Annotated in this window: 53 protein-coding genes, 2 tRNA genes and 1 riboswitch (1 of these 56 running past the window's edge); of the genes, 31 read left to right on the plus strand and 24 right to left on the minus strand. The window is 65.1% G+C overall.

Annotated features, from left to right (window positions below):
* The 4 genes from risK to ACNPP0_RS00120 all read left to right on the plus strand — a co-directional run.
* Positions 1–1,229 (plus strand): sensor histidine kinase RisK (gene risK / locus ACNPP0_RS00105; protein ID WP_448704699.1); only part of this gene is annotated, 1,229 nt, incomplete at its 5' end.
* Positions 1,230–1,330: 101 nt separating this feature from the next.
* Positions 1,331–2,404, plus strand: coding sequence for a Holliday junction branch migration DNA helicase RuvB (gene ruvB, locus ACNPP0_RS00110; RefSeq protein ID WP_046803491.1), 1,074 nt, complete (start codon positions 1,331–1,333; stop codon positions 2,402–2,404).
* A 91-nt stretch (positions 2,405–2,495) separates the two neighbouring features.
* Positions 2,496–3,461: a threo-3-hydroxy-L-aspartate ammonia-lyase gene (locus tag ACNPP0_RS00115; protein WP_448704700.1), complete on the plus strand. Its 966-nt coding sequence runs from the start codon at positions 2,496–2,498 to the stop codon at positions 3,459–3,461.
* A gap of 104 nt (positions 3,462–3,565) precedes the next feature.
* The gene (locus ACNPP0_RS00120; RefSeq protein WP_448704701.1) at positions 3,566–4,486 is read left to right on the plus strand and encodes a complex I NDUFA9 subunit family protein; all 921 of its coding nucleotides are present in this window, start codon (positions 3,566–3,568) and stop codon (positions 4,484–4,486) included.
* Here the strand turns inward: ACNPP0_RS00120 and ruvA are convergent.
* The 6 genes from ruvA to ACNPP0_RS00150 all read right to left on the minus strand — a co-directional run bounded on the left by ruvA (position 4,483) and on the right by ACNPP0_RS00150 (position 9,948).
* Positions 4,483–5,055 (minus strand): Holliday junction branch migration protein RuvA, encoded by a 573-nt coding sequence (gene ruvA, locus ACNPP0_RS00125; protein WP_046803488.1) that lies wholly within the window; start codon positions 5,053–5,055, stop codon positions 4,483–4,485. The two genes, ACNPP0_RS00120 and ruvA, sit on opposite strands and share 4 nt — an antisense overlap.
* Positions 5,056–5,144: 89 nt before the next feature.
* On the minus strand, positions 5,145–5,693 hold the full coding sequence (ruvC, locus tag ACNPP0_RS00130; protein WP_046803487.1) for a crossover junction endodeoxyribonuclease RuvC: 549 nt from the start codon (positions 5,691–5,693) through the stop codon (positions 5,145–5,147).
* Positions 5,693–7,282: a bifunctional phosphoribosylaminoimidazolecarboxamide formyltransferase/IMP cyclohydrolase gene (gene purH / locus ACNPP0_RS00135; RefSeq protein WP_332612757.1), complete on the minus strand. Its 1,590-nt coding sequence runs from the start codon at positions 7,280–7,282 to the stop codon at positions 5,693–5,695. The genes ruvC and purH overlap by 1 nt, the downstream gene beginning before the upstream one ends.
* Before the next feature lie 104 nt (positions 7,283–7,386).
* Positions 7,387–7,626, minus strand: a complete 240-nt coding sequence (locus tag ACNPP0_RS00140; RefSeq protein ID WP_006217670.1) for a helix-turn-helix domain-containing protein — start codon at positions 7,624–7,626, stop codon at positions 7,387–7,389.
* A 36-nt stretch (positions 7,627–7,662) separates the two neighbouring features.
* Positions 7,663–8,688 carry a tRNA dihydrouridine synthase DusB gene (gene dusB, locus ACNPP0_RS00145; RefSeq protein WP_332612755.1) on the minus strand — a complete coding sequence of 342 codons (1,026 nt, stop codon included), beginning with the start codon at positions 8,686–8,688 and terminating at the stop codon, positions 7,663–7,665.
* Positions 8,689–8,760: 72 nt separating this feature from the next.
* Entirely contained in the window at positions 8,761–9,948 is a 1,188-nt protein-coding gene (locus ACNPP0_RS00150; protein WP_448704702.1) for a UbiH/UbiF/VisC/COQ6 family ubiquinone biosynthesis hydroxylase, read from the minus strand.
* Between the two features lie 78 nt (positions 9,949–10,026).
* On the opposite strand from ACNPP0_RS00150, the gene ACNPP0_RS00155 reads away from it, so the two are divergent.
* Positions 10,027–10,515: a TM2 domain-containing protein gene (locus ACNPP0_RS00155; RefSeq protein ID WP_448704703.1), complete on the plus strand. Its 489-nt coding sequence runs from the start codon at positions 10,027–10,029 to the stop codon at positions 10,513–10,515.
* 36 nt (positions 10,516–10,551) lie between these two features.
* On the opposite strand, the gene ACNPP0_RS00160 is transcribed toward ACNPP0_RS00155, so the two are convergent.
* Positions 10,552–11,898: an aminopeptidase P N-terminal domain-containing protein gene (locus tag ACNPP0_RS00160; protein WP_448704704.1), complete on the minus strand. Its 1,347-nt coding sequence runs from the start codon at positions 11,896–11,898 to the stop codon at positions 10,552–10,554.
* Between the two features lie 137 nt (positions 11,899–12,035).
* A riboswitch (yybP-ykoY riboswitch) is annotated at positions 12,036–12,200 on the plus strand.
* 79 nt (positions 12,201–12,279) lie between these two features.
* On the opposite strand from ACNPP0_RS00160, the gene ACNPP0_RS00165 reads away from it, so the two are divergent.
* From ACNPP0_RS00165 to ACNPP0_RS00185, 5 genes are all read left to right on the plus strand, one after another.
* A complete protein-coding gene (locus tag ACNPP0_RS00165; protein ID WP_332612749.1) occupies positions 12,280–13,287 on the plus strand; it encodes a sodium:calcium antiporter in 1,008 nt (335 codons plus the stop codon).
* 462 nt (positions 13,288–13,749) lie between these two features.
* Positions 13,750–14,088, plus strand: coding sequence for a hypothetical protein (locus ACNPP0_RS00170; protein WP_332612747.1), 339 nt, complete (start codon positions 13,750–13,752; stop codon positions 14,086–14,088).
* A 422-nt stretch (positions 14,089–14,510) separates the two neighbouring features.
* Positions 14,511–17,315 (plus strand): magnesium-translocating P-type ATPase, encoded by a 2,805-nt coding sequence (mgtA, locus tag ACNPP0_RS00175; RefSeq protein ID WP_448704705.1) that lies wholly within the window; start codon positions 14,511–14,513, stop codon positions 17,313–17,315.
* 60 nt (positions 17,316–17,375) lie between these two features.
* Complete coding sequence (locus ACNPP0_RS00180; protein WP_448704706.1) at positions 17,376–18,488, plus strand: porin; 1,113 nt, start codon at positions 17,376–17,378, stop codon at positions 18,486–18,488.
* Positions 18,489–18,586: 98 nt separating this feature from the next.
* The gene (locus ACNPP0_RS00185) at positions 18,587–19,459 is read left to right on the plus strand and encodes a cytochrome c oxidase assembly protein (RefSeq protein WP_104143544.1); all 873 of its coding nucleotides are present in this window, start codon (positions 18,587–18,589) and stop codon (positions 19,457–19,459) included.
* Between the two features lie 23 nt (positions 19,460–19,482).
* Here ACNPP0_RS00185 and galU read toward each other — a convergent pair whose 3' ends face one another.
* A complete protein-coding gene (galU, locus tag ACNPP0_RS00190; RefSeq protein WP_448704707.1) occupies positions 19,483–20,334 on the minus strand; it encodes a UTP--glucose-1-phosphate uridylyltransferase GalU in 852 nt (283 codons plus the stop codon).
* A gap of 57 nt (positions 20,335–20,391) precedes the next feature.
* Here galU and ACNPP0_RS00195 point away from each other — a divergent pair, with 57 nt between their 5' ends.
* Positions 20,392–21,915, plus strand: coding sequence for a M48 family metalloprotease (locus ACNPP0_RS00195; RefSeq protein WP_332612742.1), 1,524 nt, complete (start codon positions 20,392–20,394; stop codon positions 21,913–21,915).
* 59 nt (positions 21,916–21,974) lie between these two features.
* On the opposite strand, the gene ACNPP0_RS00200 is transcribed toward ACNPP0_RS00195, so the two are convergent.
* From ACNPP0_RS00200 to ACNPP0_RS00210, 3 genes are read right to left on the minus strand one after another with little or no spacing between them, the layout of a single operon-like run.
* Positions 21,975–23,075 carry a YheT family hydrolase gene (locus ACNPP0_RS00200; RefSeq protein ID WP_332612741.1) on the minus strand — a complete coding sequence of 367 codons (1,101 nt, stop codon included), beginning with the start codon at positions 23,073–23,075 and terminating at the stop codon, positions 21,975–21,977.
* A 17-nt stretch (positions 23,076–23,092) separates the two neighbouring features.
* Positions 23,093–23,515: a YybH family protein gene (locus ACNPP0_RS00205; RefSeq protein ID WP_332612740.1), complete on the minus strand. Its 423-nt coding sequence runs from the start codon at positions 23,513–23,515 to the stop codon at positions 23,093–23,095.
* A gap of 45 nt (positions 23,516–23,560) precedes the next feature.
* Positions 23,561–23,776: a zinc-finger domain-containing protein gene (locus ACNPP0_RS00210; RefSeq protein WP_006217686.1), complete on the minus strand. Its 216-nt coding sequence runs from the start codon at positions 23,774–23,776 to the stop codon at positions 23,561–23,563.
* 298 nt (positions 23,777–24,074) lie between these two features.
* Between ACNPP0_RS00210 and ACNPP0_RS00215 the strand changes: the two genes are divergently transcribed.
* From ACNPP0_RS00215 to ACNPP0_RS00225, 3 genes are all read left to right on the plus strand, one after another.
* Positions 24,075–24,824, plus strand: a complete 750-nt coding sequence (locus ACNPP0_RS00215) for an AzlC family ABC transporter permease (RefSeq protein WP_332612739.1) — start codon at positions 24,075–24,077, stop codon at positions 24,822–24,824.
* Entirely contained in the window at positions 24,821–25,156 is a 336-nt protein-coding gene (locus ACNPP0_RS00220; protein ID WP_046803475.1) for a branched-chain amino acid transport AzlD family protein, read from the plus strand. The genes ACNPP0_RS00215 and ACNPP0_RS00220 overlap by 4 nt, the downstream gene beginning before the upstream one ends.
* 382 nt (positions 25,157–25,538) lie before the next feature.
* Positions 25,539–27,023, plus strand: coding sequence for a DEAD/DEAH box helicase (locus ACNPP0_RS00225; RefSeq protein ID WP_448704708.1), 1,485 nt, complete (start codon positions 25,539–25,541; stop codon positions 27,021–27,023).
* 93 nt (positions 27,024–27,116) lie between these two features.
* On the opposite strand, the gene ACNPP0_RS00230 is transcribed toward ACNPP0_RS00225, so the two are convergent.
* Positions 27,117–27,500, minus strand: a complete 384-nt coding sequence (locus ACNPP0_RS00230; protein WP_448704709.1) for a thioredoxin family protein — start codon at positions 27,498–27,500, stop codon at positions 27,117–27,119.
* A gap of 64 nt (positions 27,501–27,564) precedes the next feature.
* Here ACNPP0_RS00230 and ACNPP0_RS00235 point away from each other — a divergent pair, with 64 nt between their 5' ends.
* The 3 genes from ACNPP0_RS00235 to ACNPP0_RS00245 all read left to right on the plus strand — a co-directional run bounded on the left by ACNPP0_RS00235 (position 27,565) and on the right by ACNPP0_RS00245 (position 30,211).
* Positions 27,565–28,374, plus strand: a complete 810-nt coding sequence (locus tag ACNPP0_RS00235; protein ID WP_332612732.1) for an EI24 domain-containing protein — start codon at positions 27,565–27,567, stop codon at positions 28,372–28,374.
* A 34-nt stretch (positions 28,375–28,408) separates the two neighbouring features.
* On the plus strand, positions 28,409–29,224 hold the full coding sequence (locus ACNPP0_RS00240; protein ID WP_448704710.1) for a competence/damage-inducible protein A: 816 nt from the start codon (positions 28,409–28,411) through the stop codon (positions 29,222–29,224).
* Between the two features lie 123 nt (positions 29,225–29,347).
* On the plus strand, positions 29,348–30,211 hold the full coding sequence (locus ACNPP0_RS00245; RefSeq protein ID WP_104143548.1) for an IclR family transcriptional regulator: 864 nt from the start codon (positions 29,348–29,350) through the stop codon (positions 30,209–30,211).
* Between the two features lie 118 nt (positions 30,212–30,329).
* Here ACNPP0_RS00245 and ACNPP0_RS00250 read toward each other — a convergent pair whose 3' ends face one another.
* On the minus strand, positions 30,330–31,307 hold the full coding sequence (locus ACNPP0_RS00250) for a tripartite tricarboxylate transporter substrate binding protein BugD (RefSeq protein ID WP_332612726.1): 978 nt from the start codon (positions 31,305–31,307) through the stop codon (positions 30,330–30,332).
* Between the two features lie 382 nt (positions 31,308–31,689).
* Here ACNPP0_RS00250 and phaP point away from each other — a divergent pair, with 382 nt between their 5' ends.
* The gene (gene phaP, locus ACNPP0_RS00255) at positions 31,690–32,268 is read left to right on the plus strand and encodes a phasin family protein (protein ID WP_046803469.1); all 579 of its coding nucleotides are present in this window, start codon (positions 31,690–31,692) and stop codon (positions 32,266–32,268) included.
* A 150-nt stretch (positions 32,269–32,418) separates the two neighbouring features.
* On the opposite strand, the gene ACNPP0_RS00260 is transcribed toward phaP, so the two are convergent.
* The 5 genes from ACNPP0_RS00260 to ACNPP0_RS00280 all read right to left on the minus strand — a co-directional run bounded on the left by ACNPP0_RS00260 (position 32,419) and on the right by ACNPP0_RS00280 (position 36,644).
* A complete protein-coding gene (locus tag ACNPP0_RS00260; protein ID WP_448704711.1) occupies positions 32,419–33,462 on the minus strand; it encodes a quinone-dependent dihydroorotate dehydrogenase in 1,044 nt (347 codons plus the stop codon).
* Between the two features lie 66 nt (positions 33,463–33,528).
* Positions 33,529–34,263: an arginyltransferase gene (locus tag ACNPP0_RS00265; RefSeq protein ID WP_332612721.1), complete on the minus strand. Its 735-nt coding sequence runs from the start codon at positions 34,261–34,263 to the stop codon at positions 33,529–33,531.
* Between the two features lie 47 nt (positions 34,264–34,310).
* Positions 34,311–35,123 carry a leucyl/phenylalanyl-tRNA--protein transferase gene (gene aat / locus ACNPP0_RS00270; protein WP_448704712.1) on the minus strand — a complete coding sequence of 271 codons (813 nt, stop codon included), beginning with the start codon at positions 35,121–35,123 and terminating at the stop codon, positions 34,311–34,313.
* Complete coding sequence (locus tag ACNPP0_RS00275; RefSeq protein ID WP_332612718.1) at positions 35,120–35,701, minus strand: NUDIX hydrolase; 582 nt, start codon at positions 35,699–35,701, stop codon at positions 35,120–35,122. Before ACNPP0_RS00275 ends, aat begins: the two co-directional genes overlap by 4 nt.
* 10 nt (positions 35,702–35,711) lie before the next feature.
* Positions 35,712–36,644, minus strand: coding sequence for a LysR family transcriptional regulator (locus ACNPP0_RS00280; RefSeq protein WP_448704713.1), 933 nt, complete (start codon positions 36,642–36,644; stop codon positions 35,712–35,714).
* A gap of 128 nt (positions 36,645–36,772) precedes the next feature.
* On the opposite strand from ACNPP0_RS00280, the gene ACNPP0_RS00285 reads away from it, so the two are divergent.
* Complete coding sequence (locus tag ACNPP0_RS00285) at positions 36,773–37,174, plus strand: DoxX family protein (protein ID WP_332612716.1); 402 nt, start codon at positions 36,773–36,775, stop codon at positions 37,172–37,174.
* Between the two features lie 42 nt (positions 37,175–37,216).
* On the opposite strand, the gene ACNPP0_RS00290 is transcribed toward ACNPP0_RS00285, so the two are convergent.
* The 5 genes from ACNPP0_RS00290 to ACNPP0_RS00310 all read right to left on the minus strand — a co-directional run bounded on the left by ACNPP0_RS00290 (position 37,217) and on the right by ACNPP0_RS00310 (position 39,682).
* A complete protein-coding gene (locus ACNPP0_RS00290) occupies positions 37,217–37,807 on the minus strand; it encodes a DUF2946 family protein (protein WP_332612714.1) in 591 nt (196 codons plus the stop codon).
* Between the two features lie 2 nt (positions 37,808–37,809).
* Complete coding sequence (locus ACNPP0_RS00295; RefSeq protein ID WP_442880393.1) at positions 37,810–38,139, minus strand: hypothetical protein; 330 nt, start codon at positions 38,137–38,139, stop codon at positions 37,810–37,812.
* 101 nt (positions 38,140–38,240) lie between these two features.
* A tRNA-Cys gene (locus ACNPP0_RS00300) sits at positions 38,241–38,314 on the minus strand.
* Between the two features lie 55 nt (positions 38,315–38,369).
* Positions 38,370–38,445, minus strand: a tRNA-Gly gene (locus ACNPP0_RS00305).
* A gap of 157 nt (positions 38,446–38,602) precedes the next feature.
* Positions 38,603–39,682 (minus strand): GlxA family transcriptional regulator, encoded by a 1,080-nt coding sequence (locus ACNPP0_RS00310; protein ID WP_448704714.1) that lies wholly within the window; start codon positions 39,680–39,682, stop codon positions 38,603–38,605.
* 287 nt (positions 39,683–39,969) lie between these two features.
* On the opposite strand from ACNPP0_RS00310, the gene glyA reads away from it, so the two are divergent.
* From glyA to ACNPP0_RS00360, 10 genes are all read left to right on the plus strand, one after another.
* Positions 39,970–41,247 (plus strand): serine hydroxymethyltransferase, encoded by a 1,278-nt coding sequence (gene glyA / locus ACNPP0_RS00315; protein ID WP_332612711.1) that lies wholly within the window; start codon positions 39,970–39,972, stop codon positions 41,245–41,247.
* A gap of 26 nt (positions 41,248–41,273) precedes the next feature.
* A complete protein-coding gene (locus ACNPP0_RS00320; RefSeq protein WP_448704715.1) occupies positions 41,274–42,260 on the plus strand; it encodes a dipeptidase in 987 nt (328 codons plus the stop codon).
* A gap of 12 nt (positions 42,261–42,272) precedes the next feature.
* A complete protein-coding gene (locus ACNPP0_RS00325) occupies positions 42,273–42,794 on the plus strand; it encodes a DUF5943 domain-containing protein (protein WP_332612707.1) in 522 nt (173 codons plus the stop codon).
* A gap of 7 nt (positions 42,795–42,801) precedes the next feature.
* Complete coding sequence (locus tag ACNPP0_RS00330; RefSeq protein WP_448704716.1) at positions 42,802–44,865, plus strand: oxidoreductase; 2,064 nt, start codon at positions 42,802–42,804, stop codon at positions 44,863–44,865.
* A 2-nt stretch (positions 44,866–44,867) separates the two neighbouring features.
* A complete protein-coding gene (locus tag ACNPP0_RS00335; RefSeq protein ID WP_332612705.1) occupies positions 44,868–46,766 on the plus strand; it encodes a (Fe-S)-binding protein in 1,899 nt (632 codons plus the stop codon).
* Positions 46,766–48,019: an electron transfer flavoprotein subunit alpha/FixB family protein gene (locus ACNPP0_RS00340; RefSeq protein WP_448704717.1), complete on the plus strand. Its 1,254-nt coding sequence runs from the start codon at positions 46,766–46,768 to the stop codon at positions 48,017–48,019. The genes ACNPP0_RS00335 and ACNPP0_RS00340 overlap by 1 nt, the downstream gene beginning before the upstream one ends.
* Entirely contained in the window at positions 48,012–48,779 is a 768-nt protein-coding gene (locus ACNPP0_RS00345) for an electron transfer flavoprotein subunit beta/FixA family protein (RefSeq protein ID WP_448704718.1), read from the plus strand. Before ACNPP0_RS00340 ends, ACNPP0_RS00345 begins: the two co-directional genes overlap by 8 nt.
* Before the next feature lie 68 nt (positions 48,780–48,847).
* Positions 48,848–50,065: an aromatic ring-hydroxylating oxygenase subunit alpha gene (locus tag ACNPP0_RS00350; RefSeq protein WP_442880392.1), complete on the plus strand. Its 1,218-nt coding sequence runs from the start codon at positions 48,848–48,850 to the stop codon at positions 50,063–50,065.
* Between the two features lie 9 nt (positions 50,066–50,074).
* The gene (locus ACNPP0_RS00355) at positions 50,075–51,250 is read left to right on the plus strand and encodes an FAD-binding oxidoreductase (RefSeq protein WP_448704719.1); all 1,176 of its coding nucleotides are present in this window, start codon (positions 50,075–50,077) and stop codon (positions 51,248–51,250) included.
* Between the two features lie 17 nt (positions 51,251–51,267).
* Complete coding sequence (locus ACNPP0_RS00360) at positions 51,268–52,290, plus strand: GlxA family transcriptional regulator (protein ID WP_332612700.1); 1,023 nt, start codon at positions 51,268–51,270, stop codon at positions 52,288–52,290.
* A 7-nt stretch (positions 52,291–52,297) separates the two neighbouring features.
* Here the strand turns inward: ACNPP0_RS00360 and fdhA are convergent, their stop codons facing one another.
* Positions 52,298–53,494, minus strand: a complete 1,197-nt coding sequence (gene fdhA / locus ACNPP0_RS00365) for a formaldehyde dehydrogenase, glutathione-independent (RefSeq protein WP_332612699.1) — start codon at positions 53,492–53,494, stop codon at positions 52,298–52,300.
* Positions 53,495–53,725: 231 nt separating this feature from the next.
* Between fdhA and ACNPP0_RS00370 the strand changes: the two genes are divergently transcribed.
* On the plus strand, positions 53,726–54,970 hold the full coding sequence (locus ACNPP0_RS00370) for a sarcosine oxidase subunit beta family protein (protein ID WP_332612698.1): 1,245 nt from the start codon (positions 53,726–53,728) through the stop codon (positions 54,968–54,970).
* A gap of 15 nt (positions 54,971–54,985) precedes the next feature.
* Positions 54,986–54,995 carry the start of a sarcosine oxidase subunit delta gene (locus tag ACNPP0_RS00375; RefSeq protein WP_332612697.1) on the plus strand. Its footprint extends 269 nt past the window's final position, so 10 of the gene's 279 nt are visible here — the first part of the coding sequence; its start codon is at positions 54,986–54,988; its stop codon lies off the right edge, out of view.

Here is a 54,995-nt window from a genome sequence, read left to right on the forward strand (position 1 = left end):
CGGAGTCCAGGTCCGACGCCCGGCCCGACTCCCGACCTGGCGAATCGCCGCCTCCGCCGCCGCCCGACGGGCGCAGCGTCGATCCCGGGGACTCGCGCAGCGCCCCGCAGCGCGAGGCCGACCACGCCGCCCACGAAGAGCGCATGAAGCGCTACCAGCCCGAACCCGACGACATACGCCGCGACCTGCGCGTGCTGGTGCAACTGCTGAACGAACGCCTGAATGACGGCACGCGCGTGGCGTTGTCGCGCGGCCCCACGCCGGAAATCTTCATTTCTCTGGCGCCCAATTCCGCCAGCGAGGACGTGCCGCGCCTGCGCGAATGGCTGGTCATTCCGCTGGAACGGCTGGACCCGCCGGTTGCCACGCCGTTCATCGCGGCCTGGTTGGGCGGACTGGGCCTGTTGCTGCTCTTGGCCGTGGGCTTTTCGTGGCACATCACGCGTCCCATCACGCGCTTGGCCGATGCGGCCGACCAGCTTGCCGCCGGGCAGCCGCAGCGCGTGGAACCGTCCGGCCCGCACGAAACCCGCGCGCTAGGCGAACGCTTCAACGCCATGCTGGACGCCCTGGCCGAGTCCGACTCCGTGCGCCGCACGCTGCTGTCCGGCCTGCCGCACGATCTGAAGGGACCGTTGTCGCGCATGTGGTTGCGCATTGAAATGGCCGACGATTCCAAGCTGAAGGAAGGCTTGCGCACCGACCTGCAAGACATGCAGCACATGGTCGATCAGTTCATCGGCTTTGTGCGCGGCACGGACCCGGCCGCCTACCGCTATGCGCCCATCGTGCTGTCCGACTGGCTGGTCGAACGCGTGGGCGCGTGGCAGGGCGCGGGCACCGATATCCACCTGACGTCCGTGGACGACGACGCGCCGCTGGTGGTGCAGGCCGACGCGGTGGCGTTGGGCCGTTTGTTGGACAACCTGATCGGCAATGCGCTGAATCATGGCGCGCCGCCGGTCAATGTCAGCCTGCGCCGCGAAGACCGCGAGGCCGTGCTGGACGTGTCGGACCATGGCCCCGGCATCGTGCCCGAACGCCGCCAGGAGGCGCTGCGCCCCTTCAGCCGGCTGGACGATGCGCGCACCCGTACAGGCAGCGTGGGCTTGGGGCTGGCGCTGGCCGAGGCAATCGCGCGCGCACACGGCGGGTCGCTGGAACTGCGTCAGGCGGAATCCGGCGGGCTGTGTGTGCGGGTGAAGCTGCCGTTGTCGGAAAACGCCTGATGCGGGCGGGGGCCAGCTAATGGCCCCCACCACCGCCCGCGCCAGCCGACTCGCCATACGGTACGATGCATCCTGCTTCGTCCCTTGTCGTTTTTCGCACCATGGCCATTCAGTCCGATTCCCTTTCCTCTCGTCCCGACGCGCCCCGCATCGTGGCGCCGCAGCCGGTATCGCCCAACGAGGAATCGATCGAGCGCGCCTTGCGGCCCAAGGCCCTTCAGGAATACGTCGGCCAGCAGCGCGCCCGCGAACAGCTTGAAATCTTCATCGCGGCGGCGCGCAAGCGCGGCGAGGCGCTGGACCACGTGCTGCTGTTCGGCCCCCCCGGCCTGGGCAAGACCACGCTGGCCCACATCATTGCGCACGAAATGGGCGTGCAACTGCGCCAGACGTCCGGCCCCGTTCTGGAACGGCCCGGCGACCTGGCGGCATTGCTGACCAACCTGGAAAAGAACGATGTGCTGTTCATCGATGAAATCCACCGCCTGTCGCCCGTTGTCGAGGAAATCCTCTACCCCGCGCTGGAAGATTTCCAGATCGACATCCTGATCGGCGAAGGCCCGGCCGCGCGCAGCGTCAAGCTGGACCTGCAACCGTTCACACTGGTGGGCGCGACCACGCGGGCCGGCATGTTGACCAACCCGCTGCGTGACCGTTTTGGCATCGTGTCGCGGCTGGAGTTCTACAACGCCACGGACCTGGGCCACATCGTCACCCGCAGCGCCGGTTTGCTGAACGCCGTCATCACGCCCGACGGCGCGGCGGAAGTGGCGCGCCGCGCACGCGGCACGCCTCGTATCGCCAACCGCCTGCTGCGCCGCGTGCGCGACTACGCCGAGGTCAAGGCCAGCGGCACTATCGACGCCGACGTCGCCGGCCGTGCGCTGGCCATGCTGGAAGTCGATCCGCAAGGCCTGGACCTGATGGACCGCAAGCTGCTTGAAGCCATCATCCACAAGTTCGATGGCGGACCGGTCGGCGTGGACAGCCTGGCTGCCGCGATCGGCGAAGAACGCGACACCATCGAAGACGTGATCGAGCCTTACCTGATCCAGCACGGCTACCTGCAACGCACGCCGCGCGGCCGCACCGCCACGCTGTCCACGTGGCGCCATCTGGGCCTGGCCCCACCGGCGGGGGCGGCCACCGGCAGCGGCGACCTGTTCAACAAATAGGCTAGCCGCGTCGGCGGGCGGCGCAATCTGCGTGACGGGTTTATGATCCTGGGGTTTTTCGACATTCCCGCGATCAAAGGACCAGATTTCCATGCTGCCCGAACTGCCTACCTATGATGACGTCGTGCGCGCCAGCGAGCGCCTGGCCGGCAACGCCCACCGCACGCCCGTCCTGACCTCGGCCACGGCCGACGCCATCAGCGGCGCGTCGATCTTCTTCAAGTGCGAGAACTTCCAGCGCATGGGCGCGTTCAAGTTTCGCGGCGGCTTCAACGCCATCGCGCGCCTGACGCCGGAGCAGCGCGCGGCGGGCGTGGTGACGTTTTCGTCGGGCAATCACGCGCAAGCCATCGCGCTGGCTTCCAAGCTGCAAGGCGTGTCGGCCACGATCATCATGCCGCTGGACGCCCCGGCGGCCAAGCGCGCGGCCACCGAAGGCTATGGCGGCAAGATCGTGACCTACGATCGCTACACCGAAGACCGCGAGCAGATCGCGTTGCGCATTCAGGCCGAAACCGGGGCCACGCTGATCCCGCCTTACGACCACGAAGACGTGATCACGGGGCAGGGCACGGCGGCCAAGGAATTGTTCGAGGAAGTGGGCGAACTGGACTATCTGTTCGTGTGTCTGGGCGGCGGTGGCCTGTTGTCGGGGTCGGCGCTGTCGGCATTTGCGCTAAGCCCGCGTTGCCTGGTGTACGGCGTTGAGCCCGAAGCCGGCAATGACGGCCAGCAGTCGTTGCGCAAGGGTGAAATCGTCCGAATTCCCGCGCCCAAGACGCTGGCCGACGGCGCCGCCACTACCCACCTTGGCAACCTCACGTTCCCGCTGATCCAGAAGTATGTGCGCGATATCGTCACCGTGACTGACGCGCAGTTGGTCAGCACCATGAAGTTCTTTGCCGAACGCATGAAGATGGTGGTCGAGCCCACCGGCTGCCTGGCCGCCGCCGCGGTCATGCAAAACGTGGTGCCGGTAAGCGGCGCGCGGGTCGGCGTCATCATCAGCGGTGGCAATGTCGACCTTCCGGTCTACTCCCGGCTGCTGGCTTCCTGACGCGGAAACGGCGGCCCGCCCCCGGGCCGTCGATGCGTGCTTGCGGTTGTTGCCCGTGCAGGGCAGAATCGGATCTCGATCCTGACTCGAACAGGGGCTGCGGCATGCGTATCCTTGTCATCGGCGGCACCGGTTTCATCGGCCGTCACCTGATTGCTCGACTTTCCGCCGACCTGCACCAGATGATCGTGCCCACCCGCCTGCTGGCGCGTGGCAGCGAATTGCAAGTCCTTCCGACCACCACCCTGATCCAGACCGACATCCATGACGATGCCGTGCTGGACCGCCTGGTGCGGGGCTGCGACGCGGTGGTCAATCTTGTCGGCATCTTGCACGGCAACGTCGGCCGGCCTTATGGCTCGGCGTTCGCGCGGGCGCACGTGCACCTGCCGCAGCGCATTGCGCGCGCATGCCAACGTCATGGGGTTCGGCGCCTGTTGCACATGAGCGCGCTGGGGGCGGATTCCCAGGGCGACAGCATGTACCAGCGCTCCAAGGGCGACGGCGAGGCCGCCGTCAAAAGCGAATTCCCATCCGGCAACGATACGGGGTGGACGATTTTCCGGCCCTCGGTCATCTTCGGCCCGGACGACAACTTCACGAATATGTTTGCGTCGCTGGCGCGCTGGCTGCCGGTCTTGCCGCTGGCGGGCGCCAACGCGCGCATGCAGCCGGTGTATGTGGGCGACGTGGTGGTGGCCATGGCCACCGCGCTGAGCGATTCGCAAACCTGTGGCAAGACCTATGAACTGGGCGGCCCGCAGGTTTACACGCTGGGTGAAATTGCGCGTCTGTGCGCGGCGTGGAGCGGCCATCCGCGCCCGGTGGTGCCGGTGCCGATGGGCGTGGGACGCATCCAGGCGCGCCTGTTCGAATGCATGCCCGGCGAACCCCTGATGTCGCGCGACAACCTGGATTCCCTGCGCCGCGACAACGTCTGCGTGGGCCCCATCGCGCCGGAATTGCGCGTGGTGCCGACCGGCCTGGAAGCCGTGGCGCCACGCTATTTGCAGCGTGCGCCTTAGCGCGCCAACGCTTTCAATGCCTGCTTGATGCCGTCGGACACACCCACGCCTTCGGGCAGGGTCTTGAGGGCCGACAGCGATTCCTTCTCTGAATAACCCAGCGCCAGCAGGGCGTTCAAAATGTCCGACTGGTTGTCCGGCGTGGCGTGCGACGACGCGCCGATGTCGGCCCCCAGCTTGCCGCGCATTTCCAGCAGCAGCCGTTCCGCCGTTTTCTTGCCGATGCCGGGCACGCGCGTCAGGCGGCCCGATTCCTGCAAGGTAATGGCCTGCGCCAGGTCAGCCACGGACATTCCCGACAATACGGACAGCGCGGTGCGCGCGCCAATACCGCTGACCTTGATCAGCTGGCGAAACGCGCTGCGCTCGCCGGCGGTGCCGAAGCCATACAGGATGTGCGCGTCTTCACGCACCGTCAGGTGCGTATAAAGCGTGACGCGCGCGCCGGTCTCCGGCAGCGAATACAGCGTGCTCATGGACACGTCGATGTCATACCCCACGCCGCCCACGTCCACGCAGATGGTGGGAGGCAGCTTTTCAATCAGGGTTCCGGTAATGCGTCCGATCATGGTGATGATGGCCTGGTAGCAATGGCGCGCGCGGAATGCGCGGCGAATGCGGGCATTCTATACGCCCGGGCGGGCGCTGCGCTGCGGGCTCAGCCGATCAGGCGGCCATTGCGCAGGCGCGTCTTGCCGCCCATGCGCAAGGCCGTTCCCAGCCGTTCCAGCTTGTCCTGCAACGGGCCGACGTGGGCGTGGCAGATGGCGCAGGCCAGCGCGTCGGCGGAGTCGGGCGCGGGCACGCCGTCCAGGGACAGCAGGTGCTGCACCATCATCTGCACCTGCTCCTTGGCGGCGCGGCCGGTGCCGACCACGGCCTTCTTGATCTGCAAGGCCGTGTATTCATGCACCGCCAGCGAACTGTCGGCCAGCGCGCACAACGCGGCGCCACGGGCCTGGCCCAGCAGCAGGGTGGACGCGGGATTGGTGTTCAGGAAAACGATTTCAAGCGCCGCGACATCGGGTTGCGTGTCGCGCGCGACCTCGCGCAGATTGTCCAGGATGACTTTCAGGCGCTCGGCCAGCGTCAGCGCCGGCGGGACCACGATGGTCCCGCTGGCGACATAGCGCAGCCGCGAGCCCTCGGCATCGATCACACCGAAGCCGGTGCGGCGCAAGCCCGGATCGATGCCCAGGACGCGCATCAGTGGCGGAAGTGGCGGGTGCCGGTCAGCACCATGGCGATGCCGTGCTCGTCGGCCGCGGCGATGACTTCATCGTCACGCATGCTGCCGCCCGGCTGAATGACGCAGGTTGCGCCCGCCGCCACCACGACGTCCAGGCCGTCGCGGAAGGGGAAGAACGCGTCCGACGCCACGGCCGAGCCTTGCAGCGTCAGGCCGGCGTTTTCGGCTTTGATCGAGGCAATGCGGGCCGAGTCGATGCGGCTCATCTGGCCGGCGCCCACGCCCAGTGTCATGCCGCCGCCCACGAATACGATGGCGTTGGACTTGACGTACTTGGCGACCTTCCAGGCGAAAGCCAGGTCGTTCATTTCCTGTTCGGTGGGCTGGCGCTTGCTGACCACTTTGAGTGCATCGCGCGGCACGTTGTAGGCGTCCGGGGTCTGCACCAGCCAGCCGCCGCCCACGCGCTTGATGTCGAACGCGTTGTGGCCAACGCCCATCGGCACTTCCAGCACGCGCACGTTCTTCTTGGCGGCCAGGATGGCCAGCGCGGCGCCATCGTAGGCGGGCGCCAGCAGTACTTCCATGAACTGGCCGCTGACGGCTTCGGCCGTGGCCGCGTCCACCGGACGGTTAAAGGCGATGATGCCGCCGAAGGCCGACGTCGGGTCGGTCTTGAAGGCTTGCTGATAGGCGCCCAGCGTGTCGGCCGCCACGGCCACCCCGCACGGGTTGGCGTGCTTGACGATGACGCAGGCGGGCACGTCGAAGCTGCGCGCGCATTCCCACGCGGCGTCGGCGTCGGCGATGTTGTTGTAGGACAGTTCCTTGCCCTGCAACTGGCGGTAATTGCCCAGCAAGCCGGCCGGACGCTGCGCATCGACGTAGAACGCGGCGGTCTGGTGGGGATTTTCGCCGTAGCGCAGCGCCTGTTCCTGCTTGACCTGCAAGGTCAGCGTGCCGGGCCATTCGTTACGGGCGGGCACCGCTTCCTGGGCCGGTTCGGCTTCGGTCAGGCTGGTCAGGTAGGCGGCGATGGCGCCGTCGTAGGCCGCCGTGTGGGCGTAGACCTTCGAGGCCAGCGCCAGGCGCAGGCCGTAGGACGTGCTGCCGGTCTTGTCCATTTCGGCCAGCACGCGCGAATAGTCGACCGGGTCGATCACGACCGTCACGCCGCCTGCTTCGGTGCCATGGTTCTTGGCCGCCGCGCGCAGCATCGCCGGGCCGCCGATGTCGATGTTCTCGACCGCGTCCGCGAACGTGCAATCGGGCTTGGCCACGGTTTCACGGAACGGATACAGGTTCACCACCAGCATGTCGATGCGGTCGATGCCCGCCGCCTTGATGGTGTCCATGTGCTCGGCGCTGTCGCGACGGGCCAGCAGGCCGCCGTGAATCTTGGGGTGCAGCGTCTTGACGCGGCCATCCAGGATTTCCGGCGAACCCGTGTGGGCGGCCACTTCGGTGACGGTCAGGCCGGAGTCGGCCAGCAGCTTGGCGGTGCCGCCGGTCGACAGCAGGCGCACGCCACGCGCGGCCAGGGCGCGGGCAAATTCAACGATGCCGGTCTTGTCGGACACCGAAAGCAGGGCGGTTTCGATTTTCATGGTGGGGGACGGGAGTCGGGCGGTGGGCCTTTCTCGTTCAGGTCGGGATGGGAATCTGCGAAGGAAAGGACGGCGCCCGCCGGGGGCCGTCCTTCTTGGAAAAGCTATACCTGGATATTGTGCGCCAGCAACTTCTTGCGCAGGGTGTTGCGGGTGATGCCCAGCATTTCGGATGCGCGCGACTGGTTGCCGCCCGACCGCTCCAGCGCCACTTCAAGCACCGGGCGTTCCACGCAGCGCATCACCATGTCCCACATATCGTGGGGCTCGGATTCACCCAAGTCTTCGAAATAGCGCTCCAGGCTGGCGCGCACGCATTCTTCCAGGACATCTTTCTTGCTCATTTGAGTACAGATATTTTTATGTTGGTGTTGAGGCGGTTATGCCGCCAGCAGGGCTTCTGCGACCGGCGCCGGATGGGGCTCTCCGTCGCGCGAGAGGGTATCGAACCAATCCGACACCGCCCGCCACTGGTCGCGGGTATTGTCGATCAGGTTCATGTGGGCGCAGAACGAATCCGCCCCCGGCAGGCCGTCCAGATACCAGCCGATATGCTTGCGCGCCGTGCGTACGCCGGTGTGCTCGCCATAGAACCGGTAATGGTCGTCGAGATGTTCAAGCAACAGCTCGCGCATTTCCCCATAGGAGGGAGGGGCCAGTGACTCGCCCGTGCGCAAATAGTGATCGATTTCGCGGAAGATCCAGGGACGGCCTTGTGCCGCCCGGCCAATCATGACCGCGTCGGCGCCAGTGTAATCCAGGACGTGCTTGGCTTTTTCAGGCGAGTCGATATCCCCGTTTGCGATCACGGGGATGGTCAGTTCGGCCTTGACGGCGCGGATAGTGTCATATTCCGCCTCGCCCGTATAGAGGTCGGCGCGGGTGCGGCCGTGCAGCGTCAGCGCCGCGATGCCGGCATTTTCGGCCAGCTTGGCCACCCGCAGGGCGTTGCGGCTGTTGCGGTCCCAGCCGGTGCGGGTCTTGAGCGTGACCGGCACGCCCAGCGGTGCGCAGGCCGAGACCACGGCGTCCAGGATGCGGACGATCAGGTCTTCGTGGCGCAGCAGCGCCGAGCCGGACGCCACGTTGCACACTTTCTTTACCGGGCAACCCATGTTGATGTCGATGATGCGCGCCCCCTTGCCGGCGTTGAAAACGGCGGCCTCGGCCATCATGGCTGGGTCCGCGCCCGCGATCTGGACCGAAATAGGGGCGATTTCGCCATCATGATTCAGCCGCCGGGACGTCTTGACGCTGTCCCATAGCTTGGGGTTGCTGGCGGCCATCTCGGACACGGCGTAGCCCGCCCCCAACTTCTTGCAAAGTTGTCGGAACGGGCGGTCCGTCACGCCCGCCATGGGCGCGACAAGAACGTTGTTGGGAAGGGTCCATTGGCCTATGCGCATGGTCACATTTTAACCGGCTCGAATCGGACCCCTGTTTTCAAAGGCCGACAGCTTGGTAACAAGCGGCGCGGTTCAGGCGCGAAAGCCCTGCAACAAGTGCTGGGCCAAGGGCGCGCGCAGGGGCGAAGCCAGGTCCATGCCCAGCAACGCCAGCCCGCAGGCGTGTTCGACGGGTGCCAGCCCCGTGGCGAAGACGCGCGGCATCAAATCGGTCAGGCCGGCGGTGATGAAACGGTCGACATGCCGCGCCTGTGCGAATTCGGCCAGGCGCGAGGACGGGCTGGATGCCGGCTGCGCCAGCCAGCCGGCCAGCGTCTGGGCCAGGCGGGCGGCGTCGCGTAGCCCCAGGTTCAGGCCCTGGCCCGCCACGGGATGCAGCGTCTGCGCGGCGTTGCCGATGGCCACCACGCGCCCTTGCACCTGTGCGCGCCGGGCGGCCAGCGCCAGGGGGAAGACGTGGCGCGGGGACTGGCTCGACAGCCGGCCCAGGCGGTCGCCAAAGGCTTGCGTCAGCGCGACGGAGAACGCGGCGTTATCCATCGCGGCCAGTTCGTTGGCGCGCTCGGGCGCGCTGCACCAGACCACCGAGTAGGCGTCGGGCGTTTGCGGATGGGGCAACAAGGCCAGCGGCCCCTCGGCGGTGAAGCGTTCCCACGCCCAACCCCGGCGCGGCAGGGTGGCATGGGCAGTGGTCAGCACGGCATGCTGGCCGTAATCGCGGCGCAGGTCCGGGGCGCCGGCGCCGTCGGACTGCACGGCCACCTGGCACAGCAGCGTGTTGTCGCCCTGCGCGATGCGCACGCCGTCGGCGTCCTGGCGTTCGACCTTGGCGGCGGGGCCGGACAGCACGGTGACGCCACAGGCAGCCACGCGTTCGTCCAGCTTGGCGTGCAAGCCGGCATAGGCCACGACGCTGCCCAGCTGCGGCACGTTGAAATCAGTGTTCTGAATGACCGTGCGACCCAGCCGGCCCCGCTGCGACACATGGATGTTGCGTATGTCGGCCGACCGATCCGGCCACGCCAGCAATGATTCCAGCAACACGCGGCTGCCGTGGTTCATGGCAAGCACGCGTGGGTCGGCGGCGGGCATGGTGGCGGCAATGGTGGCAGGAATGGTGGCGGCGGGCGCTGCCGGGACGCTGCCCGCCAGCAGGGCGATGCGCGACGGGTCCGGCGCGACGCGCGCCAGCATCAGGGCCAGCACGCGGCCCACGGGGCCGGCGCCAAGAATCGCGATATCGAAGGCGGATGCAGTCATGCCGGGATTTTAACCGTCCACTACAATCCGGCACAGCCAGCGCGGCGGGCCGCGCGTAACCCTTACCGGTTGATCGACATGACGCAGGTTCAGGCTTCTTCTTCGGTGTCCGCTGCATCGGTTAGCGGCACCGCATCCGCCACCGCCCGCCGCCCGCGCGGCAAGGTCGCCGTAGGGCTGCTGGCCTGCCTGTTCGGCTGGTTGGGCGCGCATTGGTGGTATTTGGGCCGCCGCTACGCATGGGCGGTAACGCTGCTGGCCATCGTCAGCCTGTTCTGCGCGTTTCGCTTCTACCCCGTCTGGTACGACAACCCGGCCTTCTTCCTGTTGTTCATCCCGATGATCGACGGCTTCATTGAAAGCGCCGTGTTCTCGCTGATGTCCGACGAAAAATTCGACCGGCGCTACAACCCCGGCCTGGGCCGACCCACGTCCACGGGTTGGGGCCCGGTGCTGGTGGCCCTGCTGGCTTGCCTGGTGGGCTCGGTGGTATCGATGTTCGCCATCGCGATGGTGGTGGTTTACGTCTGGGTGGCCATGGGCTGGCTGGACGGGCTGGTGCTGTAGCGCGCGGGACGCGGAAGCGCCCCCCGCCGCGCGGCCCTATTCGCGCATCAGCGCTTCGATTTCCGACGCTTGCACCGGCACCCCGCGCGTGATCAGTTCGCAGCCTTCGTCGGTGACCAGCGCATCGTCCTCGGTGCGGATGCCGATGTTCCAGTAGCTTTCCGGCACATCGTCCGAGGGGCGCACGTAGATGCCCGGTTCGATCGTCAGCATCATGCCCCGTTCCAGCGTGCGCCACGGCCGGTCGCCGGACTGGCGCGCGGGGCCGGGTTGGCGGTAGTCGCCCGCGTCATGCACGTCCAGCCCCAGCCAGTGGCCGGTGCGGTGCATGTAGAAGCGGCTGTAGTCGCCCGATTCCAGCACGCCGTCCAGCGACCCTTTCAACAGCTTCAAGTCGATCATGCCCTGGGCCAGCACGCGCAACGCGGCCTCGTGCCCGTCGTTGAAGGTGCGCCCCGGGGCGGTGGCAGCCGCCGCGGCTTCTTGCGCGGCCACGGTCAGGTCGTACAGCGCGCGCTGCGGGCCGCTGTAGCGCCCGTTGACCGGAAAGGTCCGCGTGATGTCGCTGGCGTAGCTGTCGACTTCGCAGCCCGCGTCTATCAGCACCAGGTCGCCGTCGCGCAGCACGGCCTCGCCCGCCGGGTAATGCAGCACACAGGCGTTGGCGCCGGCGGCGACGATGCTGTTGTAGGCCACGGCCTGGGCGCCGTGGCGGCGAAATTCATAGAGCAGTTCCGCTTCCAGTTCGTATTCGTGCATGCCGGGGCGGGCCACGCGCATGGCCCGGGCGTGCGCGCCGGCCGATATCTTGGCGGCGCGTCTCATGGTGGCAATTTCGGCGGCGTCCTTGACCAGCCGCATTTCCGCCAGCAAGGGCCGAATGTCCTGTTGCCGGCTGGGCGGCGTGTGCCCGGCGCGCCCGGCATCGCGCGCGGCGGACAGCCAGCGATGCAGGCGCCCGTCGCGGTGCTTGTCGCCGGCCAGGGGCGCATACAGCGTGGGGTGATCCAGCATCAGCTTGGGGATCAGTTCGTCCAGCGCATCGATCGGGTGGGCGTCGTCAAAGCCAAAGTAATCGGCGGCCGCCTCGGGGCCGAACCGCTTGCCTTCCCAGATTTCATGTTCGACATGGCGCGGCCGGCAAAACAACAGGGCCCGATCCGTGGCGCCTGCAATCAACACCAGCCACGCCGCCGGCTCGGTGAAACCGGTCAGGTAGAAGAAGTCGCTGTCATGGCGGTACGGGAATTCGGCGTCGCGATTGCGGATCGCCTCGGGGGCGGTGGGCAAGATGGCGATGCCGCCGCCGTCGGCGCGCATCCGTTCCATCAGGCGTTGGCGGCGGGCGGCAAAGGGAGCGATGTCGGCGGGAGGCAGGCTCATGGGCGGGCAGGGGCGCGAGCCCCGCGAAAGGTGAGGGATGCGGCTTACTTTACCCCGCTATCGCGCGCGGACAACAGCACAAACCCAACCGGCGCGGTTCAGGCGGATTTGACTGGACGTCGCGATTTGCGCTGCTACAATCGCGGCTCTGTCATTGGGGAGTAGCCATCCTTTGTCCCCAAAGGAGTTAGCGTCAACAGACTTGGTGGTTCAGTACCGCGTAGCGGTTGCTAGAACTCCATGGCGCTAACGGTTTCCATGCAAGCGGCCCGCCCGCCGCATGGATCAGCCAGGCGAGACCTTTGGCCGCGTAGCGTTCACCCTAGCCGGGCGAGCCGCTGCGTCGCGCCAATTGGTTTCTGCTCGTCCGGCTGCGTTCATATGTTGCTCACCCTGTTCCTGTTTTTCCTGTCCGCGGCAGTGATTTACTTCGCCTGCGAATTCTTCGTCAATGGCGTCGAATGGGTCGGACACCGCTTCCACCTGGGCGCTACCGCCACCGGCACCGTGCTGGCGGCCTTCGGCACGGCCTTGCCTGAAAGCGCGGTCACCTTCATGGCCGTCGTGTTTGGCGACACCCCTGAACAAAAAGACATCGGCGTTGGCGCAGCCATGGGCGGCCCGCTGGTGCTGGCGACCCTGGCGTACGCGGTGGTGGGCATCGCGCTGTGGCGCGCCCGCCGTGGGGGCCAACCGGAAAAAGCCAACTGTATCAACGCGGACCAGCGCCGGCTGGCCCGCGACCAGGCCTGGTTCATGGGCATTTTCATTTTCAAGGTGGGGCTGGGCCTGCTGGCCTTTGCCTGGAAGCCGTGGCTGGGCATTCTGTTCCTGGCCACTTACGGCATGTACGTCAAACGCGAACTGAGCCATGACGAAGAACGCGCCGATTGCGAAGACCTTGAACCGCTTAAGCTGCGGCCGCGCGACACTGATCCATCAATGTTCTGGGCGGCCACGCAGACGATCCTGGCGTTGGTGGTGATTGCCGGCGCATCTCACGTTTTCGTCAACCAGATCGAGCTGCTGGGCGTCGCCATGGGCGCCTCCCCGCACGTGGCCGCCTTGTTGCTGGCGCCCGTGGCCACTGAGTTGCCCGAAATCATGAACGCGCTGATCTGGGTGCGGCAGGGGAAGGAACGGCTGGCGCTGGCCAATATTTCGGGCGCGATGATGATCCAGGCCACCATACCCAGCGCGCTCGGTATCTTCATGACGCCGTGGCTGCTGGATGCACCCTTGCTGGCGGCCGGCCTGTTCACGATGCTCTCGATCGGGCTGTTGTGGCTGCGCTTCCGTCGCTCGGTCATGAGCGTGCCCGCGTTGTCGGCGGTGGGTGGTTTTTACGCCCTGTTCGCGGCCTATCTGGGCTGGCATTTCTACGCCTGACACCGGTTGTCCGGAACGAAAAACGCGGCGCACGGCCTCTCAGGCTTGCGCCGCTTTTCTTTTTTACGTCAGTGGTGTCGTTGCACCGCAAAAACCTTGTCCATCAGTGGAAACCCGCGTAAAATCCGTCCGTTATCCATCCCAGGAGCAGTCTTCGTGAATACCGATTCCGGCGAAAGTAGTCGATCTTGCATCGACATCGCTGTCTGACAGGAAACACGCAGAGCTCCATCTGCCGCATCCTGTCATACAGGTTGCGGCGTATCCCAAGCCCAGGGTTCCACCCCAGGCAATAGCGCAAGCCTTCGGCTTGCCGGGAAATTCCCCAACGTAAACCGCCAGAACCGCCGCTAGTCGCAGCGTCAGCGTTCGTGCACGTCTTTTGTGCGCGTCTGCCATGCGCTGCGTGTGGCTGCACGCGTACTCGCGATCACGCTCCCCATTTTCGCAATGGAGGTCGTTATGCGTTTCTTCGACTTGTTCCTACGCCGCGCCGGCGTAGACCGTGCCACCGCCCTGGGCCGCCGTCGCGGCACGTCGCGCTTGACGGTCATTTGCCCGCGCGACGAACTGGGCGCCTTGCGCAAACAGATCTGCCTGGACTTCAGCGCCGCCGGCCTGGATGTCTCGCAAGTGCAGGTCGACCAAGGCCGCGACCCGAACATGGCGTCGGCTTGCATCACCGTCAATTGCCCGCCCGAACTGCGCGCTGAATTGATGTCGCAAGCGCGCCGCCTCAGCGCCAACCCCGCCGTGCGTCACGTGCATTTCGGCGCGCAAGCCGCCGCAATGGCTTCGTAACGCCCACTTGTCCCAGGAGAGATCATGCCTAGTGCCTTAGACCCCGACCCTCGATTGCGCCAAGGGCATGGCGCCGGCATGCCTGTCTGACCTGTCTTCTCGCCTGCGAGCCGACCGGCCGGACAGACTTCCGGCTCCGACGGACTCCGCAGCATTGAATCCCCGGCCTTGCCGCGTCCCACTGACGAACGCGCCCACGGCGCCGGTTTCGATTCCCAGCTAGCTCCCTTTCCGTTTTTGCACTCCGGCGCGATTCACCGCGATCCGGACACCGGCAACATTGCCCCGGTGCCTGCGCACGCCCGCCTGGGCGGACCGACGGCTTTACGTTATGCCGTGGCCCGTTCCTGCCCGCGTGGCCGGCGCCTGGGCGGGAAAGCCGTGTCTCCGACAAGAAATCCAAGAAAAACCGGAGCACTCCGATGTTTACCTTCCTGAAATCCTTCTTTTCGTCGGCCGCCGGCCGCCGCCGCGCAGGCCGTCACTTCCGTCGCACCCCCATACTTGAACAGGGCGCGCAAACCGCCGTCGCGTCGACGCCGTCGGAGGCATCGCGTCGCGCCAACCGCCGCATGCTGGAGCAATCCCGCATGGGGCTGGACGCCTTGTTCACGCTGTTGGCCAGTGGCCGTGGCGGCTTGACCCAGGCCCAGGCCGACGCTGCCCGCGAACGCCACGGCGCCAACGAAGTCGACCACGAAAAGCCGCTGTCCTGGTATTCGCACCTGTGGCTGTCCTATCGCAATCCGTTCAATCTGCTGCTGACGGCGCTGGCCGGCCTGTCATGGCTGACCGACGTGCGGATGGCCGAGGCCGACGACAAGTCGTGGACGGCCGTGGCCATCATTGGTTCCATGGTGGTGATTTCCACTGTGCTGCGCTTCGCCCAGGAACTGCGCTCGAACCGCGCGGCCGAGGCGCTGAAAGCCATGGTGCAGAACACCGCTACCGTGCTGCGCGCGGACGTGCTGACGCCGGAGGCCGCTAACGGCCGGCGCGTGTTCGGCGCCCCGCTGCACGACTCGGGCTCGTATCAGATGGAAGTGCCGCTGGCCGAACTGGTGCCCGGCGACGTGGTGCTGCTTTCGGCCGGAGACATGATCCCCGCCGACTGCCGCATCCTTAACGCCAAAGACCTGTTCATCGCGCAAGCCGCCTTGACAGGCGAATCCCTGCCGGTGGAAAAGCACGCCGCCCAGCGCGAGGAAACCGACAATTCGCTAGAGCTGGAAAACATGGCCTTCATGGGCACCAACGTGGTCAGCGGATCGGGCTGCGCCCTGGTCATCGCCACCGGAGCCAATACCTATTTTGGTCAGCTGGCCGGCCGGGTCACACAGGAAAGCCGCGCGCCGACGCAGTTTCAGCAGGGCATCAACCGTGTCAGCTGGGTGTTGATCCGCTTCATGCTGGTGATGGCGCCCATTGTCTTCGTCATTAACGGTGTCACCAAGGGCGATTGGCTGGAAGCCTTGCTGTTCGCGCTGGCAATCGCCGTGGGCCTGACGCCGGAAATGTTGCCGATGATCGTTACCGCCACGCTGGCCAAGGGCGCGCTGCGCATGTCGCGCCGCAAGGTCGTCGTCAAGCGCCTGGACGCAATCCAGAACCTGGGCGCGATGAACGTGCTGTGCACCGACAAAACGGGCACGCTGACGCAAGACCGCATCGTGCTGGAACGTCACACCGACGTGTATGGATCCAGCAGCGACGATGTGCTGGCCTATGCCTATCTGAACAGCTACTACCAGACCGGCCTGAAAAACCTGCTGGATGTGGCGGTGTTGCAGCATGCCGAGGTCAAGCGCAGCCTGAACCTGGCTGCCAAGTACCGCAAGGTCGATGAGATTCCTTTCGACTTCTCGCGGCGGCGGATGTCCGTTGTCGTGAACGAAACGGAAAACGGCCGCGACCATCACGAACTGATCTGCAAGGGCGCGCTGGAAGAAATGCTGACGGCATGCACGGCGCTGCGCGTGGGCGATTCGGTGTTTCCGCTGACTGACGCGCGGCGCGCGGACATCCGGCGCGTCACGGCCGAGCTGAACCGCGACGGGCTGCGCGTGATTGCCGTGGGCGTCAAGGAAATGCCGCCCACGCAATTGGCCTATGGCGTAACTGACGAGTCCGACCTGGTGCTGGTGGGGTACATCGCCTTTTTGGATCCCCCCAAGGAATCGACGGGCCCGGCGCTGGCGGCGCTGAAGGCCTCCGGCATTGAGGTCAAGGTGCTCACCGGAGACGTGGAACTGGTCACACAGAAAGTCTGCCGCGAGGTGGATTTCGAAGTGCGCGGCGTGTACCTGGGCGCGCAGATCGAAGCCATGGACGATGAGGAACTGGCGGTGGCGGTGCGCGAGGCCAACGTGTTCGCCCGGCTGACTCCCGCGCACAAGGAACGTATCGTGCGCAGCCTGCGCGCACAGGGCGATACGGTCGGCTTCATGGGCGACGGCATCAACGACGCCCCGGCCCTGCGCGCCGCCGACGTCGGTATTTCCGTGGATTCCGCGGTGGATATCTCGAAGGAAGCCGCCGACATCATCTTGCTGGAAAAGAGCCTGATGGTGCTGGAGGACGGCGTGATCGAAGGCCGCAAGACCTTCTGCAACATGCTCAAGTACTTGAAGATGACGGCCAGCTCGAACTTCGGCAATGTATTTTCGGTGCTGGTCGCCAGCGCCTTCCTGCCGTTCCTGCCGATGCTGCCCATCCACCTGCTGCTGCAGAATTTGATGTACGACGTATCGCAAACGGCAATTCCCTTTGACAATGTCGACGAGGAATTGCTGAAGAAGCCGCAGCAATGGGATGCGGACGGGCTGGGGCGCTTCATGGTGTTCTTCGGTCCGATCAGCTCGCTGTTCGACATCGCCATGTTCAGCATCATGTGGTTCGTGTTTCACGCTAACGCGCCCGAGCATCAGACGTTGTTCCAGTCCGGCTGGTTCGTCGAGGGCCTGCTGTCGCAGACGCTGATCGTGCACATGATCCGCACGCGCCGCATTCCTTTCCTGCAAAGCCGTGCGTCCTGGCCGTTGATGGCGATGACGGCAATGGTGGTGGTGCTGGGCCTGATGCTGCCGTTTTCGCCGCTGGCCGAGTACTTCCAGCTGCAAGCGCTGCCGTGGGGCTATTTCCCCTGGCTGGTGGGGGTGCTGCTGAGCTACTGCGTGCTGACGCAGTGCCTAAAGGGCATTTGGGTACGCCGTTACGGCTGGCAATAAGGCCGCAATAAGGTCACATCTTGCAGGGCGGGCAACGGTCCCGCCCTGGTAGGAGAAAGCATGAAAAAGATATTCTGCGCGGTCGTCATGGCAGGGGCGCTGACCCTGCCGTGCGCGCCGGCCACGGCGGCCGCCGTCGAGGACTTCGGCCTGCACCTGTACGGCGTGGGCGACGCCGGGGTGGCGGTGACGAGCGTGTCCGGCCAAGGCAGCCGCGCCGGCGTGCTGAACGGCGGGCTGACGGATTCACTTTGGGGCCTGTCGGGCAGCGACGATCTGGGCGGCGGCTGGCGCAGCCGCTTCGGGCTTGAGAGCGGCCTTGATCCGTCCAGCGGCCAGTTGGAAGACGACGGCCGCCTGTTCAACTACGCGGCCTGGGTCGGCTTGGGCAACGATCGCTATGGCGAGGTGCGCCTGGGGCGCCAGCACACCATCGGCCAGATGTTCGGCAACGCGCTGGAAATCGGGTCATGGAAGGACATGGGCATGGGCGCCACATTCAAGGCCTCCGACAACTTCCAGTTCAGCAATATGGTGAACGTGACGTCGGCGGACTGGAACGGCTTTCAGCTTGGCGCGGGCTACTCGTTCGATGCCGACGACCAGAACCGGTTTCGTTCCAACCAGAACACCCGCGCAGTCAGTGCGGGGCTGAAGTACGAAAACGGGCCGTTGCTGGCTGTGGCCACCTGGGATCAATTGCAGCTGGCCGGCGCCGATTCCGTGGCGGGCGGCAAGCGCCCCCGCGCGGTGCAATTGGGGGCCGCTTACGATTTTGAAGTGCTGAAACTCTCATTGGCATGGTCGCGGCAACAAAACGGCTATGTCGGTCTGGACGGCGGCGACCCCGACAACCTGGGGCAAGGCCTGGGCCCGGCCCCATTTGTCCAGGGCGGCGCCATCAATGCCTGGCTGGTGGGCGCCAGCGTGCCGCTCGGCCCGGGCACCGTGCTGGTGCAGTGGTCCCTGGCGCGCCCCAACTGGCAATGGGACAACGGCATGACGGCGCGCAAGGCGCAGGTGGCGACGCTGGGTTATACCTATGCCTTGTCGCCGCGCACGACGCTATACGGCTTTGCCGGGTATGCGTCCAATTACACGCTGGACGACCAGTTCGACCCCGCCCATTCCCACACCACGCGCGTCGGAGCGGGCGTTTCGCATCACTTCTGATCCTGCCGGCCCACCGGACCACGGGCCGGCGCGGTCTACTACAATCAGCCCACAGGCCGGCACGCGCCGCCGGCCCAGTCTTTCCCGATGTCTTTCGGATGGCCCGCATGGATAGTCTTGAATGGCTCATACCCTGGGAGTTCTCTCCCACGTTGGTCGCCTCCTTTGTGGTGGCGATCGTGCTGTTCGTGCGCGGGCAACGCGTTCACCATGTGACGGGCGCACGCCGCTTTTTCTTTTGGCTGGGGCTGGTGCTGCTGTATCTGTCGATGCATACCCGCGTCGACTACTACGCCGAACGGATGTTCTTCATTCACCGCATCCAGCATCTGGTGCTACACCATTTGGGTCCGCTGCTGGTGATGGCGGCATTTCCGGGGCAGGTCATGCGCGCCGGGCTGCCGATGTCCTGGCGCATCCGGTTGCGCGACTTTCTGCGCACGCGCAGCGGCCGGGTCACCGTTGCCGTACTCACGAACAAGATTTTCGTGCCGACGCTGTTCGTCTTCCTGGTGCTGGTCTGGCTGATTCCGTCCGTGCAGTTCTATTCGATGCTGGACTGGCGCCTGTACCGCCTGATGAACTGGTCCGTGGTGATCAGCGGCTTCATGTACTGGAACCTGATCCTGGACCGTCGTCCCGCGCCGCCTGCGGCCATGACGCCGGGCGGACGCGTGATTTCTCCGGTGCTGACCATGTTGCCGCAAATGGTGGCGGGCGCCGTCATCGCCTTCACCGAAAGTGATATCTACCCGTTGTTTGAACTGTGTGGCCGCGCCATCGCGATGTCGGCGCAAACGGACCAGACCATCGGCGGGCTGACGATGTGGATACCGGCCGCGTTGGTCGAGGTAATTGGCTTGATGGTGGCGTTAGGCACCTTGATGCGCTTGTCAGCCAAGGGTCGGTTGCGCAAAGTGGACCGCGATGCGCGCGCCCGGGCCAAGGCCCGCGCGGCGCTTTCGGCCTGAACGTAGTTCGGGCCGGTCGGGGCTTATTCCGGCACCAGTCCGTGATACTTCTTGCCCAGCGCCACGGTGGCTTGGAACATCCCCGCCTTGTTGCCGCAGTCGTAGCGCACGCCGTCAAAACGGTGCGCGAACACCGCGCGCTCACGCATCAGCGAGGCAATGCCGTCCGTCAGCTGGATTTCGTTGCCGGCGCCCATCTTGGTCGAACGCAGGTGGTCGAAAATGGCGGCTTCCAGCACGTAGCGGCCCACGACGGCCAGCGTCGACGGGGCGGCATCGGGTTCGGGCTTTTCCACAATATGCGTGACGCGTTCCGTGCGCGGATCCAGGTTGGCTTCGCCCGCGCGGGTGGCCACGATGCCGTATTTGCGGGTATCGGCGCGAGGCACGTCCTGCACGCCCAGCACGCTGGCGTTCTGGGCCACGGCCACGTCCACCAATTGCTTCATGGCGGGCGGGGCGGCGTCGATCAGGTCGTCGGCCAGCAACACGGCAAAGGGTTCGTCGCCCACGGCGGGGGCGGCCGACAGCACCGCGTGGCCCAGGCCCAGCGGCGCGGATTGGCGAATGTAGAGGCAATTGACATGCGCGGGTAGAATGCCCCGCACCATGGCAAGCAGTTCGTGCTTGGCTTTACTTTCCAGGTCGGATTCAAGTTCCGGAGCCGAGTCGAAGTGGTCTTCGATGGCGCGCTTATTGCGGCCCGTCACGAAGATCAGGTCGGTGATGCCGGCGGCAACCGCTTCTTCAACGGCGTATTGAATCAATGGCTTGTCGACCACGGGCAGCATTTCCTTGGGCATCGCCTTGGTGGCGGGCAGGAAGCGGGTGCCCATGCCGGCGACAGGGAAAACGGCTTTACGGACGGGACGCATTGAGACCTCGTTGGGAGTATCGATGAAACATTTTAAGCTCATCGCTATCATAGGCTTATGAACCGCAGGAACATGCCATCCATTTGCGCTATTGCGAAACGAAGCGCGATTCTCGCCCTGAGCGCCGCGTTGATCGCCCCCTCCATTCCCGTTGCCGCCTGGGCGCAACCGGTTGGTCTGCCATCCATGGGGGCCGCGTCCGCCGCCGAGCTCTCGCCCATGCTGGAACGCAGCCTGGGCGAGGCCATCATGTCGCAGGGCCGACGTGACCCCACTTATATCGACGATCCCGAACTCAGCCAATACCTGACCACCATGGGCCGCAAGCTGGCGGCCTTTGCGCCTGGCGCCGTGCCCGACGTCGAAATGTTCGGCGTGCGTGACCCCGAAATCAACGCTTTTGCGATGCCGGGTGGATTCATCGGCGTCAATACCGGCCTGATCGTGTCCTCGGGCAGCGAATCGGAACTGGCCGCCGTGCTGGCGCACGAAATCGGCCACGTCGTGCAGCGCCACATCGCGCGCGGCATGACGCAGCAAAGCCAGAACGGCATGGTGATGCTGGCCAGTCTGGCCGGCGCGTTGCTCGCCGCGCTGGCGGGCGGGGGTGGCAACCTGGCGATGGGCGTGGCGGCGTTTGGCCAAGCCGCCGCCATCAACCGCCAGCTGGGCTTTTCACGCGATGCGGAACGCGAGGCCGACCGCGCCGGTTTCCAGATGCTGACCAAGGCCGGGTACGACGCCGAGGGCATGTCCCAGATGTTCTCGCGGCTGATGAATGCGTCGCGCCTGAACGAAGGAGCCGGGGGCGGCTCGTGGGCCAGCACCCACCCTTTGTCCATCGAACGGATGTCCGATGTACAAAACCGGGTGCGGTCATTGCCGGCTTCACGCCATATCGACAGCGACGATTTTTGGTACGTGCGCGCCAAGATGCGCGTGGTGCAGGGGCGCGATGCCGTGAGCCTGCGTTCGGCCGGGCAGCAATTGCAGGACGAGGCGCAAGCGCTGTCGGGGGTGCGGCAGTCGGCCGCCTATTACGGCCTGGCCTTGCAGGCGTTCCAGCGCAACAACCTGTCTGAAGCCGACCGGTACTGGAACCTGGCCACCGCAAACGGGCGAAATTCCGCGCAATTGGCCAAGCTTAGCGTCGACATCGCGCTGGCTCGCAAGGACACCGCGCGCGCGCTGGAATTGGCGCAGGCCGCCACCAAGCGCTGGCCGGACCAGCGGGCGTTGGGCATTGCCTATGCGCAGGCGCTGCAAAGCAACGGCCGCCATGCCGAGGCGCAGGATTACCTGCGCGCCAAGATCAAGCAGTGGGGCAGTGACGAACCCGGCCTGTACCAGATGCTGGCGCAAAGCGAAGAGCGCAACGGCAAGCCCGTGCAGGCGCGCCGCGATCTGGCGCGGTTTTATGTCATGACCGGTGCGTTCGCCGCCGCCGAGTCGCAGCTACAGCAGGCGCGCGGCCTGTCGACCGACTTCTACGAGCAATCGCAGATCGACGTGCAGATCAAGGAAGTCAAAGACAAGCTGGCCGAAGAACGGCAGCTGCTGGAACGCTTCAAATCGGGTTGATGGTGGGGCAAAGGCCGGAGTCATCCGGCCGCTTGCCTGCCGCTATGGCACCGCTACCGCTACAGGCCCGTTTCGAAGAACCGGCCCAGCCGCTGAGGCAGCCAGTTCAGGTGTGCGGGAAATGCGCCCGTCGGAAAGCCGGCATGGCCGCCGTCGCTGGGCTGGTGCAGCAGGATCGTGGGCGAGCAATCTTCCGGCTTGGGCAGCGATGCCGCCGGAATGAAGGGGTCGTTGCGGGCGTTGAGCACCAGCGTGGGCACCGAGATCTTGGGCAGCCACGGCTTGCTGGACGCACGCGTCCAGTAGTCCAGCGCATTGCGAAACCCGTGCATCGGCGCCGTGTAGGTGTCGTCGAATTCGCGCAGATCGTGCGCATGCGCGATACGCATCACGTCGATGGCGCCAGGAAAACGGTGCGCCTTTTCCAATACCTTGTGCTTGAGCGTCTTCAGGAAATGCGCGGTGTACACGCGCCGGTTGAAAATGCCGGTGGACAGCGTTTTGCCGCAGGCAACCAGGTCCAGCGGCACGGAGACGCCTGCCGCGGCAGTTAGCCAGGTGGTGTCTTCCTGGTGTTCACCCAGGTATTTCAATAGCGCGTTGCCGCCCAGCGACACGCCCACCGCATGCCAGCGCGCATGCGGAATGCGGTCGCGCACGGTCTTGAGCAGGAAGCCGACTTCTGCGGAATCGCCCGAGTAATACGCGCGCGCCAGGCGGTTGGGCACACCCGAACAACCCCGAAAATGCGCAATGACGACGATCCAGCCGCGCGCGCGGAAATAATGGGCAACGGACTGGGCGTAGCGGCTGTTGCTGCCGCCTTCCAGGCCATGGAACAGGATCAGCGCGGGGGTGTCGGGCGTTTGCGGCAGCGACTGCCAATCGGGAGCCGTCATCCACCGAGCCGCGGCGGTCTTGCCATTGGCAACCGGGCCCTGTCCGCTGACGGGCGCACCGTCGGCGGCCTTGTGCGGAAACAGGCCGGGGCCGGTCCAGTCGAAGTCCACGAAATCGGTGTCGGGCGTGTCTACCCGGTCGCGAACGAAGGCGATCCGGTGGTATTGCGCGAACAGGGACGCGTAGACCGTCTGGCTGTCGCCTCCGGGTAACCAGGAGGGGACGGGGCAGGAAGACGAGTCAAGACGAGCAGCGGCCAACTAAAAATCCACCCGATTCAATGCAGCATGTCGGGTACGTCGTGCAAGTCGAGCACCCCGGCTTCCGTGGGCGCCGACGACGAATGATGCATGACCATGCGCCATCCGGTTGGGCCCTTGTGGTAGATGTTCGTGGCGTAGCAGTTTGCAAACTGCATGCCTTCGCGCGTGCGTACCGCCACCTGTTCAACCAGCACGTGCACCGCGCACATCATGCTGAGCATGACCAGCGGCCGCAGTGGACGGACATGCAGCGGCCCATTGGACAGCACCTGCTGCCAGGAGTCGTGCACCGCCGAGTGGCCAACAATGCGCAGGCCCCCGGGGTGAATGCAGACGACTTCTTCGTCGTCGGCCCACACCTGCATCAGGCGGACGCAGTCCCCCTGTTCAAGGGCTTCGTAGAACGCGTGTTCGGCTTCTTCGGGGGTGGCAAACATGTGGCAGCTGTAACCGTGGCGTGGGGCGTCGAAGGCGGCGGGGGCTTAGTGGTGACCGTGCAGCACCGTGCCGGCCTTCAGGCGATATTGCGCGCCGCAGTAGGCGCAGCTTGCAGAGCCGGTACGGGCCACGTCAAGGAAGACGCGCGGGTGCATGCTCCACAGCGGCGCCTTCGGGCCGGGACAGAAAACGGGCAGGTCTTCAGCGCCGACTTCAATGACTTCGTGAGCGTTCGGGACGGCGGCCGGGGCAGCGGTCATGGATCTTCCTGAATAAAAAAACCGATAAACGGCGGGTTGGGCAATGTGCGGCCGGTATCGAACCCACCGCGCGAATCACAACTGACTTAGCCAGTGATGGTACTTCGGGACGCGGCCATTCACCATGGCCGATTTTGCGCCGCACCAGGCCCGACCAGCCAAGAATTTTCAGGCGCGTATTGTATCAAGCGACGAGGTTACAATACCGGCCTATTCGCGCACCGCCGTGGTGCCATTCGGCCCACGCAATCCGTAAGAGTTCCCATGTCGTCCTGTCCGAACCGCCAGGGGTCAGCCGTTGGCTTCTGAATCCGCGCTTTCTGAATCCGAAGATCCCGGCGCGGTGCGCCAGCAGCGCCTGAACGCCTTTCGTGCCGGCGTGCACGCCATCGTGCCCGCATTGATCGCCACGGCGACCTGGGGCCTGGTGACGGGCGTGGCCATGGTCAAGTCGGGGCTGACCGAATCCATGGCGCTGGCCATGACGCTGTTGCTGTACGCGGGATCGGCCCAGTTGACGTCATTGCCGCTGATCGCCACGGGCGCACCGCTGTGGCTGATCTTCGCCGCCGGTTTCGTCGTGAACCTGCGCTTCCTGATTTTCGGTGCTGCCTTGCAGCCGTATTTCCGGCATCTGTCCTGGCCCAAGCGCTTGGGGTTGGGCTACTTCACTACCGATATGGGTTTCGTGCTGTTCATGCCGCGCTACGGCGATTCGGCCGAACGCGGCACGCGCGACCAACTCTGGTTCTTCCTGGGCACCATCGTGCCGGGCTGGCTTGTGTGGCAGTCGTCTTCCATCGTCGGCATCTACCTGGGCACCATGGTGCCCACCGGCTGGTCGCTGGATTTTGCGGCGGTGCTGGCCCTGCTGGCGATTACCGTGCCGCTGGCCAACTCCAAGCCGATGCTGGTCTCCATGCTGGCCGCCGGCGTCGTGGCCTGGACGGGGCAGGTCCTGCCGTTGCGGCTGGGCCTGGCCGCGGCCGTGATCGCGGGCGTGGTAGCCGGCATGTGGGCCGAACGATTCTTCAAGGCGCGCCCATGACCCTCTGGCCCTCCGAGATCTACGTCTATTCGGCCATCCTGTTGCTGGCCCTGTGCAGCGTCCTGACGCGCGCCGGTTTCATGCTTTTCGGCGATTACATTCCTTTGCCCGATGGCGTTCGGCGTGCCTTGCGCTATGCGCCCGCCGCCGCGCTGACGGCCATCGTCGTGCCGGACCTGTTGCCCTGGAAGGCCGGCCTGGGGCCGGTGTTCGATTACAAGCTGGTGGCCGGCCTGGTCGCCATCCTGGTTTTTCTGCGCACGCGCAGCGCGGTGTTGGTGATCGTGGTCGGCATGCTGGTCTTGTGGGGGCTGCGCTGGCTGGCCGGCTGATGTTCGGCTTTCGAATTTGATTAGTCCATCTGGTGGACAGCCTAAACCGGCTGGAAGCGGGCGCGCCCGTTGTCTGGCGGTGTTGCCGTACCCGCCTGAAACCACTCTTTGATGTTGTGGTAGGGCGCCTGCGCTAAAATCCACGTTATCCACAGCAATCCGGGCCTGGTACTGCCCTCATAAGTATCGAATCCAGAATGCGCCCGCTGGCCTGCAAGGCAGGGTGCCGATTGCCCGCGAAGCCGAATCCGCTTCGCGGCGATTTGCGTGCCGTCGCGATGCGACCACGCGTATTCAGATTGCCCCGATGCATATGTAGTGCAGTGCATGTAGCACTCTCGTTTTGTTCTTTTTCACTGGTCCCGGTATCTGCCAAACCCTGATGACTGAATCCACTCAATCCGTAGCACCCCCCGCCGACGCGCCCGCGCCGACGTTTGCCGATTTTGGACTGCACCCGCTGCTGCTCCAGTCCATCGCCGAAACCGGCTACACCATTCCGACGCCCATTCAGGCGCAAGCCATCCCCGTCGTGGTGGAAGGGCGCGACGTCATGGGCGCTGCCCAGACCGGCACCGGCAAGACGGCCGCGTTCACCGTGCCCATCCTGCACCGCCTGATGCCGCTGGCCAACACCAGCGCCTCGCCGGCGCGCCACCCGGTGCGCGCGCTGATCCTCACGCCCACGCGCGAGCTGGCCGACCAGGTGTTTGAAAGCGTCAAGCGCTACAGCAAGCAAACGCCGCTGCGTTCCGCCGTGGTATTCGGGGGCGTGGATATCGGTCCGCAAAAAGAAGCGCTGCGTCGCGGCTGCGAGATCCTGGTGGCCACGCCGGGCCGTCTGCTGGACCACGTTGAACAAAAGAACGTCAACCTGAGCCAGGTCGGCATCCTGGTGTTGGACGAAGCCGATCGCATGCTGGACATGGGCTTTCTACCCGACCTGGAACGCATCATCCGCTTGCTGCCCGCGCAGCGCCAAGGCCTGCTGTTTTCGGCCACGTTCAGCAACGAAATCCGCAAGCTGGGCCGCTCGTATTTGAATCAGCCGGTTGAAATCGAAGTCGCGGCGCGCAACGCCACCGCCACCACCATCACGCAAATCGCCTACAAGATGTCCAGCGACGCCAAGCGCGCCGCCGTGGTGCATCTGGTGAAGTCGCGCGGCCTGAAGCAGGTGATCGTGTTTTCGAACACCAAGATCGGCACGGCCCGGCTGGCCCGCGAACTTGAACGCGATGGCGTCAAGGCCGAATCGATCCACGGCGACAAAACCCAGGCCGACCGCATGAAGGCGCTGGAAGCCTTCAAGGCCGGCGACCTGGAAGTGCTGGTGGCCACCGACGTGGCCGCGCGCGGCCTGGACGTGGCCGGCGTGCCTTGCGTCATCAACTATGACCTGCCGTACAACGCCGAAGACTACGTGCACCGCATTGGCCGTACCGGTCGCGCGGGCGCATCGGGCGAAGCCATTGCGCTGTTCACGCCGGATGAAGAGCGTTTCCTGCTCGACATCGAAAAGCTGATCAAGCGCGAAGTGCCGCGCGGCACGCTGGATTTGCCCGCCGACGCCGTGGCGCGCAGCCATCGCCGCAGCGAAGATCGTCCAACGTCCTCGTCCTCGCGCGAGGGGCGTGATTCGGGTCGTGAAGGAAGCCGTGGCGACCGTGGTGGCCGTTCGTCCGATCGCCGTTCGGGCTATACCTCGGGCGGCTCGCGCCAACCGGTGGATGATTTCTTCCTGAAGCCCTACGAACCCTCGGCGTCGTCTTCGGCCGAGCAAGAACCGGCGCGCAAGAACGACAGTGGTTCGTCTGCGCCCAAGCGCCAGGTAGCAGTGTTGCTGGGCGGATCGCGCAAAAACTGATCGCCGCCTCGCGCCGCATAAAAATACCCGCAACGCCGTTTGGCCTTGCGGGTTTTTTTATCGGCTTTTATCGGCCTTTTATTGGGCCGGAAATCAGGCGGCCAGCAGCTTGGGCAGGTCTGGCAATGCGCTGGTCACCGCCGGGCTGTTCGCATCCACGCTTTCAATCAGGCGTTCCAGATGGCCGATGTGCGGCAGCATGGGGCCGTAGAACACCACGCGCGAACCGATTTGCACGAGCAGGGTGGGGAAGTTCTCGACATCAATATCGCCCAGCAGTTCGGCATGGTCTTCGATGTCGATCCAGGCGAAGGCGTGCTGCGGCAGCGCATCGGCCAGGGCTTGCAGCTTGGGCTTGTATTGTTCGCAGGTGTCGCACCACGCCGCGCAGAAGCAGGCGATGAGCCAAGTGTCGGGGGTTGCGCTTAGCCGCGCGCGCAAGGCGGCCAGGTCGGAGCCGGGTACGAGTAGAGACATGTGAGCAGATCGGGGCGTGTTTGACTATCATACCCGGGATGTCCACCCCCTTTTTCAAGCTCTTATGACCGCTTTACGCACTGATCCCGCCGCGCCCGGCAATGGCCGATTCTCTGGTGCCGGCACGGGCGCCGTCAGCGTGGGCCAGGCGTTCAAGCGCGCGCTTGTATCGCAATGCCATCCCACGATGCTGTTCGCGGTGCTGCTGCCATTCCTGATTGCGCTGGTTGGCGCGTTCCTGTTGCTGTATCTGTTCTGGACGCCGTTGACCGACTGGCTGCGGGCCGAAGTGTCCCACTGGGACATGGTGAACCGGGCCGACGAATGGATGATCGCAATGGGCCTGTTTTCGCTCAAGATCTATCTCATCCCGGTCATTGCCGCCGCCATTTTGCTGCCCGTGTCCGGCATTCTGGGCCTGGCGATTGCCGCCGTTTTTGTAATGCCGCTGGTGCTGCGTCACGTGGGGCAGCGCGAATATGCCAGCGTGACGCCGCAAGGCAAGTTCTCGACGGCGGTCAGCGTGTGGAACGCCGTCTGGGTGTCGGCCGCGTTTGCCGCCGGCTGGGTGTTGACGTTGCCCCTGTGGCTGGTGCCGCCCATGGCGATCATCCTGTCGATCTTCTGGTGGGCCTTTGCTTTTTCGCGGATGATGCGCGTGGACGCCATCGTGGAACACGCCAGTCCCGAAGAACGCAAGCTCATCCTGGAACGCAACAACGGCGGCTTCTGGACCATCGGGCTTATTTGTTCCCTGCTGAACCTGTTGCCCCCCGCCTGGATTATCCTGCCGGTGTTTTCGGCGCTGGTCTACGCGCACTATGGCCTGGAGGCGCTTCGGCGCCTGCGCCAGGATCGCGTCATCGAAGCCTGACCGGCATTTAACCCTTACCGTTTTGGAACTGGACATGGCCGCAGAATCCGCCGCCCGTCGCATCGGTCTTATCATCGTTGGCGATGAAATCCTCTCGGGCCGCCGTCAGGACAAGCATTTTTCAAAAGTCGTCGAGCTGCTCAGTGCTCGTGGCATGCAACTGGGGTGGGCCGAATTCCTGCCCGACGACCGTGACACGCTGGTGGCCGCCTACAAGCGCAGCTTCGCCACCGGCGATGTCGTGTTTTCCTGCGGTGGCATCGGCGGCACGCCTGATGACCACACCCGCCAAGCCGCCGCCGCAGCCCTGGGCTTGCCATTGTCGCTGCACCCGGAAGCCGAACAGGCCATCGCACTGCGCACCGCCGAAATGGCCGCCAAGGGCCAGGGCACGGCCGACATGAGCGCGCCGGAAAACCAGCAGCGGCTGCAAATGGGCGTATTCCCGCAAGGCTGCGAGATCGTTCCCAACCCGTACAACCGCATTCCAGGCTTCTTCATTCACGACCACACCTTTGTGCCCGGCTTTCCCGTGATGGCTTGGCCGATGCTGGAATGGACGCTGGACACGCGCTATCGTGCACTGCAACATGTGCGCGCCCATGTCGAGCATTCGTTCCTGGTGTTCAGCATGCCCGAATCGCGCATCACGCCGGCCATGATTACCGTCGAAAGCCGCTGGCCAGACGTGCGCGCCTTCAGCCTGCCCAGCGTGGGCGAAGCGGGGGGAACGCCCCATATTGAGCTGGGCGTCAAGGGGGAACCGTCGGCCGCCGCCGAGGCGCTGGACTTCCTGCGCGCCGAGGTGTTGCGCCTGGGCGGAAAGCTGGCGCCGCCTGCCGCTGCCTGAGCTCGTCGCAAAAAAGCCATTGCAAAATGGCGCCTTAAATTTCACAATACGGGAAAGAACTGTTTGCTGCGTTGCCGCAAGGCCGGTCTTTTACGGCGTTGTGGCGCGAGCCTATCTCCCCCTATGCCCCGTCTGACGACACCCCGCACTCCCCTGGACGCCGAGACCGAAGGCGCGTCCGGCCATCCCATCGCCATCCAGGTCATCGAGCGGGCCATGCGCCTGCTCGACGCCCTGGCCGCGCAGCAGGACCCGGTCACCCTCAAGGAATTGTCGGCCACCACCGGCCTGCACGCCTCGACCGCGCACCGCATCCTGAACGACCTGGTTGTGGGCCGCTACGTTGAACGCGTGGACAACGGCCTGTATCAGCTGGGCATGCGCCTGCTGGAATTGGGGTCGCTGGTGAAAGGGCGCCTGAACGTTCGCGAAGCGGCCATTTCCGCCATGCGGTCCCTGCACAAGCTAACGGGGCAGACCATCAACCTGTCGGTTCAGCAGGGTGACGAAATCGTCTATATCGACCGCGCCTGGAGCGAACGCTCCGGCATGCAGGTGGTGCGTGCCATTGGCGGCCGCGCGCCTTTGCACCTGACGTCTACCGGCAAGCTGTTCCTGTCCACCGGCGATGCGCGTCAGGTGCGCGCGTACGCGCTGCGCACCGGCCTGGCCGGCCACACACGCAATAGCCTGACCGACCTGGATCGCCTGGAACGTGAACTGGCGCTGGTGCGGCGCCACGGGTACGCGCGGGACAACGAAGAGTTGGAACTGGGCGTGCGCTGCATCGCCGCCGGGATTTTCGACGACACCGGCAAGCTGGTGGCCGGGCTGTCCATTTCGGCCCCGGCTGAACGCTTGCAGGATGACTGGATTCGCGCTCTGGTCGATACCGCCGCCAGCATTTCCGAGGCGCTGGGTTATGAACCTTCCGTGTCCACGGGATTCAATGGTCTGGGTATGGCGGCGGAAGCCTTGCGCCCGTAATCAACTGCCGTCGTCCGGGCCGCGGGGCGGCTGCCGGGTTTAGGGCTATCGTCGATTCCTGCTGCGGACCATGAAAAAAGCCCCTTGCGGGGCTTTTTGTCTTTCTGCCAGGGTCAGCTTATTGCTGCTCGACGCCTGCCTTCTTGAACAGTTCGGCCCATTGCGGGACTTGCTGCTTGACCTTGGCGTCAAGCGCCTGCGGGTTGGCTTCGGCCGTCAGCACCGTGGCGCCCAGCTGCTTCATGCGTTCCTGGAACTTCGGGTCGGCCAGGCCGGCCTGCAAGCTCTTGATCAGCTTGTCCACCACCGGCTTGGGCGTGCCCTTGGGCACCCACATCCCGTGCCAGATGCCGACTTCGAAGCCCTTGTAGCCGGATTCGTCCATCGTTGGCAGCTTGTCCAGCGTGGGCACGCGCTTCAGGCTGGTCACGGCATAGGCCTTGACCTTGCCGCTTTCGATCTGCTGCGTCGTGTTGGTGGTCTGGTCGCACAGCAGGTCGACCTGCTTGCCCAGCAAATCGTTCATGGCGGGCGCGGTGCCCTTGTACGGAATCGTCAACAGCTGGACGCCCAGCGCTTCCACCAGCATGGTGCCGCACAGGTGGCTGGCCGCGCCGATGCCGGCGTTGGCGAGCGACACCTTGTCCTTGTTCTGTTTGACGTATTCGGCCAGTTCCTTGATGTTGTTGGGCGGGAAGTCCGAGCGCGCGATGATGGTCATGGGCACGTCGACCACCAGGCCGATGGGCTCAAAGCTCTTGTACGGGTCGTAGCCTGGGTTCTTGTACAGGGACGGCGCCGTGGAGAAGCCGGCGTGCATCAGCAGAATGGAATAGCCGTCCGGCTGGGCGCGCGCAACCTGCGTGGTGCCGATGGTGCCGCCGGCACCGCCCTTGTTCTCAACCACGACCGTCTGTCCCAGGCTCGGCCGCATGGCTTCTGCCAGCGATCGGGCGACGTTGTCGGTCGGGCCGCCTGCGGCGAACGGCACCACCATATTGATGGGGCGTTCCGGAAATTCCGCGTGGGCGGCGCCGGCCGCGAACATGGCGCTGGCCGCGAGCAGGGCCGTAAGCGTGCGGGGAATAAAGGTCATGAAGTCTCCAATTGCAGGGTTTTGCTTGCTGCGATTTAGTTTTTGGCCGCTGACATATGGATTGTTTTTTCTGTCATCAGCGTGAAGGCAGTTTAGAAAAGAATTGATACGCCGTCATGTCGGGTTTTTCCCGAAGCAGGGCAAAACCTTGTTCTGGATCAATGGCGTGCACGCGCCTGCACCGTTAAAGTGCAAATACTTGTTGCGTTGCACAAAAACCGCTTGACAGCAATTTGTGGCAGTCTAGAATGTGAATTGTGCAGTGCATCAAACGGGCCGGCGGTAGCTTGTAGTACCAGTTTCCGCGCACGTTCCTATTTCTCGTCGCAGACACCTATCCTTCTTGCCGGAAAGCTTCCGGCTACCCCTAAAGGAGCATTCTATGAGCGCAATTCCGCAGCAAGTCCTGGATCGCCAAAAGGCCAGCATCAACACTTTTGTGGCCGCCCAGTCCGCCGTTTTCGCCGGCTTTGAAAAGCTGGTTGAGCTGAACATGAAGGTCGTGCGCGCCACGCTGGACGAAGTCGCCCAGAAGTCGCAGCAAGCCTCTGAAGTCAAGGATCCGCAGGAAGCCGCCGCGTTCGCGTCGGGCCTGCTGCAGCCGGGCGCTGAAAAGGCCATGGCTTACACCAAGCACGTGTATGACATCGTTGCCGGCGTGCAAGGCAGCCTGGTCAAGCTGACCGAAGAGCAAATCGCTGAAAGCCAGCAGCAACTGAGCGAAGCCGTCGACCAACTGTCGAAGAACGCTCCGGCTGGTTCGGAAAGCGCCGTTGCCCTGATCAAGTCCTCGCTGGCCACCGCGACCAGCGCCTACGACTCCGTGACCAAGGCTGCCAAGCAGGCTGCTGAAGTCGCCGAATCGAACCTGAATGCCGCCGCCAACGCGACCTTCAAGGCTGCGACGGATGCCGCCGACGCCGCCACCAAGGTTGCCAGCCGTAGCCGTCGCACCGCCTGAGTCCTGGCGCGCGATGCTGCGCAAATCGCAGTAATGTAGTACTGTTGAGTGACAGAGCAGAGCTGGAATTAGGGCCACCCACCGGGTGGCCCCTTTTTTTGTCCCGCATTTTTCGCTGCGCGTTGCGCGCTGCGAGTGTGGGGATAGGGTTCAGCGCTTCGCCGTGGCCCGCACGCATTCGCCCACCAGGGCGGGGCCCCGGTAGATCAAGCCCGTATACAACTGCACGGCGTCCGCGCCGGCGTCCATCTTTTCGCGGGCCTGTGCGCCCGACAACACCCCGCCAACCCCGATGATCGCGATGCTGTCGCCCAACTGCGCCTTCAAGCGGCGGATCACTTTCAATGACAGCTCGTGCACCGGCGCGCCGGACAGGCCGCCTGCCTCGTCGGCATGCGCCTGGCCCGCGACTGCATCGCGCGACAGCGTGGTGTTGGTGGCGATGACGCCGTCGATGCCATGGCGGGGCAGGGTGTCCGCGATGGCGTCGATCTGTTCTTCCGTCAGGTCGGGCGCGATCTTTACCGCCATGGGCACGCGACGCTGGTGCTGGTCTTCCAGCGCCCGGCGCTTGTCGGCTAACTGCGCCAGCAAGGCCGAAAGCTCGTCCCCGCTTTGCAACGCGCGCAGATTCTTGGTGTTGGGCGACGAAATATTCACCGTCACGTAATCGGCATGCGGATACACGCCGTCCAGCCCGATCAGGTAATCATCAGCGGCGCGCTCGATCGGCGTGTCCGCGTTCTTTCCGATATTCAAGCCCAGAATGCCGCCTTGCTTGCGCCACTGGCTGCGCTGCACGTTCGCCAGGAACGCGGGCAGGCCCTGGTTGTTGAAGCCCAGCCGGTTGATCAGCGCGTTGGCGCGCGGCAGGCGGAACATGCGCGGCTTGGGGTTGCCGGGTTGCGCGCGAGGCGTCACGGTGCCGACTTCAATGAACCCAAAGCCCAGGTTGCCCAGCGCATCGATATAGGCGCCGTTCTTGTCCAGCCCCGCCGCCAGCCCGATGGGGTTGGCCAGCCGCATGCCCATCAGCGTGCACGGCGCCGACGGCTGCGCATGCATCAGCTTGCGCGTGGCGCCGCATTCATAAGCGCGTTGCAGGCCCGACAGCGTGACTTCGTGGGCGGTTTCCGCGTCCATGGCGAAAAGCGCCGGGCGGGCCAGGGGGTAGGCGTGAAAGAGGATAGACATGGGGCGGAATTGTAGAGCCAATTTCGCCGCGCTTGCCGCAATCGAGCAGCGCACCGCCAGTGAGAATCAAAGGGACAGGTAGTCCTGATTCCGCCATTCCCCGTCGACAAGAAACTGCGCGGGCTGGAAGCTGGACTTGTAGGACATCTTGCGGCTTTCGGCGATCCAGTAGCCCAGGTAAAGCCAGGGCAGGTTCAAGGTGCGGCACTGCTCGATCTGCCACAGGATGCTGTAGGTGCCCAGGCTGCCTTGGACATCGGGGTCGTAAAAGGTATAGACCGACGACAGCCCGTCATCCAGCACGTCGATGATCGACACCATCATCAGTACACCGTCCGCGTCGCGAAATTCCACCAGCCGCGTGTTGACCCGGCTGGTCAGCAGGAACTGCGCATATTGCGTGCGACTGTCTTCGTCCATGCCGCCGCCCGGATGCCGGCCTTGCTGGTAGCGCGTATACAGCCGGTAATGCTCTGGCGACCACGCCAGCTCCGCGACGAACGACTGCAACGACTGGTGATCGCGCCACGCCCGCCGCTGGCTGCGGTTAGGGGCAAAGCCCGACGTGTCCACGCGTACGGGCACGCAGGCATGGCAGCTGTCGCAATGGGGACGGTACGTGAACAGCCCGCTGCGGCGAAAGCCCTGTTCGACCAGTTGGGAATAGGTGCCCGCGTTAATCAGATGCCCGGGCGCGGCAACCTGCGACCGCGCCTGGCGGCCCGGCAGATAGCTGCACGGGTAAGGCGCGGTTGCATAGAACTGCAGCGTGGAGAAGGGAAGTTCTTTGAGCTGGCTCATGGGGAAGTGCACATCGCGCGGTACGTCCGCGACGCGATGGCTACATATTAACGCTTAAGTGACGTCTTATCGGACGCTGAATCCGCCCCCGGATTGGCTGTCGGATGGGGCGGGGCACCGGTTGCGGGCAACAGGCGCCCACGGCTGTCCAGCGTGCCCGGCGCCCAGAAAATCGGGGGCTGAGCGGCGACCCGGCGCACATGTTGCAAGAACTGCGCGCGTGGGATGGGGCGTGCGCCCAAGCTGGCCAGATGCTGAGTCTGCTGCTGGCAATCGATACGCTCGACGCCTTGCGCGGCCAGGTAGCGAACCAGGTACGCCAGCGCAATCTTCGACGCGTTGGGCGCGCGCGTGAACATGGATTCGCCAAAGAACATGCGCCCCAGGCTAATGCCATACAGCCCGCCGGCAAGCTGGCCGTCGATCCAGGTTTCGATGCTGTGCACGTAGCCCGCGCGGTGCCATTCGGCATACGCCTGCTGCATGGCGGCGGTAATCCAGGTGCCGGGTTGACCGTCACGGGGGGCGGCGCATTGCGCCATGACCTGCGAAAACACCGTGTCGACGCGCACCTGCACGCGCGGCTGGGCGTCGATTTCCTGCGCCGCGATCTGCCGCAGCAGTTTGCGCAGCGAATGGGACGGCGAAAAATCCTTGATGGCCAGCACCATGCGCGGGTCCGGGCTCCACCACAACACCGGCTCACCTTCCGAATACCAGGGAAAGATGCCGTTCGAGTAAGCCTGTATCAGCCTGTCCATCGACAGGTCCGCGCCGGCCGCAAGCAGGCCGGCGGGCTCCGTCAGCGCATATTCCGCGGGCGGAAACGGGGTCTCGACGGCAAGCCAGGGCAGCTTCAACGGTGCGATTCTAGGGTGTAGTGATGGGGCACGAACGCGCCGTGGCGACGGTCGTCGAAGTAGTGCTGCAAGGTCGTGGCCACCGTGCGAAACGCCAGGTCGTCCCACGGAATGTCGGCTTCGTCGTACCAGCGGGCTTCCAGGCTTTCGGGGCCCGGGTCCAGTTCGGGACCCAGGGCCCGGGCCAGGTAGAACACGTGCACCTGGTCGATCTGCGGCAGGTCGATCATGGTGTAGAGCTCGCCAAGCTGAATGCGCGCGCCGGATTCTTCCAGCGTTTCGCGGGCGGCTCCTTGTGCGGTGCTTTCGCCCAACTCCATGAAACCGGCCGGCAGCGTCCAGGTGTTGTAGCGCGGTTCAATCGCGCGACGGCAGAGCAGTACGCGGTTTTCCCACACCGGCACCGTGCCGACCACCAGCCGCGGGTTCTGGTAGTGGATCGCGCCGCAGTGATCGCAGACGTCGCGTTCGCGGTTGTCGCCTTCCGGCACCCGGCGGGTGATGGGCGTGGCGCACTGGCTGCAAAAAAGCGAACGGCGGGGGGCGGGGAAGTATTCGATGGACGGTTTCGCGGTCATGGGTAGGATTCTAACGGCTGCGGCGTGCCGTGGCGCGTCCCCCGGGGGCGACCGGTGCGCTGCCGCCAAACCGATCTTCAAGATGCTCGACGAAAGAGCGGACCTTCGGCGACAGGAAGCGGCGATGCGGATAGATCGCGTACATGGAGATGGGTGTGTGCGCATAGTCGGCCAGCAAGGCCACCAGGCGGCCCGCGCGGATGTCGTCGCCCACCAGGAATTCGGGTTGCAGAATGACCCCATGGCCCGCCAGGGCCGCCGTGCGCAGTACATCGCCGTTATTGGCCCGCAGCGCCGCGTTCACCCGCACCAGATGCGTCACGCCGTCCTTCTCGAAGTGCCATTCATTGCCGGTGCTGGCGTAGGAATAGTGCAGGCAACGATGCTGCTTCAAGTCTTCCGGGGTGGTCGGTGTGCCGTGCTGCTTCAGGTAGGCCGGCGCCGCGCAGACCAGCAACTGCTGCGGCGCCAGCGGGCGCGCAACCAACGATGAATCCTGGAGCGGACCGATACGCACCGCCACGTCGTACCCGTCTTCGACCAGATCCACCACGCGGTCGTTCAGGTCCAGGTCGATGATGACGTCGGGATAACGTTGCAGGTATTCGGCAATGGCCGGCCCCAGGTGCAGGATGCCGAACGACACGGGCGCGCTGACGCGCAAACGGCCGCTGGGACGCTGGCCTTCCGCCTGTAGCGACAGCTCCAGGTCGGCGACTTCCGCCAGGATCGGCCGCACGCGCTCGTAGAAGGCGCGCCCTGCGTCCGTCATGCTGAGCTTGCGGGTGGTGCGGTTCAACAGGCGCACGCCGTACTTCTGTTCCAGGTAGGCGATTTGCCGCGTCACGACCGAACGCGCCTGGCCCATCTTGTCGGCGGCTGCCGCGAACGAGCCTAGCTCCACGACCTTGGCATAGGTCTGCATGGCGGTGTGAGTGTCCAAGATTGTTTCCTATCGGGGAACAATAATTTGCAATTCTGCCTATTTATCTTTGTTTTTGGAATCGTAAGAATGGCGGCCTGATGCATCGTCCGGTCCTGGACGATCCGCGCTACCCAGAAGGATTCCCCATGATCGATACCCGTACCGCTCCCTACGCCGCGCTGTTGCTGCGCGTGGCGCTTGGCGTCATGTTCCTGGCACATGGCTTGACCAAGCTGCTTGTCTTCACGCTGCCCGGCACCGCGCAGTTCTTCGCCAAGATCGGCTTTGCCGGCTGGCTGGCGTATCCGGTCACGTTCTTTGAAGTGGGCGCCGGCGTGCTGCTGGTCCTGGGCATCGTCCCGCGCTGGGTGGCGGCCATTGCGGTGGTGCAGCTGTTCGTGGCCTCGACCGTGCACTTTGGCAACGGCTGGGGCTTCGGCAACGCGGGCGGCGGCTGGGAATATCCGATTTTCCTGACCGTGGCGGCCGCCGTGCTGATGCTGCTGGGCGATGGCAAATTCGCCCTGGTCAAAAGCGGCCGCGGCTGATCCTGGCAACGCTCGGTTTTTTTACGCGGCCGCGCTGCGTTCCTACGCCGCCGGGTTCGGCTCGAAGCCCAGGCGGCGCGCCACGTCCTGCCGCGCTATCGCGCGCAGCGGCGCGGGGGCGTAGAGGCCCGGCCATGACACGGATATCTCCGCGCCGGGCGCCAAGTCGGCCAGGGCATCCAGAACCGGGGCACCGTCCGCAGTCGACAGGTTTTCCAGCAGGGCCGGCAGGTCCCGGTCCAGCACCAGCCCGGCGCCCGCGGGTGTAGACGCGTACAGCTGGCCGGCATCGTCCAGCCACCAAGCGCTGATCGCATCGACCGCCGCATCCGTGTGCGTACGCAACCCACGGCTGTCGTCGTTCAGGCGCAGCACGAACGGGGCGCCATCCAGCCGCACGAACACGCGCTGAGGGCCGTTCTGGAAAAACCAGCGGCCCGCCTCGTCGTGTTCGTAATTGCGGTTCATGAATTCCAGGATCTGCGCATTGGTGATGGATTCGCCCGGCCCTCCTTGGGCGGCTTGCCCTTGCGGATGCAACCGCCAGCGCCCGCGCCCGTCCAACGACAGCCAGCCATACACGGCTGGCACGTTGGGCCAGCGGGCAATGGCGTCTTTCACCGACTGATCCATGTTCAGGGCCGGATGATGATTGAAGGCGGGGTGATGACGATGGCGGGCGCGGGCATCGGCATGACGACCTGCGGTGCCGCGTAATAACCTTCGCGATAGTCCTCGCGATAGTCATCGCGGCACTTGCGCTTTTCCTGGTACTCGCCGTTGCGCTTCCATTTGCGCTCGACCTTGCACGCGCCATCCCAGTACTTTTCTTTGTACTCACGCCCATGGCGATGATGATGGCGGTCGGAGTCGGCTTCGGCCGTCAGCGGCGCCAGCGTCAACATCGCGGCGGCGGACAGGGCAAGCACGGGGGAACGAGCGCGAAAATTCAGAATGCGGTGCATAGCGTCGACGTCAGTGGAAAACGGCGTCACCTTAGCAATCATTCGATTGTCAGCGCGTAGGGATGCGTAACGAGATGCTGGGGGAGGGGGGGAAAAGATGCTGGAGGCGCAAGCCGGAATCGAACCGACGTACACGGATTTGCAATCCGCTGCATAACCACTCTGCCATTGCGCCAGCACTTGCAAGAAAAAAGGAAGCGCGGTGTTGGCCGATGCTTCCTTCTTGTATTTGGAGCGGGAGACGAGTCTCGAACTCGCGACCTCAACCTTGGCAAGGTTGCGCTCTACCAACTGAGCTACTCCCGCGGGGTACTGCTTACAGCCATTGCTTTGCTTTTGCTACTGCTGCATTTCCTGCTTTGCCGAAGGAAATTCCTGCTGGAATTGCCACCGGTTTTGGTGAAGTTTGAGAAGCTTTTCTCAAAGGCCGTGTCCACCAAAGACAGCGATTATACACAGAAATTCAGGCTTGTGTAGCGGGGCGGGTTGGGCGCAGAAAAAAAGCGTCGGGCCCTGGTTCCGCGCCTATCGCCGAGGCAAAACCCGGCCCATGCGCTTCATGGTCGAACGTGCGGGGGTTACGGCGTTCCGAGCTGGGCGCCGCGCCATAGACCGCGCGGTAGGTCTTGCTGAAATGGCAGGGCGATTGAAAGCCGCAGGCGGTAGTGATGTGCGAGATTGACAGCGGGGTTTGTCGCAGCAATGCCCGCGCGTGACGCAGGCGCAGGCTCAGATAATGCTGTTTGGGCGTCGTGCCCAGGTGCTCGCGGAACAAGCGTTGCAGCTGCCGCTGCGATGCGCCCGACAACTGCGCCAGTTCCTCCAGCGACAGCGGTTCTTTCAGGTTGACCTCCATCAGCGCGATCACCTCTGCCAACGCGGGATGCGACGCGGGCATGCGGATCGATGTCGGCATGCGCTGCTTGTCCTTGTGATCGCGCACGTGCCCGATGGTGAACTGGTTCGCGATCAGCGCAACGATGGCCGGCCCGACGGACTCGCCCACCAGGTTAAGCATCATGTCCAGCGGCGCGGTGCCGCCCGTACAGGTGATGCGGTCGCGGTCGATGACGAACAGCTTGTGCGACAGCCTGCTATGCGGAAAGTCGCTGCGCAGCGCGACCAGGTCTTCCCAGTGCATGGCGCAGGTATAGCCGTTGAGCAGGCCGGCCTGCATCAGCGTGTGCGCACCGGTGCACAGGCTGCCCAGCGTCACGTCGCATGCGGCCAGGCGCCGCAGCCAGTCCCACGTGGCCGGGTCGTCGTCCGCGCGGCTGCGCTTGCCGCCGCAAACGAATACGGCGTCGGGCAAGGTGGCCTCGTCCAGCACGTCGGCCTGCACCTGCAATCCATTGCTGGCCGTGACGGGCCCGCGTGATGGCGCAACCACTGACCAGCGGTAATACGGCCGGCCCAGCATGTGGTTGGCCATGCGCAGCACTTCGATTGCCGTCGAGAACGACAGCATCGTGAACTGCGGCAAGGGCAGGAAACCGAAGTGGCGCAAGTGCCGGCGATCACGGGTGGACGAACGTGCAGTCATGGCGAGGCTCCTTGGTAGGAATACACAGACTGATGGCCGGAGCTGACCTTCCCGGCAGTTGACTCCTTCAATCGTAGGCCAGCAGGGCGCGTCTGCCCTTAGGAACAATACGAAAATTGCAGGGGATTACGACATATGCCTTTGCGCGCTGTGCGATGCCCCTGTCGCAATCGGACAAGATGTGGTCCGGTTCAGATAACAGTGCTCATGACCTTTAAGAAAGAATGCTTCACAGGCCCCGCTTACGCCGGATTCTCGAACGTCATTGCTCCTTCAGGCAGGTCGACATGTTCCAGTCCTCATCCCCGTTCTTCTCATCGCCGCTCGACAAGCGCGATCCCGTCGTGATGGCCATGCAGGACCGGGAACTGCGCCGCCAACAGACCCAGATCGAACTGATTGCGTCCGAAAACCTGGTGTCGCGCGCCGTGTTGCAAGCGCAGGGTTCGGTGCTGACCAACAAGTACGCCGAAGGCTACGTTGGCCGGCGCTATTACGGCGGCTGCGATCATGTGGACGAAGTCGAGTCGTTGGCGTTGCTGCGCGTGCGCGAACTGTTTCACGCCGACTACGCCAACGTGCAGCCGCATTCCGGCGCGCAGGCCAACGGCGCGGTGATGTTGGCGCTGCTGGAGCCCGGCGATACCGTGCTGGGCATGTCGCTGGATGCCGGCGGGCACCTGACCCACGGCGCGCGGCCGGCAATGTCGGGCAAGTGGTTCAACGCGGTGCAGTACGGCGTGCGCCAGGAAGACAGCCTGATCGATTACGACGAGGTCCGCCGGCTGGCGTTGCAACATCGGCCCAAGCTGATCATCGCGGGGTTTTCCGCCTACCCCAGGCAGCCGGACTTTGCCCGCTTTCGCCAGATCGCCGATGAGGCCGGCGCCATGCTGATGGTCGATATGGCGCACATCGCGGGACTGGTGGCGGCGGGCAGGCATCCCAGCCCGGTGCCGCATGCACACGTCGTCACGTCCACTACGCACAAAACGCTGCGCGGGCCCCGTGGCGGCTTCATCCTGACCAATGACGGCGCCATTGCCAAGAAGATCAATTCCGCCGTGTTTCCCGGCTTGCAGGGCGGGCCGCTGATGCACGTGGTGGCGGCCAAGGCGGTGGCCTTCGGCGAGGCGCTGCAAGCGGACTTCAAACGCTACATCGACCGCGTGCTCGCAAACGCCGACGTGTTGGGCGACGTGCTGCGTGAAGGCGGCATCGACCTGGTCTCCGGCGGCACCGACAACCACCTGCTGCTGCTCGACCTGCGTTCCAAAGGGCTGACCGGCGCGCATGTCGAGCGCACGCTGGAACGCGCCGGCATCACATGCAACAAGAACGGCATCCCGTTCGATACGCAAAAACCGTCGGTCACCTCCGGCATCCGGCTGGGCACACCGGCCGCAACCTCGCGCGGGTTTGGCGAAGACGAATTTCGAGCCGTGGGCGACATGATCCTGCATGTGGTGGACATGCTGGCCACCAGCCCCGACGAACACGAAGCAACCGAACGACGCATTCGAGCTGAAGTCCACGCGCTGTGCCAGCGCCATCCCATCTACTAAGCGGCACAACATCGGGGGGAAATCCCATGGCTACGCTGCATCAGAAAAGCATGGTTATCGACGGCCTGATCATCTCCAAATGGGATCGGTCCGTTTTTGAAGACATGAAGCAAGGCGGCCTGACCGCCGCCAACTGCACGGTGTCGGTGTGGGAAGGGTTCGAGCAAACGGTCTCGAACATTGCCGCCATGAAGGCCCTGATCCGCGCCAACGACGATCTGGTCACGTTGGTGCGCACCACGGACGATATCCGCCGCGCCAAACGCGACGGCAAGACCGGCATCATTCTCGGCTTTCAGAACGGCCAGGCGTTCGAAGACAATCTGGGCGCCATCGAAGCTTTTGCCGACATGGGCGTGCGCGTGGTGCAGCTTTGCTACAACACGCAAAACCTGATCGGCACGGGCTGCTACGAGCGCGACGGCGGCTTGTCCGGCTACGGCCGCGAAGTCATTGCCGAGATGAACCGCGTCGGCATCATGGTCGACCTGTCGCACGTAGGCGCTCAGACCTCTGAAGAAGCGATCCTGGCATCGACCCGGCCCGTTTGCTATTCGCACTGCCTGCCGGCCGGCTTGAAAGAACATCCGCGTAACAAAAGCGACGCGCAGCTGCGGTTTATCGCGGAGCGCGGCGGCTTCATCGGCGTGACGATGTTCCCGCCGTTCCTCAAGCGCGGCGTGCACGCCACGGTGGACGACTACGTTGAAGCCATCGGCTATGTGGTGAATCTGGTGGGCGAGGACGCGGTGGGCATCGGCACCGATTTCACCCAGGGCTACGGACAGCCGTTTTTCGACTGGCTGACGCATGACAAGGGCCGGTACCGCCGGCTGACGGACTTTGGCGCCATCCGCAACCCCGAAGGCATCCAGAAGATAGGCCAATTTCCCAACCTGACCGATGCGATGCAGCGCGCAGGCTGGAGCGAAATCCACATCCGAAAAATAGTGGGCGAAAACTGGCTGCGCGTGTTTGGCGACGTCTGGCCTTCCGACGCGCCGGCGGCTTAAGGAGCCATCAACATGAATCCCCAGCTTCCGATTGACGTCAACGAGCAGACGGGCGTGTGGAGCACGGACGGCATGCCGATGCTGTACGTGCCGCGCCACTTCTTCATCAACAACCACACGGCGGTGGAAGCGGCGTTGGGCCGGGAGGCTTACGCACGCATTCTTTACGACGCCGGCCACCAGTCGGCCTACCACTGGTGCAATGAAGAATCGCGCGAGCATCGCCTGGCCGGGTTGGCCGTCTATGAACACTACTTGATGCGGCTGTCGCAGCGCGGCTGGGGGCTGTTCCGGCTGACGGACGCGGACCCCACGGCCATGACGGCGCGCATCGTGCTGCGCCATTCCGCCTTCGTGCTGGGCCAGCCCCAGGGCGAGGGCAAGCGCTGCCACATGTTCGCCGGATGGTTCGCGGGCGCAATGGACTGGGTGGCCGACCAGCACGGCGGCGCCACGCGCGCGCAATGCGTGGAAAGCCTATGCGCTGCCGAAGGGCATGCGCACTGCGAGTTCACCGTTAGCCCCATCACCTGAGGCCGGCATGCGTTATCCCCACCTGTTTGCGCCACTGACGCTGAACCGCCTGGTGCTGCGAAATCGCATCGTCAGCACCGCGCACGCCGAAGTGCACGCGGACCCGGGCGGCTTGCCGGGCGAGCGCTACATTGCCTACTACGAAGAAAAGGCGAAGGGCGGCCTGGGCCTGGCCATCTGTGGCGGGTCCAGCCCCGTGTCGCTGGATAGCCCGCAAGGGTGGTGGCGGTCGGTCAACCTGACCACCGACCGCGTCCTCGAACCGTTGGCCAGACTTAGCGATGCCATGCATCGCCACGGCGCCAAGGTCATGATCCAGGCCACGCACATGGGCAGGCGCTCGGCATGGCATGGGGAACATTGGCCGCATCTGTTGTCGCCGTCCGGTGTGCGCGAGCCCGTGCATCGGGGCAACGCCAAGACCATTGAAGTCGAAGAGATCGGCCGCATCATCAGCGACTTTGCCGCCGCGGCAAAGCGGGTGCAGCAGGCGGGCATGGACGGCATCGAGATATCCGCCGCGCACCAGCATCTGATCGACCAGTTCTGGAGCCCGCGCACCAACTTTCGCACCGACGCCTATGGCGGCAGCCTGCGCAACCGCCTGCGCTTCGGGCTGGACGTGCTGCACGCCGTGCGCGAGGCGGTCGGCGCCGATTTCTGCGTGGGCCTGCGCATGTGCGGCGATGAATTCCACGACGACGGTCTGGACCACGAAGCGCTGCGCGAAATCGCCCAGGCCATGGCGGACACCGGCCTGATCGATTACCTGGGCGTCATCGGCTCTGGTGCCGACACGCACAATTCGCTGGCCAACTGCATGCCGCCGATGGCGTTGCCACCCGAACCCTTCGCCCATCTGGCGGCCGGCATCAAGTCAGTGGTGCGGATACCGGTGATGCACGCGCAAAGCATCCGCGACGCGGTGCAGGCCGAGCGGCTGCTGGCAGCCGGCCATGCGGATCTGGTCGGCATGACGCGCGCGCATATCGCCGACCCGCATCTGGTCGTGAAGATCCGCGACGACCGCGAAGACGAGATCAAACAATGCGTGGGCGCCAACTACTGTATCGACAGGCAGTACGACGGGCTGGACGTGCTGTGCATCCAGAACGCGGCAACGGCCCGTGAAGAAACCATGCCGCACGTGATCGCGCGTTCGCGCGGCGTCGAACGAAAAGTCGTGGTGGTTGGCGCCGGGCCCGCGGGCATGGAAGCCGCGCGCGTGTGCGCCGAGCGCGGGCATGACGTTGTGCTGTTCGAACGCGCCGCCGCCATTGGCGGCCAGATCCTGCTGGCGGCCAAGGCGCCGCAGCGCGAACAGATGGACGGCATCGTGCGGTGGTTTGCGCTGGAGCTCAAGCGCCTGGGCGTGGACTGCCGCTTGGGCGCGCTGGCTACCGAAGAAATGGTGTTGGCGCAGCACCCGGATATTGTTGTGTTGGCCACGGGCGGAATCAGCCACGTCTACCAACACCAGGGCTGGGGCGTGGCGCACGGGCTGGCCGTGGGCTCTTGGGACATACTTTCCGGCCGGGTCGAGCCCGGGAAAAACGTGTTGGTGTACGACGGCGTCAGCACGCACGCGGGCGCGGGGGTGGCAGACTTCCTGGCCAGCCGGGGCGCGCACGTCGAGATCGTCACGCCTGACACCAAGGTGGCCGAGGACGTGGGCGGCACCACGTTCCCGATCTTCTACCGCCGCCTGTATGCGCAGCAGGTCGTGCTGACCCCCAACCATTGGCTTGAACGCGTTAGCGCCGAAGGCGACAAGAAAGTGGCGCTGCTGCGCAATGAATACACCGAAGACCGCGAAGAACGCGTGGTGGATCAGGTGGTCATTGAAAATGGCATCGTGCCCAATGACGCGCTGTACGGCTTGCTGAAACGCAAGTCCGTCAACATGGGCCAGACCGACCTGCACGCCCTGTATGCGGCGGACCCCCAGCCCGCGCTGGGGCAACATCTGGGCGACGGCCGCTTCCTGCTGTATCGGGTGGGCGATTGCGTGTCGATGCACAACATCCACGCCGCCATTTATGACGCGTTGCGGCTGTGCAAGGACTTTTGACCATGGAACAGTTTGCTGTCGTGGTTACCGCGCTGTTCTGGGTGTCGCTGCTTGGGGTCTGCGTCGGCGGGTGGCGGCGGGCTGCCTTGTGGCGCGTCGGCCGGGCGGCGCCGGTGCGCTGGCTGGATTTGCTGGCGGTGCCCAAGCGCTATTTCGTGGACCTGCACCGCGTGGTGGCGCGTGACCCCTACATCGCCCGTACCCATGTGGCCACGGCGGGCGGCGCGGTCGCGGCCATGGTGCTGGTGGCCATCAACTACGGCCTGGCGCTGTACTCGCCGATGTTGGACATGGCCATCGCCGTGGCCGCCCTGGTGATGCTGGGCGGCCTGATGTTCGTCTGGCACCGCCGTCGCAAACCGCCCGAGCGCCTGTCGCGCGGCCTGTGGGACCGTTTGCCGTGGATGTTGGGCGCGTTGGCGCTGGGCCTGTTGCTGCTGGGCGGCGTTTCCGCACCCTGGCTGGCCGGCGCGGCGGGCGTGGGCACGGTGGCGCTGCTGGCGGTGGGGGCATGGGAACTGACGGTTGGCATGGCGCGGGGCGGCCCCATGAAACATGCGCTGGCCGGCCTGCTGCACTTGGCCTTTCACCCTCGGCCCGAACGCTTCGGCCGCGCCTTGCCGGGCCAGAAAGCGGCGCTGCGCCCCTTGGCGCTGGGCGGCGACCCGGCGGCAGAGTCCCTGGGTGTGGGCAAGCCGGCCGCCTTCGCGTGGAACCAACTGCTGGGTTTCGATGCCTGCGTGCAATGCGGCAAGTGCGAAGCCGCGTGCCCGGCGTTTGCCGCCGGGCAACCGCTGAACCCCAAGAAGCTGATACAGGACATGGTGGTCGGCATGGCGGGCGGGTCGGACGCCGCCTATACCGGCAGCCCCATGCCGGGCGTACCTGTCGGGGCACGCGCAGGCGCGGCGAACAAGCCGCTTGTGCCCGGCCTGGTGGCCGCCGAGACGCTGTGGGCCTGCACCACTTGCAGGGCCTGCGTGCATGAATGCCCCATGCTGATCGAACACGTGGACGCCGTGATCGACATGCGCCGCCAGCAGACATTGCAGCACGGCGCCGCGCCCGGGACGGCGCCCACTGTCCTGGCCAACCTGCGCGAAACCGGCACGGCCGGCGGCTATGACCTGGCCGCGCGCCACCACTGGGCGGTGGACCTTAACGTGCCGTGGATACAGCCGGACCAGGCCGTGGACGTACTGCTGATCGTCGGCGAGGGCGCTTTCGGACTGCGATACCAACGCAGCCTGCGCGCGCTGGTCAAGGCGATGCATGCGGGCGGCGTGGATTTCGCGGTGCTGGGCGACCGCGAAACCGACACCGGAGACCTTGCCCGTCGGCTGGGCGATGAAGCCACCTTCCAGGTGCTGGCCACCCGGCTGATCCAGACGCTGTCGGGCCTGAGCTTTACGCGCATCGTCACGGCCGACCCGCATATCCTGCACAGCCTGCGCAACGAATATCCCGCGCTGGGCGGGCTGTACCAGGTGCAGCATCACACCAGCCTGCTTGCCGAACTGGCGGACGCCGGGCGCTTGCGGTTCAAGCCGGGCGACGATTCACGCATCCTGACGTATCACGACCCCTGCTATCTGGGCCGCTACAACGGTGAAACGGAAGCGCCGCGCAAGTTGTTGCGCCGACTGGGCCTGCGTATCAACGAAATGGAACGCCATGGCTTGAACGCGCGCTGCTGCGGCGCGGGCGGGGGTGCGGCATTGACGGATATTCCCGGCGAGCGCCGCATTCCCGACATCCGCATCCAGGACGCGCGCGATACCGGCGCGAGCCTGGTGGCCGTGGCCTGTCCCAATTGCACGGCCATGCTGGAGGGCGTGGTGGGCCCCCGCCCCGACGTGCGAGACATCGCCGAACTTGTCGCCGACGCCTTGGAGGCATGATGAACCCGATCCGTAGAATCGACCCGCGCAGACCGTACACCGTGGCGCCTTCGGGTATTCGCCGGCTTGTTCTTGGCGCCGGCCCCTCGGGCGATGCCCAAGAACGGCAAGCGCGTCCGGCGCACAAGCCGGTGCGCGCCACCGAAGCGTTGCGCTGCGTGCTGGCAGTGGCGCATAGCGATCGCGGGCAGCTGGACCCTCATGCTTGCCAGGCCGTGGCGGCGGCCGCCTTGCTGGCGGCGCACGACACCTGGGTGCATCTGCTGGTCTTCGGGGAATTCCAGGGTGACGCCGCCGCCTTGGGCGCGGACAGCGTGACCGTCATCGCCGCGCCGCCGGCCTATGCGCCTGATGCCGAGCTGGCGGTGGTGCTGGCGCTGATGGACCGCGACCGCCCGCTGCATGTGTTCCTGCCCGACAACGGCCTGCCGGACGGTGACCTGGGCCGACGCCTGGCCGCCGCCACGCGCGACACCGTCGGCACGCAGGTCGTGGAACTGAGCCGCGACGGGGTGGCCAGCCCGTATCGACAGGTGGCCGTGGGGCGTGGCGCCTTCGGCCGCGCCGCGTCCACGTTGGTCGCCTCGGCTGACGGCAGCGTGTCGCCGTCGTCCAACCCCGCGATTCCGCGAACCGCGCAACACGCACCGAACTCGCCCAACCCGCCGAACGCGCAACACACCGGCCCGAAACGCGCGCGGCGCGCCTTGCCCCGCATCGTGTTGTTGGCCCCGGACGCCGTGGATGACCGGCTGCCCTTCGTGGGCCACGGAAAAGCCGCCCGCGTCATGCCGCTACCGATGAGGTCGGCCTACCGCGACCATGGCACGCGCACGCTGCCCGCCATGGAAGTGGACCTGGAAGAAGCCGACCTGATCGTGTCGGCCGGCAACGGCATGCGCGACCTGGAGGGCTTTCACGCGCTGGCCGATGAACTGGGCGCGGCCATCGGCGCCAGCCGCGTGGCCGTGGATGACGGGCGCTTTGCGCGAGGCCAGCAGATCGGCGCAACGGGAAAAACCGTCAGCGCCAGCGCTTACCTGGCGTTCGGCATATCGGGCGCGGTGCAGCATCTGCAAGGCATCAAGGACTGCCGCCATGTGATCGCGATCAACCTGGACGCGGCTGCGCCGCTGGTCCGGCGCGCCGACCTCAGCATCATCGACGATACGCAACGCGTGGCTCAGGCGTTGCTGGCCCGCGTCAAACAGGCGCGAGGCGCGCACCGACAACACGAGGCCCCCGATGGATGAGCTTCGTATTGCCGTGCTGGTATCGATAGGTGCGCACCCGATCAGCGGGGCGGCCCGCTTCAGCCGCAATGACGCGCTGGCCCTGGCCATGGCGCGAACAATCGCCAGTGATGGCGCGGACGTGGACGTTGTCCATGCCGGCAACCCGGCCGATCCGACGCTGCGCGACTACCTGGCGCTGGGCGCGACGACGGTCCATGCGATCGACGTGCCGCCGGGCCGTGACGTTGCGGAGGGTTTGGCCGAATACGTGCGTGGTCACGACCTGGTGCTGTGCGGCACGCGCGCGGAAAGCGGCGACGGCAGCGGCCTGTTGCCTTATCTGGTGGCACAGAAACTGCATCTGCCCTTGCTGCCCGCTGTCCTGTCGGCCCGCATCGAGGCCGGCAGCGTGGTCACGCAGCAATGCCTGCCCAAAGGCCGACGGCGGGAAGTGGCTGCAACCTTGCCCGCTGTCGTGCTCGTGCACCCGTTGGCCACGTTCGACGTGCGGCACGTGTATGCGCAAGAGCGCGCCGGGCAGGTGACCACGCACGCGTCCACGGTTCCCGCCGCGCCGCTGGCCGCCGCGCGCATCGAGGCCGCCACGGGCAGCCCGCGCAAACTGGTGGCGCGTGAATCGCGGTCGGGGCGCGCGCGCCTGCTTGCCGCCATCACGATGGAAAGCCGTGGCGGCACAGTCATCACCGAAGGAACTCCCGACGAAAAGGCGCAGGCGGTCATCGACTACCTGCGCACCCACAGCCTGATCGACTACTGAGGTGGAACATGACCATCATCCAGCAGGTTTGCGCGGTGCGACCCCCTATCGATGCTTCGCTACGCAAGATGATTGCCGCACGCCGGCCGGGCTATAGCCTGGACGCCGACTTCTATCTGAGTCCGGCCGTGTACGAGATGGACATGGAAGCCATCTTCGGCCGGCACTGGCTGTTCGTGGCGGTCGAACCCGACATCCCCGAGCCCGGCGATTACATCACCGTGGACATCGGCCGCCAGTCCGTGGTGCTGGTACGCGACGACGACGGGCGGGTGCGCGGCTATCACAACGTTTGCCGCCATCGCGGCGCGCGCCTGTGCGTGACGCCGCAAGGCTCGGTCGGCAACCTGGTCTGTTCCTACCACCAGTGGACCTACACCTTGAACGGCAAGCTGGCCTACGCCGAACACATGGGCGAAGGCTTCGACAAAAGCCTCTATAGCCTGAAGCCCGTCCCGGTGGAAACCTTGAGCGGTCTGATTTTTGTCTGCCTTAGCCCCGACGCGCCCGATGACTTCGCGATGGTGCGCGCGCAGGTGGAGCCTTATCTGCGGCCGCATCAACTGCGCGAATGCAAGGTCGCCGCGCAGATTGACATCGTCGAGGACTGCAACTGGAAGCTCACGATGGAGAACAACCGCGAGTGCTATCACTGCGCCGTCAACCATCCCGAGCTGACCGTCTCGCTGTTCGAGTTTGGCTACGGCTATCAGCCGTCACCCTCCAATGCCGCGCAAATGGATCAGTTCGAGCAGATGTCCGCCACGCGTTGTCGCGAATGGGAAGCCGCGGGCCTGCCCAGCGCTGAACGCGAAGCGCTGGATAGCTGTGTGACGGGCTATCGCGTGCGGCGCCTGCCCCTGGACCTGGCCGGCGAATCCCAGACGCTGGACGGCAACGCGGCGTCGAAAAAGCTGTTGGGAACCTTGACACGCCGCAACCTTGGCGGCTTGTCGCTGTGGACGCAGCCCAACGCCTGGTTCCACTTCATGAGCGACCACATCGTCGCGTTCTCGGCGCTGCCGCTGGGGCCCGAAAAGACCCTGGTGCGCACGCGCTGGCTGGTGCACAAGGACGCGGTGGAAAACGTGGATTACGACGTCCAGAACTTGACGGCCGTGTGGCGGGCGACCAACGCACAGGACCGTGCGCTGGTCGAGATTTCGCAGCAGGGTGTGCGCAGCCCGGCGTACCAGCCCGGGCCGTATTCGCCGTTTACCGAAAGCCTGGTCGACAAGTTCTGCAACTGGTATGTCGGCCGCCTGGCGGCCCATTATCTGGATTAAGAGACCGACATGCCGCACGCGCTTTTACGCATTCATCAGCCCGAGTTCTGGCAGCGCCTGCCTTCCCCGTGGGACTGCGACATCGAAGAAACCTTGCTGTGCTGCCAGGTGCGGCAAGAGACCGCCGACGTCAAGAGCTTCTATTTCCGTTCGCGCGCGGGCCATGCGTTCCAGTTCTCGCCCGGGCAGTTTCTGACGCTTGAGCTGGATATCGACGGCGAACGCCTGAACCGCTGCTATACGATTTCGTCGCCGCCGACGCGGCCGCATACGCTGTCCATCACCGTCAAGCGCGTGCCGGGCGGCAAGGCGTCGAACTGGCTGCATGACTGCCTGGAGGTCGGCGACCGCTTGCGTGTGCTGGGTCCGGCGGGCGTGTTTTCGTCCGCCTTGCATCCGGCCGAGCGGTATCTGTTCCTGTCGGCGGGGTCGGGCATTACGCCGTTGATGTCCATGGCGCGCACCCATCGCGACCTCTGCGATGACCGCGACACCGTATTCGTGCACAGCGCCCGCACGCCCGACGACATCATTTTTGGCCGGGAAATTGCGCTGTTCGCTGCCAGCCAGCGCCACTTTCGGGCGCACTTTGTCTGCGAAGCGCTGGGCGAGCACACCGGATGGCACGGCTTGACCGGGCGCTTGAGCCTGCCCTTGCTGGAATTGATTGCACCGGATTTCCGCCAACGCGAGATCTTTGTCTGCGGCCCCGCGCCGTATATGCAGGCGGTGAGCCAGATGCTGCGCACGGCGGGTTTCGACATGGCGCGGCATCACGAAGAGAGTTTCTCGTTTGAAACGCTGTCGGACGCGGAGTCGGCGCGCAGTGAGGCATCGTCGTCAAACGCGGGCAGGGCAGGCGCCACCGATGCCGGCACCGATGCCACCACCGATGCCACCACCGATGCCGCCAGCGATGCCCCCACCTACAGCATCCGGTTCCAGCAAAGCCAACGCACCATCGCCTGCGCAGCCAACCAACCGTTGCTGGACGCCGCGCGCGCGGCCGGTTTGCGGATGGCGGCTTCCTGCACGCAGGGCTTGTGCGGCACGTGCAAGGTGCGGCTGCTGGAAGGCAACGTCAACATGCAGCACCAGGGCGGCATCCGGCAGCGCGAAATCGATCAGGGCATGGTGTTGCTATGCTGCAGCCGGCCGTTAAGCAATTTGCTCATCGACAAATGACGGGAGGGCCAATACCCATGCCTATGCACGCAGCGTCCGCGCGCATTGCCGACGAGCCCTGGCCGGTGCCCGAGACGCCCGCCGTCGAGCCCGGCCAGGTGCATTTCGGCTTTTTGCTATTGCCCAATTTTTCGATGATCGCGTTTTCGGGCGCGGTGGAAGTGCTGCGCATGGCCAACTACGTCAGTCGCCGCGAGCTCTACCGCTGGTCGGTCATGACGCTGGATGGCGCGGCGGTGCATGCCAGCAACCGGTTGCCGATCCGGCCCTTGCCCTCGCGCGGGCTGGTGGACGATTGGGATGCGCTATTCGTCTGCGGCGGTCTCCAGGTGCAGGACCAGGTGACCGAACCCGTCATCAAGCTGCTGCACAACGTCGCCCGCGAGGGGGTGGCGCTGGGCGGTATCTGCACGGGCAGCTACGCGCTGGTAAAGGCCGGCCTGATGGCGGGGTATCGCTGCGCGATGCACTGGGAAAACCTCTTTGCCGTGCACGAGGAATTTCCGGCGGTTGAACTGACCGAGGAACTTTTCGTCATCGACCGCGACCGCATGACCAGTTCCGGCGGCACCGCGCCGATCGATCTGATGCTGGGCATTACCGCCGAACGCTTCGGGGCCGAGCTGGCGCATGGCGTGTCCGAGCAGTTCATGCTGGAGCGGATCCGCCTGCCTTCGGAACGGCAGCACATTCCGATGGTGGCACGCGTCGGATACAACCGCCAGGAATTGCTGAACGTCGCGCAACTGATGGAAGCGCATATCGAAGACCCGCTGTCGTTCAGGCAGATCGCGGTGCAGATCGGGCTGTCGCAACGTCAGCTGCAACGCATGTTCAAGTACTACCTGGGCATGTCGCCCATGCGCTATTACCTGTGGCTGCGCCTGCTGCGCGCCCGTGAACTGCTGCTTCAGACACACATGACGATCATGGGCGTAACGGTTGCCTGCGGGTTTCAGTCGCCTTGCCATTTCAGCAAGGCGTACCGCGCCCGCTTCGGACGTTCGCCCAGCAGCGAGCGCAGGCAGGTGCCGGATTAGCGGGCGTTCACGCGGACAACATCGCGTGGGGGTCGATCACGAATTTCTTCGGCGCGCCCGCGTCAAAGGCGGCATAGCCGTCAGGCGCTGCGTCCAGCGTGATGACCTGCACGCCCACGACTTCCGCGATGTTGATGCGGTCCCACAAGATTGCCTGCATCAGTGCGCGGTTGTATTTCAGCACCGGCGTTTGCCCCGTGTGAAAGCTGTGTGCCTTGGCCCAGCCCAGGCCGAAGCGCACTGACAGGCTGCCGCGGCGCGCGGCGGGGTGACCGGCGCCGGGGTCGTCGGTGACGTACAGCCCTGGTATGCCGATGCGCCCCGCCACGCGGGTCACGTCCATCAATGCGTTCAACACGGCGGCAGGCGCGGCGACCTGGGATCCGCTGGACCCATGTCCGCGTGCCTCGAAGCCGACCGCGTCGATCGCGCAATCCACTTCCGGCGTGCCCAGCAACGTGGCGATCTGCACGCCCAAGGGCGCGTCCAGGGACAGATCCGCCGTTTCAAAACCGACCTTGCGCGCGTGCTGCAGCCGCTGGCGGTTTATGTCGCCGACGATGACTACCGCCGCGCCCAACAGGCGCGCGGACGCTGCCGCCGCCATGCCGACCGGGCCGGCGCCTGCCACGTATACGGTGCTGCCCGGCCCCACGCCCGCGCTGATCGCGCCGTGAAAGCCGGTGGGCAATATATCGGACAGGCAGGTCAGGTCGCGGATCTTCGCCATGGCCTGATCGCGGTCCGGAAAACGCAGCAGATTGAAATCGGCATACGGCACCATGACGTACTCGGCCTGGCCACCGATCCAGTCTCCCATGTCGACATAGCCATAGGCGCCACCCGGGCGCGCCGGGTTCACGGTAAGGCAGACGCCGGTGTCCTGTTCCTTGCAGGTCCGGCAGCGTCCGCAGGCGACGTTGAACGGCACGGATACCAGGTCGCCCACCGCCAGCATTTCAACGTCGCGGCCCACTTCAATGACCTCTCCGGTGATCTCGTGCCCCAGCACAAGCCCCTGTTGCGCGGTCGTGCGCCCACGCACCATGTGTTGGTCCGAACCGCAGATGTTGGTGGTCACCACTTTCAGGATGACGCCGTGTTCAAGCTTGCGACCCCTGGGGTCCTCCAGTTTTGGAAAGCCGATTGACTGGACCTCGACGCGCCCTTCGCCCACGTACACCACGCCTCTGTTCGCTGCCATGACTCTGTCTCCCTGCCGGCCGCGCCGGAACGATGCGGGCCGATGCCCGCCACCGGCCGATTTTGGCAAGCCCCCATGCAGGCAACGCCATCGCGCGCGACAGGAAGCAGCGGATATGCGCCAGCCGGCACTTGCGCAACCGGCATGTCGGAATCAGGCAAGTTCACGGCCGAGGCGGCACGTCATGGCCGCCGCCTTCAGAGAAGAATGGATCACCGTCTAGGAGCCACGATGAGCCGCTATTCCCTCTTCAGCCTGATTCGCAATGGCTTTTCAAACCACGAACGCTGGCCGCGCGCCTGGCGCAGCCCCGACCCCCGGCCCGCCTACGACATCGTGGTGGTTGGCGGCGGCGGCCATGGGCTGGCCACGGCGTACTACTTGGCCAAAGAGCACGGTGTAAAGAATATCGCCGTGCTTGAAAAGGGCTGGGTGGGCGGCGGCAATACCGCGCGCAACACCACGATCGTGCGTTCCAACTACCTGTGGGATGAATCGTCCCAGCTGTACGAAAAGGCGATGCAGCTGTGGGAAGGGTTATCGCAGGAGCTCAATTACAACGTCATGTTCAGCCAGCGCGGGGTGATGAACCTGGCGCACACGCTGCAAGACGTGCGCGATACCCAGCGGCGTATCACCGCCAACCGCTACAACGGCATCGACGGCGAATGGCTGACGCCCGCGCAGATCAAGGAAATCGTCCCGGCCATCAACCTGGACTGCCGTTACCCCGTGCTGGGCGCGTCGTTCCAGCGGCGCGGCGGGGTGGCGCGGCACGACGCGGTGGCCTGGGGCTACGCGCGCGCGGCGGACCGGCTGGGCGTGGACATCATTGAGAACTGCGCGGTGACGGGGATACGTCGCGAAGACGGCCAGGTGCGTGGCGTGGAAACGGCGCGCGGCTTTATCCAGGCCGGCAAAGTGGCCGTCGTGGCGGCGGGCCATTCCAGCGTGATCGCCGACATGGCCGGCTTGCGCCTGCCCTTGGAAAGCCATCCGCTGCAAGCGCTGGTGTCCGAGCCGCTAAAGCCCGTGCTGAACACCGTCGTGATGTCCAACGCCGTGCACGCCTACATCAGCCAGTCGGACAAGGGCGATCTGGTGATCGGCGCCGGCATCGACCAATACGTGGGCTATGGGCAGCGCGGCAGCTTCCACCTGATCGAAAGCACCTTGCAGGCAATCGTCGAGATGTTTCCGGCGTTCAGCCGCGTGCGCATGAACCGCCAGTGGGGCGGCATCGTCGACGTGTCGCCCGACGCCTGCCCCATCATTTCAACCACGCCCATCAAGGGGCTGTACTTCAACTGCGGCTGGGGCACGGGCGGCTTCAAGGCCACGCCGGGGTCGGGATGGGTCTTTGCCTACACGGTGGCCAATAACGCGCCGCACCGGCTGAACGCGCCGTTCTCGCTTGACCGCTTCCACACCGGCCATCTGATCGACGAACACGGCGCAGCCGCCGTCGCGCACTGATTGCGGAGCTTATCCATGCTGATGC

The sequence above is a fragment of the Achromobacter semiaridum genome (genome assembly GCF_053543755.1).

What these genes read in the sequence shown, in the direction of transcription:
- ACNPP0_RS00290 (WP_332612714.1), bottom strand. Translation starts at nt 37,807, where the DNA reads ATGGATCAGTCGGTGAAAGACGCCATTGCCCGCTGGCCCAACGTGCCA.
- ACNPP0_RS00155 (WP_448704703.1), top strand. Translation starts at nt 10,027, where the DNA reads ATGACGCAGGTTCAGGCTTCTTCTTCGGTGTCCGCTGCATCGGTTAGC.
- ACNPP0_RS00275 (WP_332612718.1), bottom strand. Translation starts at nt 35,701, where the DNA reads ATGACCGCGAAACCGTCCATCGAATACTTCCCCGCCCCCCGCCGTTCG.
- ACNPP0_RS00355 (WP_448704719.1), top strand. Translation starts at nt 50,075, where the DNA reads ATGCCGCACGCGCTTTTACGCATTCATCAGCCCGAGTTCTGGCAGCGC.
- ACNPP0_RS00325 (WP_332612707.1), top strand. Translation starts at nt 42,273, where the DNA reads ATGAATCCCCAGCTTCCGATTGACGTCAACGAGCAGACGGGCGTGTGG.
- ACNPP0_RS00345 (WP_448704718.1), top strand. Translation starts at nt 48,012, where the DNA reads ATGGATGAGCTTCGTATTGCCGTGCTGGTATCGATAGGTGCGCACCCG.
- ACNPP0_RS00115 (WP_448704700.1), top strand. Translation starts at nt 2,496, where the DNA reads ATGCTGCCCGAACTGCCTACCTATGATGACGTCGTGCGCGCCAGCGAG.
- glyA (WP_332612711.1), top strand. Translation starts at nt 39,970, where the DNA reads ATGTTCCAGTCCTCATCCCCGTTCTTCTCATCGCCGCTCGACAAGCGC.
- purH (WP_332612757.1), bottom strand. Translation starts at nt 7,282, where the DNA reads ATGAAAATCGAAACCGCCCTGCTTTCGGTGTCCGACAAGACCGGCATC.
- ACNPP0_RS00260 (WP_448704711.1), bottom strand. Translation starts at nt 33,462, where the DNA reads ATGTCTATCCTCTTTCACGCCTACCCCCTGGCCCGCCCGGCGCTTTTC.
- ACNPP0_RS00180 (WP_448704706.1), top strand. Translation starts at nt 17,376, where the DNA reads ATGAAAAAGATATTCTGCGCGGTCGTCATGGCAGGGGCGCTGACCCTG.
- ACNPP0_RS00225 (WP_448704708.1), top strand. Translation starts at nt 25,539, where the DNA reads ATGACTGAATCCACTCAATCCGTAGCACCCCCCGCCGACGCGCCCGCG.
- ACNPP0_RS00165 (WP_332612749.1), top strand. Translation starts at nt 12,280, where the DNA reads ATGTTGCTCACCCTGTTCCTGTTTTTCCTGTCCGCGGCAGTGATTTAC.
- ACNPP0_RS00210 (WP_006217686.1), bottom strand. Translation starts at nt 23,776, where the DNA reads ATGACCGCTGCCCCGGCCGCCGTCCCGAACGCTCACGAAGTCATTGAA.
- ACNPP0_RS00195 (WP_332612742.1), top strand. Translation starts at nt 20,392, where the DNA reads ATGAACCGCAGGAACATGCCATCCATTTGCGCTATTGCGAAACGAAGC.
- dusB (WP_332612755.1), bottom strand. Translation starts at nt 8,688, where the DNA reads ATGCGCATAGGCCAATGGACCCTTCCCAACAACGTTCTTGTCGCGCCC.
- ACNPP0_RS00295 (WP_442880393.1), bottom strand. Translation starts at nt 38,139, where the DNA reads ATGCACCGCATTCTGAATTTTCGCGCTCGTTCCCCCGTGCTTGCCCTG.
- phaP (WP_046803469.1), top strand. Translation starts at nt 31,690, where the DNA reads ATGAGCGCAATTCCGCAGCAAGTCCTGGATCGCCAAAAGGCCAGCATC.
- ACNPP0_RS00330 (WP_448704716.1), top strand. Translation starts at nt 42,802, where the DNA reads ATGCGTTATCCCCACCTGTTTGCGCCACTGACGCTGAACCGCCTGGTG.
- ACNPP0_RS00220 (WP_046803475.1), top strand. Translation starts at nt 24,821, where the DNA reads ATGACCCTCTGGCCCTCCGAGATCTACGTCTATTCGGCCATCCTGTTG.
- ACNPP0_RS00285 (WP_332612716.1), top strand. Translation starts at nt 36,773, where the DNA reads ATGATCGATACCCGTACCGCTCCCTACGCCGCGCTGTTGCTGCGCGTG.
- ACNPP0_RS00335 (WP_332612705.1), top strand. Translation starts at nt 44,868, where the DNA reads ATGGAACAGTTTGCTGTCGTGGTTACCGCGCTGTTCTGGGTGTCGCTG.
- mgtA (WP_448704705.1), top strand. Translation starts at nt 14,511, where the DNA reads ATGTTTACCTTCCTGAAATCCTTCTTTTCGTCGGCCGCCGGCCGCCGC.
- ACNPP0_RS00150 (WP_448704702.1), bottom strand. Translation starts at nt 9,948, where the DNA reads ATGACTGCATCCGCCTTCGATATCGCGATTCTTGGCGCCGGCCCCGTG.
- ACNPP0_RS00185 (WP_104143544.1), top strand. Translation starts at nt 18,587, where the DNA reads ATGGCCCGCATGGATAGTCTTGAATGGCTCATACCCTGGGAGTTCTCT.
- ACNPP0_RS00205 (WP_332612740.1), bottom strand. Translation starts at nt 23,515, where the DNA reads ATGTTTGCCACCCCCGAAGAAGCCGAACACGCGTTCTACGAAGCCCTT.
- ACNPP0_RS00230 (WP_448704709.1), bottom strand. Translation starts at nt 27,500, where the DNA reads ATGTCTCTACTCGTACCCGGCTCCGACCTGGCCGCCTTGCGCGCGCGG.
- ACNPP0_RS00370 (WP_332612698.1), top strand. Translation starts at nt 53,726, where the DNA reads ATGAGCCGCTATTCCCTCTTCAGCCTGATTCGCAATGGCTTTTCAAAC.
- fdhA (WP_332612699.1), bottom strand. Translation starts at nt 53,494, where the DNA reads ATGGCAGCGAACAGAGGCGTGGTGTACGTGGGCGAAGGGCGCGTCGAG.
- ACNPP0_RS00310 (WP_448704714.1), bottom strand. Translation starts at nt 39,682, where the DNA reads ATGACTGCACGTTCGTCCACCCGTGATCGCCGGCACTTGCGCCACTTC.
- ACNPP0_RS00240 (WP_448704710.1), top strand. Translation starts at nt 28,409, where the DNA reads ATGGCCGCAGAATCCGCCGCCCGTCGCATCGGTCTTATCATCGTTGGC.
- ACNPP0_RS00120 (WP_448704701.1), top strand. Translation starts at nt 3,566, where the DNA reads ATGCGTATCCTTGTCATCGGCGGCACCGGTTTCATCGGCCGTCACCTG.
- ACNPP0_RS00140 (WP_006217670.1), bottom strand. Translation starts at nt 7,626, where the DNA reads ATGAGCAAGAAAGATGTCCTGGAAGAATGCGTGCGCGCCAGCCTGGAG.
- ACNPP0_RS00340 (WP_448704717.1), top strand. Translation starts at nt 46,766, where the DNA reads ATGAACCCGATCCGTAGAATCGACCCGCGCAGACCGTACACCGTGGCG.
- ruvA (WP_046803488.1), bottom strand. Translation starts at nt 5,055, where the DNA reads ATGATCGGACGCATTACCGGAACCCTGATTGAAAAGCTGCCTCCCACC.
- ruvC (WP_046803487.1), bottom strand. Translation starts at nt 5,693, where the DNA reads ATGCGCGTCCTGGGCATCGATCCGGGCTTGCGCCGCACCGGCTTCGGT.
- ACNPP0_RS00360 (WP_332612700.1), top strand. Translation starts at nt 51,268, where the DNA reads ATGCCTATGCACGCAGCGTCCGCGCGCATTGCCGACGAGCCCTGGCCG.
- ACNPP0_RS00320 (WP_448704715.1), top strand. Translation starts at nt 41,274, where the DNA reads ATGGCTACGCTGCATCAGAAAAGCATGGTTATCGACGGCCTGATCATC.
- ACNPP0_RS00170 (WP_332612747.1), top strand. Translation starts at nt 13,750, where the DNA reads ATGCGTTTCTTCGACTTGTTCCTACGCCGCGCCGGCGTAGACCGTGCC.
- ACNPP0_RS00160 (WP_448704704.1), bottom strand. Translation starts at nt 11,898, where the DNA reads ATGAGCCTGCCTCCCGCCGACATCGCTCCCTTTGCCGCCCGCCGCCAA.
- ruvB (WP_046803491.1), top strand. Translation starts at nt 1,331, where the DNA reads ATGGCCATTCAGTCCGATTCCCTTTCCTCTCGTCCCGACGCGCCCCGC.
- ACNPP0_RS00235 (WP_332612732.1), top strand. Translation starts at nt 27,565, where the DNA reads ATGACCGCTTTACGCACTGATCCCGCCGCGCCCGGCAATGGCCGATTC.
- ACNPP0_RS00350 (WP_442880392.1), top strand. Translation starts at nt 48,848, where the DNA reads ATGATTGCCGCACGCCGGCCGGGCTATAGCCTGGACGCCGACTTCTAT.
- galU (WP_448704707.1), bottom strand. Translation starts at nt 20,334, where the DNA reads ATGCGTCCCGTCCGTAAAGCCGTTTTCCCTGTCGCCGGCATGGGCACC.
- ACNPP0_RS00250 (WP_332612726.1), bottom strand. Translation starts at nt 31,307, where the DNA reads ATGACCTTTATTCCCCGCACGCTTACGGCCCTGCTCGCGGCCAGCGCC.
- ACNPP0_RS00265 (WP_332612721.1), bottom strand. Translation starts at nt 34,263, where the DNA reads ATGAGCCAGCTCAAAGAACTTCCCTTCTCCACGCTGCAGTTCTATGCA.
- ACNPP0_RS00245 (WP_104143548.1), top strand. Translation starts at nt 29,348, where the DNA reads ATGCCCCGTCTGACGACACCCCGCACTCCCCTGGACGCCGAGACCGAA.